Annotated in this window: 49 protein-coding genes (1 of these 49 running past the window's edge); 37 read left to right on the top strand and 12 right to left on the bottom strand. The window is 64.0% G+C overall.

Going from position 1 to position 57,671, the window contains the following annotated elements:
• From ACT3TS_RS02305 to ACT3TS_RS02215, 19 genes are all read left to right on the top strand, one after another.
• Positions 1–2,406 carry the 3' portion of a DUF7937 domain-containing protein gene (locus ACT3TS_RS02305; RefSeq protein ID WP_444529869.1) on the top strand. 216 nt of this gene lie to the left of the window's left edge, so only the last 2,406 of its 2,622 coding nucleotides appear in the window; its start codon lies beyond the left edge, outside the window; the stop codon is at positions 2,404–2,406.
• Between the two features lie 34 nt (positions 2,407–2,440).
• Entirely contained in the window at positions 2,441–3,475 is a 1,035-nt protein-coding gene (locus tag ACT3TS_RS02300; RefSeq protein ID WP_444529868.1) for a GDSL-type esterase/lipase family protein, read from the top strand.
• A 98-nt stretch (positions 3,476–3,573) separates the two neighbouring features.
• A complete protein-coding gene (locus ACT3TS_RS02295; RefSeq protein WP_444529867.1) occupies positions 3,574–4,392 on the top strand; it encodes an ArsR/SmtB family transcription factor in 819 nt (272 codons plus the stop codon).
• A 163-nt stretch (positions 4,393–4,555) separates the two neighbouring features.
• The gene (gene gdhA, locus ACT3TS_RS02290) at positions 4,556–5,896 is read left to right on the top strand and encodes an NADP-specific glutamate dehydrogenase (RefSeq protein ID WP_444529866.1); all 1,341 of its coding nucleotides are present in this window, start codon (positions 4,556–4,558) and stop codon (positions 5,894–5,896) included.
• Between the two features lie 258 nt (positions 5,897–6,154).
• Positions 6,155–6,973, top strand: a complete 819-nt coding sequence (locus ACT3TS_RS02285) for a DeoR/GlpR family DNA-binding transcription regulator (protein ID WP_444529865.1) — start codon at positions 6,155–6,157, stop codon at positions 6,971–6,973.
• On the top strand, positions 6,970–8,472 hold the full coding sequence (locus ACT3TS_RS02280; RefSeq protein WP_444529864.1) for a rhamnulokinase: 1,503 nt from the start codon (positions 6,970–6,972) through the stop codon (positions 8,470–8,472). The genes ACT3TS_RS02285 and ACT3TS_RS02280 overlap by 4 nt, the downstream gene beginning before the upstream one ends.
• A 44-nt stretch (positions 8,473–8,516) precedes the next feature.
• Positions 8,517–9,551: an autoinducer 2 ABC transporter substrate-binding protein gene (locus tag ACT3TS_RS02275; RefSeq protein ID WP_444529863.1), complete on the top strand. Its 1,035-nt coding sequence runs from the start codon at positions 8,517–8,519 to the stop codon at positions 9,549–9,551.
• A gap of 136 nt (positions 9,552–9,687) precedes the next feature.
• On the top strand, positions 9,688–11,235 hold the full coding sequence (locus ACT3TS_RS02270; protein WP_444529862.1) for a sugar ABC transporter ATP-binding protein: 1,548 nt from the start codon (positions 9,688–9,690) through the stop codon (positions 11,233–11,235).
• Positions 11,236–12,270, top strand: coding sequence for an ABC transporter permease (locus ACT3TS_RS02265; protein WP_444529861.1), 1,035 nt, complete (start codon positions 11,236–11,238; stop codon positions 12,268–12,270). It abuts the gene before it with no gap.
• Complete coding sequence (locus ACT3TS_RS02260) at positions 12,267–13,343, top strand: ABC transporter permease (RefSeq protein WP_444529860.1); 1,077 nt, start codon at positions 12,267–12,269, stop codon at positions 13,341–13,343. The genes ACT3TS_RS02265 and ACT3TS_RS02260 overlap by 4 nt, the downstream gene beginning before the upstream one ends.
• The gene (locus ACT3TS_RS02255; protein ID WP_444529859.1) at positions 13,340–14,116 is read left to right on the top strand and encodes a class II aldolase/adducin family protein; all 777 of its coding nucleotides are present in this window, start codon (positions 13,340–13,342) and stop codon (positions 14,114–14,116) included. Before ACT3TS_RS02260 ends, ACT3TS_RS02255 begins: the two co-directional genes overlap by 4 nt.
• Positions 14,117–14,119: 3 nt before the next feature.
• Positions 14,120–15,544: an FGGY-family carbohydrate kinase gene (locus ACT3TS_RS02250; protein ID WP_444529858.1), complete on the top strand. Its 1,425-nt coding sequence runs from the start codon at positions 14,120–14,122 to the stop codon at positions 15,542–15,544.
• 65 nt (positions 15,545–15,609) lie between these two features.
• Positions 15,610–16,488, top strand: coding sequence for a sugar phosphate isomerase/epimerase family protein (locus ACT3TS_RS02245; RefSeq protein ID WP_444529857.1), 879 nt, complete (start codon positions 15,610–15,612; stop codon positions 16,486–16,488).
• 53 nt (positions 16,489–16,541) lie between these two features.
• The gene (locus ACT3TS_RS02240; protein WP_444529856.1) at positions 16,542–17,147 is read left to right on the top strand and encodes a histidine phosphatase family protein; all 606 of its coding nucleotides are present in this window, start codon (positions 16,542–16,544) and stop codon (positions 17,145–17,147) included.
• An 87-nt stretch (positions 17,148–17,234) separates the two neighbouring features.
• Positions 17,235–18,401 carry an L-rhamnose isomerase gene (gene rhaI, locus ACT3TS_RS02235; RefSeq protein ID WP_444529855.1) on the top strand — a complete coding sequence of 389 codons (1,167 nt, stop codon included), beginning with the start codon at positions 17,235–17,237 and terminating at the stop codon, positions 18,399–18,401.
• 2 nt (positions 18,402–18,403) lie between these two features.
• Positions 18,404–20,503 (top strand): bifunctional aldolase/short-chain dehydrogenase, encoded by a 2,100-nt coding sequence (locus ACT3TS_RS02230; RefSeq protein ID WP_444529854.1) that lies wholly within the window; start codon positions 18,404–18,406, stop codon positions 20,501–20,503.
• Entirely contained in the window at positions 20,500–21,990 is a 1,491-nt protein-coding gene (locus ACT3TS_RS02225) for a rhamnulokinase (RefSeq protein WP_444529853.1), read from the top strand. Before ACT3TS_RS02230 ends, ACT3TS_RS02225 begins: the two co-directional genes overlap by 4 nt.
• Positions 21,991–22,354: 364 nt before the next feature.
• On the top strand, positions 22,355–23,767 hold the full coding sequence (locus ACT3TS_RS02220; protein ID WP_444529852.1) for an amino acid permease: 1,413 nt from the start codon (positions 22,355–22,357) through the stop codon (positions 23,765–23,767).
• Positions 23,768–23,868: 101 nt separating this feature from the next.
• Positions 23,869–25,128 carry an NAD(P)/FAD-dependent oxidoreductase gene (locus tag ACT3TS_RS02215; RefSeq protein WP_444529851.1) on the top strand — a complete coding sequence of 420 codons (1,260 nt, stop codon included), beginning with the start codon at positions 23,869–23,871 and terminating at the stop codon, positions 25,126–25,128.
• Between the two features lie 79 nt (positions 25,129–25,207).
• Here ACT3TS_RS02215 and ACT3TS_RS02210 read toward each other — a convergent pair whose 3' ends face one another.
• Positions 25,208–26,242 carry a LacI family DNA-binding transcriptional regulator gene (locus ACT3TS_RS02210; protein WP_444529850.1) on the bottom strand — a complete coding sequence of 345 codons (1,035 nt, stop codon included), beginning with the start codon at positions 26,240–26,242 and terminating at the stop codon, positions 25,208–25,210.
• 215 nt (positions 26,243–26,457) lie between these two features.
• Here ACT3TS_RS02210 and ACT3TS_RS02205 point away from each other — a divergent pair, with 215 nt between their 5' ends.
• From ACT3TS_RS02205 to ACT3TS_RS02185, 5 genes are read left to right on the top strand one after another with little or no spacing between them, the layout of a single operon-like run.
• Positions 26,458–27,936, top strand: a complete 1,479-nt coding sequence (locus ACT3TS_RS02205; protein ID WP_444529849.1) for a Gfo/Idh/MocA family protein — start codon at positions 26,458–26,460, stop codon at positions 27,934–27,936.
• A gap of 3 nt (positions 27,937–27,939) precedes the next feature.
• Positions 27,940–28,875 carry an NAD-dependent epimerase/dehydratase family protein gene (locus ACT3TS_RS02200; RefSeq protein WP_444529848.1) on the top strand — a complete coding sequence of 312 codons (936 nt, stop codon included), beginning with the start codon at positions 27,940–27,942 and terminating at the stop codon, positions 28,873–28,875.
• An 8-nt stretch (positions 28,876–28,883) separates the two neighbouring features.
• Positions 28,884–29,807 (top strand): 5-dehydro-4-deoxyglucarate dehydratase, encoded by a 924-nt coding sequence (locus ACT3TS_RS02195; protein WP_444529847.1) that lies wholly within the window; start codon positions 28,884–28,886, stop codon positions 29,805–29,807.
• Positions 29,808–29,820: 13 nt separating this feature from the next.
• On the top strand, positions 29,821–30,903 hold the full coding sequence (locus ACT3TS_RS02190; RefSeq protein WP_444529846.1) for a mandelate racemase/muconate lactonizing enzyme family protein: 1,083 nt from the start codon (positions 29,821–29,823) through the stop codon (positions 30,901–30,903).
• A gap of 47 nt (positions 30,904–30,950) precedes the next feature.
• Entirely contained in the window at positions 30,951–32,402 is a 1,452-nt protein-coding gene (locus ACT3TS_RS02185) for an aldehyde dehydrogenase (NADP(+)) (protein ID WP_444529845.1), read from the top strand.
• A gap of 87 nt (positions 32,403–32,489) precedes the next feature.
• Here ACT3TS_RS02185 and ACT3TS_RS02180 read toward each other — a convergent pair whose 3' ends face one another.
• The 7 genes from ACT3TS_RS02180 to ACT3TS_RS02150 all read right to left on the bottom strand — a co-directional run bounded on the left by ACT3TS_RS02180 (position 32,490) and on the right by ACT3TS_RS02150 (position 41,923).
• Positions 32,490–33,584, bottom strand: coding sequence for a M24 family metallopeptidase (locus ACT3TS_RS02180; protein WP_444529844.1), 1,095 nt, complete (start codon positions 33,582–33,584; stop codon positions 32,490–32,492).
• Complete coding sequence (locus ACT3TS_RS02175) at positions 33,581–35,584, bottom strand: DUF6807 family protein (protein ID WP_444529843.1); 2,004 nt, start codon at positions 35,582–35,584, stop codon at positions 33,581–33,583. Before ACT3TS_RS02175 ends, ACT3TS_RS02180 begins: the two co-directional genes overlap by 4 nt.
• A gap of 145 nt (positions 35,585–35,729) precedes the next feature.
• On the bottom strand, positions 35,730–37,082 hold the full coding sequence (locus ACT3TS_RS02170; RefSeq protein ID WP_444529842.1) for an ABC transporter substrate-binding protein: 1,353 nt from the start codon (positions 37,080–37,082) through the stop codon (positions 35,730–35,732).
• Positions 37,083–37,170: 88 nt separating this feature from the next.
• Positions 37,171–38,349: an L-talarate/galactarate dehydratase gene (locus ACT3TS_RS02165; protein ID WP_444529841.1), complete on the bottom strand. Its 1,179-nt coding sequence runs from the start codon at positions 38,347–38,349 to the stop codon at positions 37,171–37,173.
• 132 nt (positions 38,350–38,481) lie between these two features.
• Complete coding sequence (locus ACT3TS_RS02160; protein WP_444529840.1) at positions 38,482–39,369, bottom strand: alpha/beta hydrolase; 888 nt, start codon at positions 39,367–39,369, stop codon at positions 38,482–38,484.
• Positions 39,366–40,538: an acetylxylan esterase gene (locus tag ACT3TS_RS02155; protein ID WP_444529839.1), complete on the bottom strand. Its 1,173-nt coding sequence runs from the start codon at positions 40,536–40,538 to the stop codon at positions 39,366–39,368. The genes ACT3TS_RS02160 and ACT3TS_RS02155 overlap by 4 nt, the downstream gene beginning before the upstream one ends.
• Before the next feature lie 71 nt (positions 40,539–40,609).
• On the bottom strand, positions 40,610–41,923 hold the full coding sequence (locus ACT3TS_RS02150; protein WP_444529838.1) for an ABC transporter substrate-binding protein: 1,314 nt from the start codon (positions 41,921–41,923) through the stop codon (positions 40,610–40,612).
• 324 nt (positions 41,924–42,247) lie between these two features.
• Between ACT3TS_RS02150 and ACT3TS_RS02145 the strand changes: the two genes are divergently transcribed.
• From ACT3TS_RS02145 to ACT3TS_RS02120, 6 genes are all read left to right on the top strand, one after another.
• Positions 42,248–43,192, top strand: a complete 945-nt coding sequence (locus ACT3TS_RS02145) for a carbohydrate ABC transporter permease (RefSeq protein WP_444529837.1) — start codon at positions 42,248–42,250, stop codon at positions 43,190–43,192.
• Positions 43,193–43,271: 79 nt separating this feature from the next.
• Complete coding sequence (locus ACT3TS_RS02140) at positions 43,272–44,123, top strand: carbohydrate ABC transporter permease (RefSeq protein ID WP_444529955.1); 852 nt, start codon at positions 43,272–43,274, stop codon at positions 44,121–44,123.
• A gap of 234 nt (positions 44,124–44,357) precedes the next feature.
• Positions 44,358–45,368 (top strand): acetylxylan esterase, encoded by a 1,011-nt coding sequence (locus ACT3TS_RS02135; protein ID WP_444529836.1) that lies wholly within the window; start codon positions 44,358–44,360, stop codon positions 45,366–45,368.
• Between the two features lie 200 nt (positions 45,369–45,568).
• Positions 45,569–46,696, top strand: coding sequence for a 3-deoxy-7-phosphoheptulonate synthase (locus ACT3TS_RS02130; RefSeq protein ID WP_444529835.1), 1,128 nt, complete (start codon positions 45,569–45,571; stop codon positions 46,694–46,696).
• 158 nt (positions 46,697–46,854) lie between these two features.
• Positions 46,855–47,091 carry a helix-turn-helix domain-containing protein gene (locus ACT3TS_RS02125; RefSeq protein WP_444529834.1) on the top strand — a complete coding sequence of 79 codons (237 nt, stop codon included), beginning with the start codon at positions 46,855–46,857 and terminating at the stop codon, positions 47,089–47,091.
• A gap of 114 nt (positions 47,092–47,205) precedes the next feature.
• A complete protein-coding gene (locus tag ACT3TS_RS02120) occupies positions 47,206–47,304 on the top strand; it encodes a 30S ribosomal protein bS22 (RefSeq protein ID WP_074712200.1) in 99 nt (32 codons plus the stop codon).
• A gap of 155 nt (positions 47,305–47,459) precedes the next feature.
• On the opposite strand, the gene ACT3TS_RS02115 is transcribed toward ACT3TS_RS02120, so the two are convergent.
• Positions 47,460–48,272, bottom strand: coding sequence for an HAD family hydrolase (locus ACT3TS_RS02115; protein ID WP_444529833.1), 813 nt, complete (start codon positions 48,270–48,272; stop codon positions 47,460–47,462).
• Positions 48,273–48,450: 178 nt separating this feature from the next.
• Here ACT3TS_RS02115 and ACT3TS_RS02110 point away from each other — a divergent pair, with 178 nt between their 5' ends.
• The gene (locus ACT3TS_RS02110; protein WP_444529832.1) at positions 48,451–48,825 is read left to right on the top strand and encodes a glutaredoxin family protein; all 375 of its coding nucleotides are present in this window, start codon (positions 48,451–48,453) and stop codon (positions 48,823–48,825) included.
• Between the two features lie 174 nt (positions 48,826–48,999).
• Positions 49,000–49,758 carry a redox-sensing transcriptional repressor Rex gene (locus tag ACT3TS_RS02105; RefSeq protein ID WP_444529831.1) on the top strand — a complete coding sequence of 253 codons (759 nt, stop codon included), beginning with the start codon at positions 49,000–49,002 and terminating at the stop codon, positions 49,756–49,758.
• A 109-nt stretch (positions 49,759–49,867) separates the two neighbouring features.
• Here ACT3TS_RS02105 and ACT3TS_RS02100 read toward each other — a convergent pair whose 3' ends face one another.
• The 3 genes from ACT3TS_RS02100 to ACT3TS_RS02090 form a co-directional block, all read right to left on the bottom strand.
• The gene (locus ACT3TS_RS02100) at positions 49,868–50,578 is read right to left on the bottom strand and encodes a hypothetical protein (RefSeq protein ID WP_444529830.1); all 711 of its coding nucleotides are present in this window, start codon (positions 50,576–50,578) and stop codon (positions 49,868–49,870) included.
• A 230-nt stretch (positions 50,579–50,808) separates the two neighbouring features.
• On the bottom strand, positions 50,809–51,240 hold the full coding sequence (locus ACT3TS_RS02095) for a hypothetical protein (protein ID WP_444529829.1): 432 nt from the start codon (positions 51,238–51,240) through the stop codon (positions 50,809–50,811).
• A gap of 512 nt (positions 51,241–51,752) precedes the next feature.
• Positions 51,753–52,310, bottom strand: a complete 558-nt coding sequence (locus ACT3TS_RS02090) for a YceI family protein (RefSeq protein WP_444529828.1) — start codon at positions 52,308–52,310, stop codon at positions 51,753–51,755.
• A 163-nt stretch (positions 52,311–52,473) separates the two neighbouring features.
• On the opposite strand from ACT3TS_RS02090, the gene ACT3TS_RS02085 reads away from it, so the two are divergent.
• From ACT3TS_RS02085 to ccsB, 5 genes are all read left to right on the top strand, one after another.
• Positions 52,474–53,136, top strand: coding sequence for a histidine phosphatase family protein (locus ACT3TS_RS02085; protein ID WP_444529827.1), 663 nt, complete (start codon positions 52,474–52,476; stop codon positions 53,134–53,136).
• A gap of 120 nt (positions 53,137–53,256) precedes the next feature.
• Positions 53,257–53,844, top strand: a complete 588-nt coding sequence (locus ACT3TS_RS02080; RefSeq protein ID WP_444529954.1) for a TlpA family protein disulfide reductase — start codon at positions 53,257–53,259, stop codon at positions 53,842–53,844.
• Between the two features lie 16 nt (positions 53,845–53,860).
• Complete coding sequence (locus ACT3TS_RS02075) at positions 53,861–54,616, top strand: cytochrome c biogenesis CcdA family protein (protein WP_444529826.1); 756 nt, start codon at positions 53,861–53,863, stop codon at positions 54,614–54,616.
• A complete protein-coding gene (gene resB, locus ACT3TS_RS02070) occupies positions 54,616–56,370 on the top strand; it encodes a cytochrome c biogenesis protein ResB (protein WP_444529825.1) in 1,755 nt (584 codons plus the stop codon). The genes ACT3TS_RS02075 and resB overlap by 1 nt, the downstream gene beginning before the upstream one ends.
• On the top strand, positions 56,370–57,470 hold the full coding sequence (ccsB, locus tag ACT3TS_RS02065) for a c-type cytochrome biogenesis protein CcsB (RefSeq protein WP_444529824.1): 1,101 nt from the start codon (positions 56,370–56,372) through the stop codon (positions 57,468–57,470). The genes resB and ccsB overlap by 1 nt, the downstream gene beginning before the upstream one ends.
• The last annotated feature ends 201 nt before the right edge of the window (positions 57,471–57,671 follow it).

The raw sequence follows: 57,671 nt of genomic DNA, 5'->3' as shown, positions 1-57,671 counted from the left end.
GGCCAGCCCCAGTCGGCTCAGCAGCCTCAGGCCCAGCAGCCGGGAATGCCCGGTCAGGCCCCTGGTGTGCGGGGTAAGAGCCCGTTCTCTGCGATCACTGCGCGTGACTACGTCATGGATGCGATTGCGCTGACACTGCTGATCATTTCGCTGTTCCTGCCTTGGCGCGCCTCGTTCTCCAGTTCCATGGACGTCTCAACCCTTGCCGCCAGCCGCATCGATGTACTGCTTGTAACGATTCTCAGCATGCTGTCCTTGGGCTTGACCTATGTGTGGCGCTCAGGCGCTTTTGGCCCGAGCTGGAACTACAAGAAGATGCAGGACGTGCGGTTGCTGGCCAACGCCCCGTACGTCGTTGTCGTTGTGGTGTATCTGGTGCTGGAACTCGTGAGCCCCCGGGCTTTGGGATCCGCGGTGGCTTTCGGCCTGGCGGGTGCGCTGCTTGCTGCGACTCCCCGCCAGTCGGAACTTGGTGATCCCCAGCTGGACACTGCCCGCGACAAGCGCTGGCTCCAGGCGCTGTTGGGCCTGGCCGGGATCGCTTCCCTGACAGTGTTGATTCAAATTGTCAGGCACCTGGTCGACTTCGCGAACGCCACGTCCGAGGCTGGCGGTCTTGGCTCTTACTACCTGAGCCCTTTGTACCCGGTATCCTCGATTATTCTTGGACTTCTCACGCCTGCTCTGCTCATTGTGGTTGCGTTGAAGGTCGCCCAGAAGAGCCAAACGTGGCGGTTGGTGGGCATCGGCATTGGTGCCGCCGGCCTGCTGCTGGGCTTCATCGCGATGGCGGAATCCTCGCGCGTTGCCGCCAGCTTCTACGGCGCGAGCACCGGGTTCACCGTGGTGTTCTGGATGGCTTTTGGTGCGGTCGCCGCGGCTCCGTCATTGGGCCGGCTCGTCGTTGAAAAGCCTGCCCTGCAGAAGTGGCAGTCCGTGTCCAAGACGGCACTGTTGCTGGCACTGGCTGGTTCCGCCGCCGTGGCACTGGTTGCCGTGGTGAACCTGATTCGCGTGCTGACCGCAGGCTCGGCTATGTCCTACTATGCCCGGGAGACCCCCGTGGTGTGGGTGCTGTCGCTGATCTTTGCGGCCGTGGCCATCGCCGGATACTTCGTGGCAGGCGCTGCGATGAAGAATGGCACACGCCAGGGCCAGCAGCTTGCAACCGCTTATGCAGGACTGTTGTTTGTCCTGTTCCTTGTGCTCGTCATTGTTGGTGCCAACACCTCCGCCTGGGGGCTCATGGGCCTGGCCGTCGTCCTGGCGTTCGTGCTGCCCATCGCCATCGCCGTCATCCTGTGGTCGCCGAAGGCCATGCGTGAGCACTTTGGCACGCTGGCTGCCACCGGAACCGCCAACACCGGATTTAGTTTCGACGGCGTATACCCGGCTCAGGCGGCCCCGCAGCAGCAGGCGGCCGGCCAGTCAGCACCCAATCAGCAGCAGGCGCCGGGTCAGCAGGCGCCTGCTGCGACGTACAACCCGGCCGTGTTCCAGCCGGCGCAGGCGTCTCAGGGCGTGGATGCGTCGTCAACTGTCGCCCCGGCACTTGCCGCTCAGGCGGCGGCACCCGCTGCTGAGCCGGTAACGGCTGCGCAGGCGCTGGCGGAAGCGTCGAACCCGGCGACGTCCCCGGCGCGGCTGTATGAACTGGCCGTGTCGCACCCCAACACTCATGCCGCCATTGCCGCCAACCCGTCGGTTTACCCGGGCCTGAGCGATTGGTTGGCGACGCAGGGAACCTCGGCGACCGCCGTCGAACCTGCATCGGTTGATCCTGCCGCAGCCGAGCCTGCAGCAGTCAAGACCGAGACTGCGGCCGAAGCTGAAGCTGAAGCTGAAGCTAAGCCTGAGGCTGAGGCCAGTGCGCTGACCAATGTGGTGCGCCGGGATCCTGACGCCGGGGTCCCTGACGACGGGGTCGCGGAGCTGCTTGCCGAGGCCGCCAACCCGGCCACGGCGCCCATCCGCCTGCAGGAATTGGCCGTTCAACAACCGGAGACCCATGCTGCGTTGGCGGCAAACCCGTCAACGTACCAGGGGCTCAGGGACTGGCTGGCATTGCAGCCGACGGCCGCCCAGAATCAGGCACACGTCGCCGATGAGGTGCCGGCTGGTGAGACGGTCGTCGTGAACCGGTCACTGCCGTCCGTGGAGTCACCGGTGGAGTCGCCAGCCGATTCTCCGGCGGAATCACCTGTGGAACCGTTGGTGGCAGCCGATCCGCTGGTGGCGGAGGCGGCAGATCCCGCCACGGCACCGGCACGGTTGCATGAACTGGCCGCCGCCTATCCGCAGGTGCATGCAGCCATCGCCGGGAACCCCGCGGCGTACCCGCAGCTGCTTGACTGGCTGGCGGGCGTCAACGGTCCCGGCGTCGCCGAGGCATTGCGGAAGCGATGACACAGCGATAGCGACAACGATGACGAGATTGCGCATGGCAGGTGTGTTGCTGCTGTGCGCAATCTTCGTTTTAACTGCTGCCGGCGACGTTCGCATGGTCGGCAAGAGCGGGCCAGGCGGGTCCGCGGCTTCAGTGGACACGTTCAATGACGCCGCTGCCGGCTCGGATGCTGCCGGCGCCGAGTTGCCGGTGAGCCCGGATTCCAGGGCTGAAGTGGCTGACTCGGCGGCGCTGGCAGCCTGGGGCTTGGACGAGGGTGCCGTGTTGGCGTTGGCCGGGGACTCCATTGCGTCGGGGGAGGGTGGGCGCAACTATCTGGCGGGCACCGACCGTCCGGAGGACCGTTGCCATCGCAGCGCCAACGGGCTTGGCCTTTCTCTGTTCGGGCGGGCAAATGTGGTCAACGTTGCCTGCTCCAGATCCATGATTGCGGATTTCCGTGACGCCCCGGCGGAGACCAGTTGGACCCGAAACCCACCGGACGCGCAACTGGCGCAATTGCGCGCCGCAGATCCCGACGTAGCCCTGGTCATCGTGGGTGCAAACGACATTGGGTTCCCACACTTATTGGATCGGTGTGTTTTGGATCAGCCGGACTGCTCCCTCGATGAAGCACTGGCGGCGGGCACCCAAGACCGCATTGCGTCCCTGGGTGCGGCACTAGAGGGGCTGTATCGGGATGTGCGCGGGGCGGTCGACGGGCAGATTTGGATCCCCGCCTATCCGAACCTGCTCAATGGAACGGGCGATTGCGGACGGATCACCGAGTCCGAGAGGGTTTTTGGCGGGTCTGTCGTTGCCGCACTCAACGACCAGATCCAGCAGGCCGTTGAGCGGGTCAATGGCGAACTTGCGGCGCAGGACCGGCTCACCTTCATTGCCGGCACCGCGACGGCGCTGGACAAACACGGCGTATGCTCGCCGGATCCGTGGGTGCATTCGGTCGGCACGACCGGCCTGCTGGAGGCTGCCGGCAACCAGTCCCGGGCGCAAGAACTGCTGCACCCGACCGCCGTCGGATATTCATCGTTGACCCGGGTACTGGCGGAACACCGTGCGGGGCAGTAGCCCGCCAGTCCGCCCCTGCGGCGGTCGGGGTCTTCCCGTCCAGCGTTCTGCGGAACCGTCAAGATGCTGTTACAGACATATATCGTTAGGGTAGTGGAATGGTTGCAGAAAAAGTCTTTGCGGTAATTGCCGAAAGCACCCGTCGGGACATCTTGGAAGCACTGGCCCAGGAGAGCAAGGCCGTGGGCCAGTTGGTGGATGAACTTGGGGTTTCGCAGCCAACGGTGTCCAAGCACCTGCGTGTTTTGCGCGAGGCCGGAGTGGTGACCATGCGCGCCCAGGGCCAGAAACGTTTTTATGGCATCAACACCGAGCCGCTTGCGCTCGTGTCCACATGGCTGGATTCGCTCGGCGCCGGCATCACTGCGGCATCGGTTTCTGCATCCGCGCCGCAGCCTGCCCCGGGTCGTGCGGCGGCTGGCGCCGGCACGCCGGGCCGGTTGGCTGTGGTGACATCTGTGCCCACAGCCGCCCCCGCTGCTGCCGGGCCGGCTCCCTCGGCCAGTCCCGTTGCGGTTGTAGCTGCCGCGGCCGTGGCCAGGGAAGCAGCAGTGGCGAAGGCGGCGACGGGCCGACAGACCGAAAATTTACAAGCGGGCTCCAGTGCTGCGAACCACCCCGATTCGCGTGCCGCCGCCGAAGGGACAGCTGGGATGGCAGCTGCACAGGCCGCCGCTGGGCGAGTGGCAGGCAATGGCGCCGCTGCAATGCCAGACAAATCCCGGGGGGCCACTGAGGTCGCCGTAGTTCCTTCGCTTGCCGTATCGAGGCAGGCGGGAGCGGTGGTGCAGTCGCACGAAGGCGACGGCGGCGTGCAGGGGCAAATCAGCCGCAGTGTGGGCCGTGCCGCCAACAAGGCAGCCGATTTGTTGGCGAACCTTCCGGCACTGCCTGCATTCAGGCGTCGAAAAGACTGAGAATTTTCGCGCATCTCATGGTTGCTCGACGATAATATGCAAGACCCTGCATGTCATATCGACCCGTGAGAATAATTAGTCTAAGCCGTGGGTCGACTGGAAAATTGCCAGTGAGCATATTTATGCGCCGTGCTGCGGCGCCTCAACCTTTTCAGGAGACTCATTGGATACCAGGCTTGAAGCCATCCGGGAGCAGGTTTTAGCCCGCAATCCCGGGGAAAAAGAATTTCACCAGGCAGTGTTGGAAGTTTTTGAAAGTCTCGGCCCGGTTCTGGATAAACATCCAGAATTTGTTGACGCCGCCGTCCTGCAGCGCCTGTGTGAGCCGGAGCGCCAGATCATTTTCCGCGTGCCGTGGATGGACGATGCCGGGCGCGTGCAGATCAACCGTGGCTTCCGTGTTGAGTTCAACTCCGCGCTTGGCCCGTACAAGGGCGGACTGCGCTTCCACCCCTCGGTCTACCTGGGCATTGTGAAGTTCCTCGGCTTCGAACAGATCTTCAAGAACGCACTGACGGGCATGCCCATCGGCGGCGGCAAGGGCGGCGCTGACTTTGACCCGCGCGGCAAGTCCGACGGCGAAGTCATGCGTTTCTGCCAGAGCTTCATGACCGAGCTCTACCGCCACATCGGCGAATACACCGACGTCCCCGCAGGCGACATTGGAGTTGGCGGCCGTGAGATCGGCTACCTGTTCGGTCAGTACAAGCGCATCACCAACCGCTACGAATCAGGCGTTCTCACGGGCAAGGGCATCGGTTGGGGCGGCTCCCTGGTGCGTCCCGAAGCCACGGGCTATGGCACCGTCATGTTCACCCAGGAAATGCTCAAGACCCGCGGCCAGTCGCTCGATGGACAGCGCGTGGTGATTTCCGGCTCCGGCAACGTTGCCACCTTCGCCATCGAAAAGGCACAGCAGCTTGGCGCCAAGGTTGTGGCCTGCTCCGATTCCTCCGGCTACATCGTGGACGAGAACGGCATTGACGTGCCGCTGCTGCGCCAGATCAAGGAAAAGGAGCGCGGCCGCCTCAAGGAATACGCCGTCCGCCGTGGCGCCTCGGTCAGCTATGTTGACGGCGGCTCCGTGTGGGACGTCAACGCCGCAGTGGCGCTGCCGTGTGCGACGCAGAATGAAGTCAACACCGAGGCGGCAACCCGCATGGTGAAGAACGGTCTCGTGGCGGTCGCCGAGGGCGCCAACATGCCCTCCACCAGCGGTGCCATCGCCGTGTTCCAGGAAGCAGGCATCCTGTTCGCGCCGGGCAAGGCGGCCAACGCCGGCGGCGTTGCCACCTCTGCGCTGGAAATGCAGCAGAACGCCAGCCGCGACGCGTGGACGTTCGAGCATACCGAGGAGCGCCTGCACCAGATCATGATCGGCATCCACGACCGCTGTGCCGAGACTGCCGACACCTATGGCTCACCGGGCAACTACGTCGTGGGCGCCAACATCGCCGGCTTCGTCAAGGTCGCCGACGCCATGCTGGCTCAGGGCCTTATCTAGGCTCCACGCCTTTAGCCGGTCCGCAGCAGTGGTCGAAAAACGTGATTTCACGGCGTTTTTCGGCCACCGCTGCGGGCCGGTTCTCTATTTAAGAAGCGGTGCTAAGTTCCACCGGCTGAATATTAACAACTCATTGAACAACGAAACGAAAGTGAAACGCTTCCGTTCAATTCATTTTCATTGCGTTTAAGCAACCAAGCTGCCAGCATGAGTCCACTGGGTGAGGTAACTCACATTTCTTGAGTGGGCGGGGGCGACATGACGAAGAACGCGGGAGAAGCTGCCCGGGAACATGACATCCTCGTGTCCCTTGCCGCCACCGGCCAGGTGACGATCAAGGATTTGGCTGCACGCCACGGCGTTTCTGACGTGACAATCCGCAAAGATCTCGACGCCCTTGCCCGGCGCTCCCTCGTTCGTCGCATTCGTGGCGGGGCGGTCGCCCTGGACAGTGTGGATGAAGGCGCGTTCAGCCTCCGGTTGCGGCTTGAACGTGAAACCAAGGTTGCCTTGGCACTCGCTGCGGCTCCGCTGGTCCGCGACGGTGACACCCTTGCATTCGATTCATCAACGACGTGCTACTTTCTGGCCCAGCAAATTCTCAACCGCCGCAACCTTGTAGTCATCACCAACGGCATGCGAACTGCCACGCTGTTCATGGAGCAGTCCAATGCCATGGTGCTCATGCCAGGCGGCGCGCTGCGTCGCTCTTCAGGGTCCATGGTTGGACAGTTTGCCGACGTTCTGGAGGGACGTGGCCGGATCGGGAAGGGCTTCTTTGGGGTCAAGAGCTTGTCCCCCGAGCTTGGTCTGCTGGAGCTCTCGTCGGAGGAAGCAGAAGCAAAACGTTATCTGGCCTCCGCATGCGACCAGGTGTACGGACTGTTCAGCTCAACAAAAATTGGTCAGCTCGGCCTGCATTCCTTCGCCCCAGTCAACTCGGTCACGGCGCTCTACACTGACGACAGGGCGTCCGCAAGCTTCGCGGCCGGTTGGCAGTCTCACGGTGTTGAGGTCAATCTGGCATCACAGCAGGACGGCTGGCGTTCGCCGAGCGCCGACGGGAGTCCGCTTTGAAGGCCGCGGTGGTCGCCGCCGTCGATCTGGGTGCTGAAAGCGGCAGGGTGGCGTCCGTCGCCTTTGACGGGAAAGCAATGGCCTTGGACGTGGCCCACAGGTTCACCAATGCACCCCGCCCCGTTGCAGGTATTCTTCGCTGGGACTTCCAACGCCTCAGCGCCGAGGTGTTGCGGGGCCTGATGCTGGTAGGGGCCGCCAATCAAGAGGTGCGTTCAGTGGGCGCCGATGCATGGGGCTTGGACTACGGACTTCTCGATGGGGGCGGCACCCTGATCCAGGACCCCAGTTGCTATCGGGACCAGCGAAACGTGGTGCAGTTTGCCAAAGCGCTGAAAACGGTCGGTGCACAGCGCATGTACTCGGCGACGGGCACTCAACTCAACGAGATCAATTCGGTGTTTTCGCTCATGGACGACGCCGAAAACCACCCACAGTGTCTGCAGGCAGCTTCCAAGCTGCTGATGATGCCGGATGTTTTCCATCATCTGCTCAGCGGCAGCACCGTCACTGAGTTCAGCGCCGCATCGACATCCGGCCTCTTCGACATGGCGAAGCGGCATTGGGCGTGGGACTTCTTGGACGAGCTGGGACTTCCAAGCCAGATGTTCCCTGAAGTGGTCGCTGCTGGCACGGATGTTGGGCCGTTGCGTGCACAGTACCGGACCTTGGGATTGTCAGGCACCCGCGTCATCCTGCCACCGGGACATGACACGGCCAGCGCAGTTGTGGCCGTTCCGTTCCAGAACCATGACGAAGCGTTCATTTCCTCGGGCACCTGGTCCCTTGTCGGCGTTGTCCGTGCCACACCGCTGATCACTGATGCGACGAGGCGGGCAAACCTGACCAACGAGGGAGGTTATGAGGGCGATATCCGCCTCCTCAACAATGTGATGGGACTTTGGCTGATCCAATGCTGCAGACGGCAGTGGATTTCCGAAGGACATTCGGTGGACTACGCGGATTTGGTGGAGTCAGCGAAGCACGAACCAGCGCTGGTTTCGGTGATTAACCCCAACGCCGTGGAATTCCTGGCGCCCGGAGACACCCCCAATAGAATTCGTGACTACTGCCGCAGAAACGGCATTGCGGTGCCTGTGGGCATACCCGCGATGACACGGTGCATCATCGATTCGCTGGCACTGAGCTACCGCCACAGTCTCATGGAAATCGAGACAGCCACAGGCAACTCGTTGAGCACGATTCATGTTGTTGGCGGCGGAGTCAACAACACGGTGCTCCAGCAAGCCACTGCTGATGCAACGGGGCTGACGGTTCGATGCGGCTCCACAGAGGCCACAGCCTTGGGCAATGCAGGAACACAGCTGGTCGCCCTCGGTGAACTTTCTGGACTGGAAGATATTCGCGCAGCAGTTAAAAACAGTGTGGTGGAGAAGATCTACGAACCCCGAAGCGACGCCCGCTGGGCCGATGCGGCAGGGAACTTCACCAAACTCGTGCACCGCGACATGGCACGCAGGGGCATTCCCACAAGCTAAACACCAAGCCGACAACGCAGTCGAACAACAATAAGGAGAAATACGTGTACAAGAAATCCAAGCTCACCACGATGGCAGCATTGGCGCTCGCCGGCATGTTGGCCATGAGTGGATGCACAAGCAAAAACGATGCCCCGGCTCCCGGAGCCGGCGACTCTGCCAGCGCCAAGATCAAGGTGGCATTCGTTCCCAAGCTTGCCGGCATCCCGTACTTCGAAGCCATGAACGCAGGTGGCAAGGCCGCCGCTGCCGACATGGGCAATGTTGAATGGCTGTACCAGGGCCCCACCACAGCGGATGCTGCTGCCCAGGCGGACATCGCCCGTTCATTCATCCAACAAAAAGTGGACTCCTTGATTGTTGCACCCAACGATCCCGACTCGATGGCACCGCTGCTGAAGGAAGCGGAGACTGCCGGCATCAAGGTTGGCACCTCAGACACTGACGCACCCAATTCAGTGCGGCAGGTGTTCGTCAACCAGGCATCGGAGGAGGGCATCGGCGAAGCATTGACAGACGCGATCATGGAGCCCATGGGCGGTGCAGGAAAGTACGCGATTGTCTCTTGTGGTGAAACCGCTGAGAACCTTAACGCGTGGATTGCCGTGCAGAAGGCTTACGCGGCAAAGAAGTACCCCGAGGCAGAGCTTGTGTCAGTTGTTTACGCCGGTGAAGACCAGGCGAAGGCCACGTCAATGGCAACTGATTTGATGAACGCCAACCCAGACCTGACGGGCCTCGTTGGTGAGTGCACCTCATCGGCCCCTGGTGTCGCCCAGGCAGTCAAAGACGCTGGAAAGATCGGCAAAGTTTTCACTGTCGGGCTCGGAACCCCCATGTCGATGGCACCTTACCTGAAGGAGGGCTCCTCATCGGCGTCCATCCTGTGGGACGTCAAGGCATTGGGCTACCTGACGGCGTGGGCCGGAGTCCAGCTGGCTGAAGGCAAACCGTTCGCAGCCACCAACAATGTTGGCCCCGGACTTGATGCAGTCACCTATGACGAGGCAACCAAGACACTGCTCCTGGGGCCGGCGCTGAAGATCACCCCGACGAATGTGGACAACTACGACTACTAGTCCCCGCAACGTGCCCAAGGTTGGCAAGCAAGCCAACAGGGGGTGCCAGCGGCACGTGGGACCAGTTTGACGCCGCATCCGACCGTCTGCCGGGGTGTGAACCCCGGCAGACGGTACTTCTTAGAGGAATGACACTGTGGACACTCAGAAGAATTTATCCGGTGACGACCGGCCGCTGCGCCTGAAAATGACCGGCATAGTAAAGAGCTATGGCGCGATTCGTGCCATCAAGAACGCCGACCTCGCGATCAAGTCCGGCACCGTGCACGCAATCATCGGTGAAAATGGTGCCGGCAAATCGACGCTCATCAAGATCCTTTCCGGAGCAGAGTCCGCGGACGCAGGAACTGTGGAGTTCGACGGCGAATTGGTCACCGTCGAATCAACCAACGCCGCGATCAATCTGGGTATCCAGACTGTCTACCAGGAACCGCAGCTCTTTCCGGAGCTGACAGTTGCTGAAAACATCTTCATGGGCAGGGAAATTAAGAAGGCCGGAAGAATTTTCTGGGCTGCGCAGATGAAGCGCGTTGAAGAGCTCTTGACGCTGCTTCAACTGCCGCTTGCCTACGCTTCAACGCCCATTGCCGAACTTTCCATTGCCGAGCAGCAACAAGTGTCCATTGCCAAGGCGCTGGTCAACGAGGCCAAGATCCTCATTCTCGATGAACCGTCCGCCATTTTGACCGACTCGGAAATCGAAGTCCTTTTCACAGTCATCAGGCGTCTCGCTGCCGAGGGTGTAAGCATCATCTACATTTCCCACCGCCTGGATGAATTGGCCCACATCGCCGATGAAGTCACAGTCATGCGTGACGGTGCAACTATCCAGACCGGGGTCATCGGCGACTATTCAGTGCGCCAAATGGCAGAGCTGATGGTGGGCGGGATCCTCAATGACAGTCGCAGTGAGCGGGTGATCCCCGTCGGTGAACCCAAACTAAAAGTTCGGGACCTGGCGCACGGAAGCAAGTTCAGGGACGTCAACTTGTCCATCAGAACCGGTGAAATAGTGGGATTGTACGGACTGGTCGGGTCAGGATCGGCCGACATTGCCTCAACGCTTTACGGCATTGAGACCCCGAGCGCAGGTGAAATCTACCTCGACGGACGGCGGATCAAGCCCAAAACACCCTCCGATGCCCAGAAACTGGGCATTGCCCTGCTGCCTGCCAACCGCAAGGTGCAAGGCATGTTCGCTTTTCAATCGATTGCCTTCAATATTTCTGCCGGCAACTTGGGTCACTTTACAAAAGCCGGGGTCTTGATGGACCGGAAGGCTGAAAAGACCACCGCCCTGGACCTGATCAAACGGCTGGCAGTGAAGACGCCCAATGAAGCCATGCCCATCGCATCGATGTCCGGCGGAAACGCACAAAAAGTGGTCTTGGCCAGGCTGCTTGTAAACCGTCCGGAAGTCTTGGTTCTTTCAGAACCGACACAAGGCGTTGACGTGGGTGCCAAAGAAGAAATTCATCGCATCATTATTGCCCTGGCAGAACAAGGCACCGCGGTCCTGATTGTCACCTCAGACCTGGCCGAGGTTTTGCGGTTGGCGGACAGGACCATAGTGGTCCGTGGTGGAACCACCACAGTTGAGTTTGGGCCAGACGCATCCCAAGTTGATCTCTTGTCTGCTGCAGCGGGCCAGACCACGGACCCCACCCAGGAGGGAGAAAAGTAAATGAACGCCAGCATCAAGCTGCCAAGCCCGCGGCGCGGGCAGCTCGCAGAAAGACAGGGCGGAAAGACGGCCCGAATACTGCCTCTGCCCATAACAGGACAGGAACTGGTCCTGGTGGCGGTGCTCATCGTCCTTTGGGCCGTTTTGGGCATGACGACAAAGTCGTTCCTGACTCCCGGGTCCATTCAACCCCTGCTGGCTTCCGTGGCACCCATCGCGCTGGTTGGCGTGGGCATGACGTTTGTCATCATCACAGGGGGCATCGACATTTCGGTTGCGGCCATGCTTATGGTGTGTGCGGTCGTCACCTCAAAAATGCTGGTGGCAACCGGGATGCCCCTGATACCGGCGCTGCTAATCTCCATGATCATCGGCGGGCTGCTTGGCTGCGTCAACGGATTCCTGATCTCCATTGGCCGGGTCCACCCAATCATCATCACTTTCGGCACGGCCAACTTGTTTCAGTTCCTCGGGCTGCGTATCTTTGGCTCACAAACCGTCAACGGGATCCCGTCCACGTTTGAATTTTTTGGCCGCGGAGAGGCCGGGCGAACATTGGGGGTTCCCCATTCCTTCTTGATCACAGCAATTGTGGCTTTGGCTGCATGGTGGTATTTGCGGCACACTTCAGGCGGGCGCCACCTGTTCGCCATTGGTGGTGATTCAAGTGCCGCACGTCTGGCCGGGGTCAGGGTGCAGCGGCGCACCATCCTCACCTACGTGATTACCGGCCTGCTGGTTGGTGTTGCGGCGTGCTTCACCATGTCCCTGGGAACCTCCACACTTGACCAAAGTGTGGGAACCGGCAGTGAGCTGGCCGTCATCGCGGCCGTCGTCATTGGCGGCACGTCAATCATGGGAGGCCGCGGCTCGGTTGTGGGCACGGTTCTGGGTGCCATTTTGGTGCAAACAGTCACCTCCGGCGTCACACAGCTTGGCTGGCCCACACAGCTGGCCAATCTTTTCGTCGGAATTTTCATCATCATTGCCGTCGGCACTGACTTGGTTCGGCAACGGGCACGGAGGAAGTCATGAGCGTCTCAACCATGTCCCCCAACGCTGTGCAGCATGAGACTGCACTCAGCAGAGCAATCAGGATAATTGCCACGCAGCGAACTCTGCTCCTGGCCGTGCTGCTGGTTATTGCCGTAGGCACCATGTTCACGCTCGACGCCGCCGGGACACTCAACGGCAGCTACGATTCCGACTATATGGCGGCAGCTCTGATCAACGCCGTGCCGCTTGTCCTGCTGGGTATCGCCGAACTCTTTGTGATCCTGAGCGGACGCGGCGGAATTGACCTGTCCGTGGGCGCCATCGTTTCCCTGACGGGGATGATCTTCGGCCTGGCCTACGGAGTCTGGGGCTGGCCGTTGTGGGTGGCTGTGATTGCCGCGGTTCTGTTTGGTGCCTTGTGCGGTGCCATCAACGGTTTTCTGGTTGCCTATCTTGGCTTCCCTGCGTTGATTGCCACCCTGGCCACCTTTTATGCCTTCAAGTCGTTGGCGCTTGTTGTCAACAACCAGCGACCAATCAGCACACCGCCCATTCAAGACTTCTACTCCAGCGCACAATCCGTGGAGATCCCCTTGATTGGGCATAATTTGCCCAATGTCCCGTTGGGGGTTTTTACCTACCTCATCCCCGTGGCTTTGGTGGCCTGGTTCCTGCTAAACAGGACAACGTTTGGACGCCGTCAATTCGCCATTGGAACCAATGACGTCGCAGCCCGGTGGTCGGGCATCGATGTCAGGCGAAGCCGAATGGGTGCGTACGTGATCGCAGGCGTCATTTCAGGATTGGTTGCAGTTGTCACAGTGGCCCAATTTGCCTCCGCCCGCCCCGACGCCGGAGTGTCCGGCAACGGCATGGCCCTGCCTGCCATCACCATCGCAGTGCTCGGTGGCGTTGCAATTACGGGCGGCATTGGCCGCATCTCAGGAATTGTTGTTGCGACACTGTTGATCGTCTGGCTCAATGCTGGGCTGCTGCTGATCTTCACCGGCAACCTGGGGTCCCAGGTGCAGCTGGCCGCACTGGGCACGATCCTGATCCTGGCAGCCTTGTTGAATGGGCTCACTTCCAGAAAATACGGAGGAACAAAATGAGTGTTTTATGGGACCCGGCACTGGTGTCGGCCGACCTCGTGGACCTTACTCGTGCGATGGGGGAACCAAACCGGGATTTGGCCATACTGGCGGAAGGAAACACTTCTGAACTAATGGCGGATGGCAGGTTGGTGGTGAAAACTTCGGGCTCCAACATGCAGCGTGCCACGGCCGAGGACTTTGTGTCGGTTGAGGTTCATCCGCTGCTTCAGTTGATGCTGGACCCGGAATCCACCCAGATGGACCTGTCAACCGTCCTGGACGCCGGTGAACATGCAGGCAAGCGCCGCCGGGCCTCCATCGAGACACTGATTCATGTGGCAGTGCAAGCGATTTTCCCCGTGCGTTTCATCGGGCATTCACACCCCACCGATGTTGTGGCGTTGATGGCAAGCATCCATGCTGAAACCGCCTATGACCATGCCGCATATTCAGATGAGGCGGTCGTTATCGGGCAACCCCTCTATGTGCCGTACGCCCAGCCGGGAATGGCCCTGGGCAGATTGTTTTATGAGGTCCTGCGCAAGCATGCGCAAAGCGGCCGGGAACTTCCCAGCCTGATCACCTTGGGAAACCACGGGATAGTTGCCCTCGCAGATACTGCCGACGCCGTGGAGGGAATTTCGGCCATGGCTGTGAAGAGTGCCAGAGTTCGGCTGGGAGCCTATGCGGCAGGCGGAGTTCAGCATATTCCGGACGATTCCGTGGCCAGCTTCTTCGCCCGTGAAGACGTGGTGGAACGCCGTGGCCGTCTTGCTGGCCGGGTGGACTAGAAAATGCGCTCCGAGTCCATTGTCCTGGGCATTGACCTGGCCACGGCCAATGCCCGTGTCCTGGCCGTCGGCGTGGAGACGGGGCAGATAATTGCCCAGACCGATGCTCCGCTGGCACTTCCAGTGCGTGCAGCCAATGCGGGCAGGGGGCAACAGGCCAATTACGCCGAGGTGGTTTTTGCACTGATCAAATCCGTGACAGCGGTATTGGGGGCGCAGAGCCGGAATATCCGGGCACTGTGCACCACCGGAACCTCCGGAACGATTGTTCCGTGCAACAGCCTTGGAGTCCCCTCCGGGGACGCGTTGATGTACGACGACCAGCGCGCGGCCGCCGAGAACCGCGAGATTTCGGCCCAGCTGCCCAAGGGCCCCTATGCCGCACTGGCCCGCGCCTTGTGGCTGGAGCGCAATGCTCCCGCCGAAAAGTATGTGCACACCCCGGATGTAGTCCACGCCGCACTGGCCGGGGCTCTCATAGCCAGTGACACCTCCCATGCGCTGAAGTCGGCCATCGACGTGGAGAACGGAGACTGGGACCTTGACCTGCTGGCACGGTTGTCGCTGCCCGTGGAAAAGATGGGCGTGCTGGTGCATCCGGGCTCCGTCATAGGTGCGGTGTCCGACAGCGTGGGGCAGCATTTGGGCCTGCCAGCCGGGGTTGGCATCATAGCGGGCATGACTGACGGCTGCACCGCCCAAATCGGTGCTGGTGCAGTGCAGGAGGGCGATATTGTTGGCGTCCTGGGCACCACACTCGTGCTGAAGTCGGTGGCGGCCCAAAATGTTTGTTCGGCTGATTTTGTTGTCTACTCCCACAAGGGACCCAACGGGAACTATTGGCCCGGGGGCGCCTCCAACGTCGGGGCCGGGGCACTGGGCAGCCGGTTTGGCACCTCGCCGGCGGCGATTCTTGCCGGGAACCAGATGGCACAACGCCACGGTCCGGCATCCGGTGTCTGCTATCCACTGACTGGGCTGGGGGAAAGGTTTCCGTTCAAATCGACAACGGCGAAGTTTTTTGCCACCGGAGGCGACGGCAGCGATGCAGACAACTACCGGGCCGTCATGGAGGGTGTTGCCTTCGTTGAACGGCTCAGCGTGGAGCGCCTCGAAACAATGGGTGTGGTCCCCAAACGCTTCCTGGCCACCGGTGGCGGCAGCTCAAGCAGTGTATGGAACACGATCAGGGCAACAACGTTGGGCCGGTCAATCCACCGGCCGCGAGCACACAACAGTGCATTCGGTGCCGCCATGATCGCCGCTGCCACTGTCACAGCGGAGACGTTGGCACAGATCAGCACCCGCATCGTGTCGATCGAGGCAACCTTTGAACCTGACGGTCGGCAAACAGCTGCCCTGGAAGAAAACTACCAACGATTCCTCGCGGAGCTCAGAAACCGTGGATATCTGCCTGGCAGCGGTTGAACAGCCAAGACTGGACAGCCCAGCGTTGAACAATAATTCCGCCCGTATGTGAAGTTTGGAGAATAATGAACACTTTTGGTTGTCATTCGCTTGTCTGGTCAGGGACCTGGACTGAAAGCACCGCTAGGCACGCCATTGAGAGCTCAGCCAAGGCCGGCTACGGACTGGTGGAAATTGCCGCCATCAACCCGGCCGACATTGACATCGACATGACCCGCCGGGTGCTGGAGGAGTACGGTATGCAGTCAGCCGTTTCGCTGGGGCTTGGCGCGGACACTGGTGTTTCCAGCGAAGACCCTGAGGCGGTGCGCAAAGGACGTGGACTGTTGTCGGACGCCTTGAACATTGTTCGAGGCACCGGCGGCACGATGCTCTGCGGCGTCATTTATTCAAAGCTGGGAAAATACGATGCGCCGGCAACGGAACGGGGACTGGAGAATTCCCGCGAGACCATGGCCTGGCTGGCCGACAAAGCAGCCGAATCCGGGATCAGCTTGGGCATTGAGTTTGCCAACCGCTATGAGACCAATGTAGTCAACACCACCGGGCAGACCCTGGACTTCATTGACTCCATTGGCCGGGACAACGTCTATGCACACCTTGATTCGTACCATATGAACATTGAGGAACGGTCATTTGCGGAGGCGATCCGGCTGGCGGCGGCTGCCGGGAAACTCGGTTACGTCCACGTCGGTGAATCCCATCGGGGCGCCTTGGGGACGGGGAGCATCAATTGGGCGGAGTTCTTCGGTGCGCTCGCTGAAGTCAAATACGACGGCGTCATCACCTTTGAGTCTTTTTCCTCCAAGGTGGTGCATGAGTCCTTGTCCAACTCACTGGCCATATGGCGAAACTTGTGGGTGGACAACGTGGAGCTCGCCACCTCAGCCATTGAATTCATGCGCAAGGGCCTCGAGCAGGCCCGGGCCGGGGCAGGCAGCTAGCCTTCCAGCCGCCGTGCCCGAACAACTCGTCACCGGCAAGGAGATGCAGATAAATGACAGTTTTCTATTTGGCCCGCCATGGGGAAACGCTTTGGCATGCCGAGAACCGCTACGCAGGGAGCACTGATGTGTCGATGACTCCGCTCGGCAACGAGCAGTCGGAACGGCTGGGCCGGTGGGCGGCAAGGAACAGGCCCGACGCGGTGTACAGCTCGGACCTGTCCCGCGCCATTGCCACGGCGCAGCCTGCCGTGGCGGGCCTGGGGATCGAGCTGGTGGTTGACGCACGATTGCGCGAAGTTGATTTTGGCCGTGCAGAAGGGCTCACTCGTTCCGAAATGGCACATGCGTTCCCCGGGGAACTGGCGGCGTTTATGGCCAACCCGGGAACGTCGCCGCTGCCGGGAGGGGAAGCCGGGAGCTCCGCTGCTGCCCGCGCCCTGGAGGCGTTGGAGGAAATCGCCGGAGCCCGTCCGGACGGCGCAGTCCTCGTTGTCATGCACACCACGCTGATGAGGCTGCTGCTGTGCCACGTGATGGGGATCCCCCTGGACAGGTACAGGACGGTCTTCCCTGAGGTGATCAATGCTGCTATCACGGAAGTCCGTTTTGACGGCAGGGAGTGGGCACTGGCGAAGTTCAATTCGCCGTCGGAATGAACCAGGCAGGTCCGCTGCACTGGAAGAAGTCTTTAGCCGGGAAAACCGGCTGGCAGCCGCCGGCCACAACTGAGAAGGAATGAACACATGACTGACATGGCAACGATGCTGGGCCGGCTCGAAGAGCTGGCCATTGAGGTCCCCTCGTGGGCCTATGGCAACTCCGGTACGCGCTTCAAGGTTTTTGGCACGCCGGGGACCCCCCGCACCGTTGAGGAGAAGATCGCCGATGCGGCGCAGGTGCACAAACTTACGGGTCTGGCACACCTCGTTGCGCTGCATATCCCGTGGGACAAGGTCGACGACTACGACGCCCTCAACGCCTACGCCGCCGACCACGGTGTTGGTCTGGGCACCGTCAACTCAAACACCTTCCAGGACGACATCTACAAGTTCGGTTCCCTGACCCACGTGGACGCGGCTGTCCGCCGGCAGGCGATTGACCACCACTTTGAGTGCATCGACGTCATGGACGCCACCGGGTCCCGCGACCTGAAGATCTGGCTCGCCGACGGCACCAACTACCCCGGCCAGGGGGACATTCGCGGCCGCCAGGATCGCCTCGCCGAGTCGCTCCAGGAGATCTACGCCCGCCTCGGCGACAACCAGCGCATGGTCCTGGAATACAAGTTCTTCGAGCCGGCTTTTTACCACATGGACGTCCCCGACTGGGGCACCTCCTACGCCCAGACCGTCGCCCTCGGCGAGAAGGCGTTGGTCTGCCTCGACACCGGCCACCACGCGCCGGGCACCAACATTGAGTTCATCGTGGCGCAGCTGCTGCGGCTGGGCAAGTTGGGTTCCTTCGACTTCAACTCGCGCTTCTACGCGGATGATGACCTGATCGTGGGCGCGGCTGACCCGTACCAGCTCTTCCGCATCATGTACGAGGTCATCCGCGGCGACGGTCTCGGCACCGATTCCGGCGTGGCCTTCATGCTTGACCAGTGCCACAACCTCGAGGAAAAGATTCCCGGGCAGATACGCTCCGTGCTGAACGTGCAAGAAATGACGGCCCGTGCGCTCCTCGTGGACCGCGCAGCCCTCGCCGAAGCGCAGAACGCCGGCGACGTCCTCGGCGCGAACGACATCTACTCCAACGCCTTCTACACCGACGTCCGCCCGGTCCTCGCGGAATGGCGCGAATCCCGTGGCCTGCCCGCGGACCCGATGGCCGCCTTTGCCGCCAGCGGATACCAACAAAAAATCAATTCCGAGCGCGTGGGTGGCACCCAGGCCGGATGGGGAGCATAACCATGAGCGAGCAGAGCAACAGGACTGATACAACAAGCACGACGGCGGCACCCGCCAATGCTCAAACCGGCACCGACACTGTGGCAGATCTGATCGCCCGTTCCAACCGTTTGGGTGCTGATAAGCGCAACACAAACTACGCCGGCGGCAACACCTCAGCCAAGGGAACCGCAACGGATCCCGTGACAGGTGAGCCGGTGGAGTTGATGTGGGTGAAGGGTTCCGGCGGGGACCTCGGCACCCTTACGGAATCAGGCCTGGCCGTGCTGCGTCTGGACCGAATGCGCGCAATGGTCAACACCTACCCGGGCGTTGACCACGAAGATGAAATGGTCGCCGCATTCGACTACTGCCTGCACGGCAAGGGCGGTGCGGCACCGTCGATCGACACTGCCATGCACGGCCTCGTCGACGCTGCCCATGTTGACCACCTGCACCCGGACTCCGGCATCGCCATCGCCACAGCGGCCGATGGCGAGGAACTGACAGCCAAGATCTTCGGCACCAAGGTGGCCTGGGTGCCGTGGCGCCGCCCCGGCTTCCAGCTGGGCCTGGACATTGCCGCGATCAAGGACAACAACCCTAAGATGATCGGCACCATTCTCGGCGGACACGGCATCACCGCCTGGGGTGCGACCAGCGAGGAAGCGGAGGCCAATTCGCTGTGGATCATTGAAACCGCAGAGGCCTACATAAAGGCCAACTCCCGCAAGGACCCGTTCGGCGCTGTACTGCCCGGTTACGGCGCCCTGTCTGAGGGGGAGCGCCGCGCCAAGGCAGCTGCACTGGCCCCGACGATCCGAGGCCTTGCCTCCACGGACAAGGCCGCCGTTGGCCACTTCAGTGACGATGCCGCCGTGCTGGACTTCCTGGCCTCGGCCGAGCACCCGCGGCTGGGAGCCCTGGGCACCAGCTGCCCCGATCACTTCCTGCGGACCAAGGTCGCCCCGCTCATCCTGGACCTGCCGGCGGACGCCTCGGTGGAAGACTCCATCGCGCGCCTGAAGGAACTCCACGCCGGATACCGCACGGACTACGCCGCCTACTACGACCGCAACGCCGTGGCAGATTCTCCCGCCATGCGCGGCGCGGATCCGGCCATCGTTCTGGTTCCGGGTGTCGGAATGTTCTCCTACGGCGCGAACAAGCAGACCGCACGGGTTGCCGGCGAGTTCTACCTCAACGCCATCAATGTCATGCGCGGCGCCGAGGCGCTCTCCAGCTACGCACCCATCGACGAGGCGGAGAAGTTCCGCATCGAATACTGGGCGTTGGAAGAGGCCAAGCTGGCCCGCCTGCCCAAGCCCAAATCGCACGCAACCCGCATCGCACTGGTGACCGGTGCGGCGTCGGGCATTGGCAAGGCCATCGCCACCCGGCTGGCCGCCGAGGGTGCCTGCATTGTCATTGCAGACCTGAAGTTGGAAGCCGCCCAGGCCGTGGCACTGGAACTTGGCGGGCCCGACGTGGCCATTGGCATCCAAGCAGACGTAACCGACGAATCCGCCGTACGTGCCGCCGTGGATGCTGTAGTTCTGGCGTTCGGCGGGCTTGATTTGGTGGTCAACAACGCCGGGCTGTCGATCTCCAAGCCGCTGCTGGAAACCACCGAAAAAGACTGGGACCTACAGCACGATGTCATGGCCAAGGGCTCGTTCCTCGTCTCCAAGGCGGCCGCGAAGGTCCTCATTGAGCAGGACATGGGCGGGGACATCGTATACATCTCCTCCAAGAACTCCGTGTTCGCCGGACCCAACAACATCGGGTATTCGGCCACGAAGGCGGACCAGGCCCACCAGGTGCGCCTGCTTGCAGCCGAACTGGGCCAATACGGTGTCCGTGTGAACGGCATCAATCCCGACGGCGTGGTCCGCGGCTCGGGCATCTTCGCCGGCGGCTGGGGCGCCAAGCGTGCCGCCGTTTACGGTGTCGACGAAGACAAATTGGGGGAGTATTACGCCCAGCGCACCCTGCTCAAGCGCGAGGTGCTCCCGGAAAACGTAGCCAACGCCGCCGCCGTGCTCACCAGCGCCGAGCTGTCACACACCACCGGCCTGCACATCCCCGTCGACGCCGGCGTGGCCGCAGCCTTCCTGCGATGAGCAAACTGTTTGCCGCCGTCGACATTGGCGCGTCCTCCGGACGCGTCATCGTCGGAGGCCTGGATGCTGGCGGGGAAACGGTGCGCCTGGATGTGGTGCACCGCTTCCCCAACGGAGTGGTGGAACATGAAGGTGCCTTGCACTGGGACTTCGACGGACTCTTCACCGAGGTCATGGCCGGGCTGGCGGTGGCCGCAAAGCATGCAGCGGCCGTTGACGGCGCGATCGCCAGCATCGGCATCGACACCTGGGCCGTGGATTATGGTCTCATCGACGGCGCGGGCGCACTTATCGGGGAGCCGTTCAGCTACCGGGACGGCCGCGGCGCCGCGGCCGTGGACCGGGTCCATGGCATCGTTGGCCCGGCGCGGCTGTATGAAACAACCGGCCTGCAGCACCTGCCGTTCAACACGATTTTCCAGCTGGCCGCCGAACAGACTGACGGCCGGGACCTCGCCGGCGGGCTGCAGGCGCTGCTGATCCCCGACCTCATTGCGTTCAAGCTCACCGGCAGCCGCCGCACCGAGTCCACGAATGCCTCCACCACGGGTCTGTACGACGCCGTGGCGGGGGAGTGGGCCAGTGAACTCCTGGCCGCCCTGGACCTGCCGGCCGAGCTCTTCCCGCCGCTCATTGAGCCCGGGGAAACCATCGGCACGCTGCTGCCCGAGATTGCCGCGCGAACCGGGCTGCCAACAACCACTCGGGTGGTGGCCGTCGGCTCACACGACACCGCATCCGCCGTGGCAGCCGTCCCCGCGGCAGGCCCCAATTTTGCCTACATTTCCTCCGGCACCTGGTCGCTGGTCGGTGTGGAGCTGGATGCGCCGGTCCTGACGGAGGCCAGCCGGACGGCGAACTTCACCAACGAGCGCGGCGTGGACGGCACCACCCGCTACCTGCGCAACGTGGGCGGCCTGTGGCTGCTCAGCGAGTCGATGCGCACGTGGGGACAGGAAGCCCACGACGCCGGGTCCCCGGTTACCATGCCCGAACCGCTTGCGCTGTCCCTGCCAGAGTTGCTGGCTGCCGCGGCTGCCGAACCAACCGGGGGGCCACTCCTCGATGTGGATTCCGAGGACTTCATTGCCCCCGGAAACATGCCCGAACGTATCCGTGCCGCCGCAAGCGTCGGGGGACGAGGGCTGGAAAACCGGCCAGCCGCCGTCGTACGCTGCATTGTTGACAGCCTTGCCGCAGCCTACGCGCGCACGGTCTCGCAGGTACAGGAGCTTTCCGGACAAAAGGTGAATGTGGTCCATATTGTGGGCGGCGGCTCCCAAAACGAGCTGCTGTGCCAGCTCACAGCCAACGCCACGGGCCTGCCTGTCGTCGCTGGACCCGTGGAGGCCACGGCACTCGGCAACGTCCTGGTCCAGGCACGCGCGGCGGGGGCGGCGCCCACGACACTGCCGGAATTGCGGGCGATCGTCGCGGCCAGCCACCCCGGAGTTGGTTACCAGCCGCGGACCCAAACCGGGCTCTAGTTCGCCACGCCCGGGTGTCTTCGGGTTTCTTGCTGCCCCAAGCCCGACGACTGGGTGGGCGGCTTGCGGAGCTCGAAGCAGTTGCTGTCTCTGTCGGTGAATCGTGGTGCCGGACCCGCCGGCCCTCAGCTAGATCCCTGGCGGGAGGTTTCTGAAACAGCCCCAATAGTTGCCCCATGGGCAACAACGCGACCATCACCGTCCAATTTAAGTGCATTTGACCAGATTTCGCAGGCAAAATTTGGCACTTTGGACAACGAAGGCGGGCCAAGTCCGTCCTAGGCTGAATCGTCCCCGTGAGACGCATCACGGAAGCCTGCGGCAGCTTTGCCGCACACGGGTACCTCAAGAGGAAGTTTTGCCAATGCAGTCAGAGCAGCAGTTATCGAAGACCCTCAAACCGCGCCATCTGTCCATGATTGCCATTGCCGGAGTTATCGGCGCCGGGCTTTTTGTAGGATCGGGCGCCGCTATCCAGCAGGCCGGTCCCGGGATTCTGGTGGCCTATGCGGCGGCCGGCATCGTGGTCATCCTGGTGATGCGGATGCTGGGAGAAATGGCGGCCGCCCATCCGGAAACCGGGTCCTTTTCCACCTATGCCGACAAGGCGTTGGGGCGGTGGGCCGGCTTCAGCATCGGCTGGCTGTATGCCTGGTTCTGGATCATAGTCCTCGGTGTTGAAGCGACGGCCGGAGCAGCCATCATGCACCGCTGGGTGCCGGAGGTTGAGCAATGGCAATGGGCGCTGATCCTGATGGTGCTGCTGACGCTGACCAACGTGGCTTCAGTGAAGTCCTACGGTGAATTTGAATTTTGGTTTGCCTCCGTCAAGGTGGCCGCCATCATTGTCTTCCTGCTTTTGGGAGTCATAGCGATCCTTGGATTCTTACCGGGTGTCGACGCACCCGGCCTTTCAAATCTCACTGGCAATGGAGGCTTCTTCCCGAGCGGTCCGGGGGCTGTCCTTGCGGGAGTCCTTGTGGTCGTATTCTCCTTCTTTGGTGCTGAGATTGCCACGATTGCCGCAGGTGAGTCGGAGAATCCCGTGGATGCTGTGAAGAAGGCAGTGAAGTCCACGGTGTGGAGAATCTTGATTTTTTACATTGGCTCCGTTGCCATCGTTGTGACGTTGCTGCCGTGGAATGATGCCTCGGTGGCCAAGAGCCCCTACGTGGCAGTTATTGAGCTGTTTGGTATTCCCGGTGCCGGCACCATCATGGACGTTGTTGTCCTGACCTCCGTGCTTTCCTGCCTGAACTCCGGACTGTACACGGCGAGCCGCATGCTGTTCTCCCTGTCCACCCGCGGCGATGCGCCCAAGTCTTGGCGGAAGATCTCCAAGCGCGGTGTCCCCGTCAGCGCAGTTCTCGCATCCACCGTGGTGGGCTTCGTGACAGTGGGGCTGAACTATTTGGCCCCGGACACCGTGTTCCTGTTCATGGTCAACACCTCCGGCGCCATCGCCTTGTTTGTGTGGTTGGTGATTGCTCTGTCCCAGCTGATCTTGCGACGACGGATGGGTGCTGAGGCGAAACAACTCGAGTTGAAAATGTGGCTCTTCCCCTATCTGACGTGGCTCTCCATCGCGGTCATCACGGCACTGCTCGTTGGCATGGTGATTGTTCCCGAGACACGCGAGGCATTGCTGCTGTCGGCCGGGTTGGCGGCCATCGTGGTTGCCATTGGCGTCTATCGATACCGCAAGGGCGGCGGCGGTCGTCCCGCCGACGCAGTGCTTGGGGACGAGCTCGGCAATGAAGTTGAGTCCCGCCCCTAGGGAATGACAAGGCGTGCTTTTCACGGCGTCCGCAATCATGGATACGCTGGGACCGGAGCCGGTGCGAAAAGCGGCCGGCCAACGTGCGAGGAGTGTGAATCGTGGTCAGTGCAAAGGCGCCTGAACATGTGGTTGTTGTTGGTGCGGGAATCATTGGCTTGTCCACTGCCTGGTATTTGCAGGAACAAGGCATCAAGGTCACGGTGGTTGACCGCGGCGAGGTGGCTTCGGGCTCGTCCTGGGGCAACGCGGGCTGGCTGACCCCGGCCCTGACACTTCCCTTGAGCGAGCCTTCGGTGTTGACCTACGGACTCAAGGCCATGTTGGATCCCGCCTCCCCGCTGTACATCCCTTTTTCCACCGACCCGTCGCTGCTGAAATTCCTGCTCGGCTTTGCCCGCAACTGCACGCCGGGCAAGTGGCGGGCAGCCATGGCCATTTTTGCGGAAATTGGCCGCACCGGGATCGACGCCTTCGACGAAATTGCTGCCGGGACACCGCCCCTCGCCGAAACCGCCAGCCCTGCCGACCCCTTCCTGACGGGATTCGGCTCGCTCAAGGACCGCGACGCCCTGGTCAAGGAATTTCACGTCATCCGCGAAACCGGCGGCCAGGTCGACTTCAACCTCATGTCCGGTGACGAAATCCGTGCGCTTGAGCCCACCCTGGGTACGGGCGTCGTTGCCGGGCTGGAGATCCGCAACCAAAAGTTCATCAACCCGCCGGCGTTCATGCACTCCCTCGCGGAAGCCGTGGTTGCCCGCGGCGCCACACTGACCACCGCGTTCACCGTGTTGGACGTGCGCGACACCGGCAGCGGCGTGGACGTGATCGGCTCCGAGGGCCGCCTGCTCAAGGCCGACGCCGTCGTCCTCGCCACGGGTGCCTGGCTGGGGACGCTGGCACGCAAGTTCGGCGTCAAGCGCGTTGTCCAGGCCGGCCGCGGGTACAGTTTCACGGTTGTTCCGGAAGCCATGCCCAGCCACCCCATCTACTTCCCGGCGCAACGCGTGGCCTGCACGCCGCTGGGGGACAGGCTCAGGGTCGCTGGCATGATGGAGTTCCGCGATGCCGACGCACCCCTTGACCCGCGCCGCATCAACGCGATTGTGGATGCGGCCTCACCCATGTTCACCGGCATCAACTGGGAGGACCGCGCCGAGGAATGGGTGGGGTCCCGGCCCTGCACCACCGACGGCTTCCCGCTGGTCGGCGCCACCCGTTCCCCCCGTGTCCACGTCGCCGGCGGCCACGGCATGTGGGGGGTCGCGCTGGGCCCGCTCACCGGAAAAATGGTCGCCGCCGGAATTACGGGAAACACCCAGCCGCCCAGCATGCGCCACTTCAACCCGCTGCGCTGATCCCCAATCCCTCCCAATGTTCAGCCGCTGGCGCGTCTGGACATTTGGGCCCGCGGGATTGTGGGATTGTGGGCCCCGCCTACTCCGGGGTGCGGGCCGTGCTCTTCGCCGGGACCCCGGTGCTGCCCCGCGGCACCACATGGGGCTGGAAAACCTGGAGTGTGTCAGAGGTGTCGGTGCCGTTGAGCAGATCACGCATCTGCTGCCAGGCATGCTCCCCGACGTCGATGATGGGCACGGCCGCCGTGGTCAGCGGCGGCGTGGTGTAGCGGGCGAACGGAATGTCATCGAAGCCCGTGACGGACATGTCTTCCGGGACCCTGATGCCCCGCTCGTTCAGGCTGCTGAGCAGCCCCATGGCCGTCAAGTCATTGAACGCCAGGATGCCTGTGGCCGCGGAGGCAACGACGTCGTCGGCGGAATCGTGGCCGTCCTCAAACGTGGATCCGCTCTGCAGGATCACCAGTTCAATGTGCGGGTGCGTCTGCGTAAAGGCTTCCAGCCCGGCCAGGCGCAGGGCGTTCGAGGCACTGCTTTCCGGGCCGGCCACATAGGCGATCCTCGTGTGTCCCAGGTCCGCCAGATGCGCGGCCAGTCCCTGGATCCCCTGGCCGTAGTCCACCATCACGCTGGGGCTGTCGGCAGCCTCCGTGATGCGGTTGACCAGAACCATCGGGTGCAGGCTCGGCGCCAGCTCCTCCAGCTCTGCAGGACTCATGCGCGGGGCGCAGAGAATCACGCCGTCACACCGCCTGCGCGCCTCTCCGGCCAGGACGGCCTCCTCGCTGGACACCTCCGAGGAGTCGGCGATGAGCACCCGGTAGCCGTCGTGGGCCGCCGCCCGGCTGACACCCCGCAAGACACCCTGGAATGTGGGGTTGGCGAGATCAGGCACGACGACGCCAATGGTGTCGGTCTTGCCGCGTGCCAGATTGCGGCCCATCGGGTTTGGCTGGTACTTCAGCTCAGTTGCGGCGGCCCTGACCCTGTCGGCGATTTGCGGGTCGACGCTGAAGTTTCCATTCATGACGCGCGAAACGGTTGCCAGGGACACGCCGGCCTTGGTGGCGACGTCTGATATCCCTACACGGGTGGGGCGGGCTCGCTTGGCCATGGTGGTTCCTTACGGCTCGAGGTGGCGGGTACAAATATGGCGGACTGCAGGCCCGGCCTTGACGTGACGGCCGGACTGTTGATAGAAAGCATATAACGGTTTGAGAAAACGCTTTCTCAGAATCTACTTTATAACAACCAGCCACTCAATGGGAAAGCGCCAAAGGGTGGGACTGGCCGGAATCACCACAGAGTTGCGAAAGGTCGCCCAAACTCATGAGAACCGAAGTCGCGTCCGCCGAAAGGCCCACAGATGTGCCGTCGAAGAAGAGATCGCGGCTGGCCCTGGTCGGTGCAGGATCCCGCGCCGGAATGTACGTTGAGGCGGTCATGGGCCCGCATGCCGACACGGCTGTCCTGGTGGGGATTGGGGACGTGAACCCCGGACGCACCGGTTACTACCTGGAATTGGCCAACCGGCTGCACGCAGGTGACACCGGGAGCGGCGAAGCCGGCAGCGCCGCGGCACCCGCCCCGGCCGCATTTGATCCTGCGGAGCTGACCGCGTTCATCACGGCCAACTCCATAGACCGCGTCATCATCACCACACCCGACCACACCCACGCGGACTACATTGTTGAGGCACTCAACGCAGGTGCCGACGTCGTGGTTGAAAAACCGCTCACCATTGATGTTGATGGCTGCCGCCGCATCACCGCGGCGATCGAGGAAACCGGGCGCAATGTGGTGGTCACGTTCAACTACCGTTATTCCCCGCGGAACAGCGCCCTGAAGGAGATCATCCAAAGCGGCGTCATCGGCAAGGTCACCAGCATCGACTTCAGCTGGATGCTGGACACCGTCCATGGCGCCGACTACTTCCGCCGCTGGCACCGGGAGAAGAAGAACTCCGGCGGCCTGCTCATCCACAAGGCCTCGCACCACTTTGACCTGGTCAACTGGTGGATCAATGATTCCCCGGCCCGCGTCTATTCTTCCGGCGGGCTGCGCTTTTACGGCGCGGACAATGCAGCGGACCGCGGCCTTGGTGACAGACCCGCCCGCGGTACGGTCGACGGCGTCTCCCCCCAAGGTGCCCGCGACCCCTTTGCGCTGGACATGCGCGAGGACGAAAAACTGGCGGCCCTGTACCTGGCCAACGAAAAGCATGACGGCTACATCCGCGACAAGGACGTGTTCTCCGGCGGCATCACGATCGAGGACAACCTGGCATTGACCGTGGATTACGACGGCGGGCCCACCCTCAGCTACTCCCTGAACGCCCACAGCCCCTGGGAAGGCTACCGGGTCAGTGTCAATGGCACCGAGGGCCGCGCCGAACTGGATGTGGTGGAGCGGGCGGCCGTCCACGGCAGCGGCGACAAGAAGAATGTTGTGGACCCCAGTGCCACGCCCATCGAGGAGGACGACGCTGTGCGCAGCAACGGTGAACGGCTCGTCGTCCAGCGTCATTGGGAGGCCGCCCGTGAGGTGGAAATCATCAACGGCGACGGCGGCCACGGCGGCGGCGACGTGCTGCTGCTCTCCGACCTGTTCAACGGCCCCGGCGAAGACCCGTTGGGCCGCCCCTCCGGCTACATCGACGGGCTGCGCGCCGTGTCCGTCGGGATAGCAGGCAACGAATCCCTCGCCACCGGCCTGCCGGTGCACATCCCCGCACTGGGGCTGGGCGCAGACCTGTCCCGCCAGGCCGGCCGGCACAACAGGCCTGCCGGCCATAACAAGGAAGGCTGAACCATGACCACAGTGCTCATCACCGGCGGTTCCGGCCGCCTGGGCCGCAGCGTCGTCGCGGGGTTCGCCGCCGCAGGCCACACAGTGGTCTCCGTGGACCGCGGCGCCCTGCCCGAGGACCCGGCACTGTCCGGCGTCGTGCAGGAATCCGTTGATCTCCTTGACGCGGCCGCGGTGCACCAGGTCATGGCCAGGCACAGGCCCGACGCCGTCATCCACCTTGCCGCGATCGCCGTCCCGTTCAGCGCGCCGGAGGACGTGATCCTCAAGACGAACACCATGCTGGCCTACAACGTTTTTAGTGCAGCCACCGAGAACGGGGTGGGCCGCATCGTCACCGCCTCCAGCCCCACCGTCCTGGGCTACGGCAACCCGGCGGGATGGCTGCCCGAGCGCTTCCCGCTGGATGAAAACACCACCCCGAAACCCTGGAACGCCTACGCGCTGTCCAAGCTGGTGGCCGAGCAGGTCATGCGGATGTTCGCCACAGCCCACGGGCGCACGGTGCGGTACGCGGCGTTCCGGCCCTGCTACGTCATCTCCCCGGAGGAATGGGACGGCGCACCGACACAGCAGGGCCACACCCTCGTGGAACGGCTGGCCGACCCGGCCCTGTCCGCGCCCGCCCTGTTCAACTACGTGGACGCCCGCGACGTGGCCGACTTCCTGGCCGTGCTGCTGGAGAAGATGGACACCATCGAGAACGCCCAGACCTTCTTTGTGGGTGCCGCCGACGCGCTCGCCGAGGAGCCGCTGGACAAGCTCATGCCGGCGTTCCTGCCGGGCAGCGAAGAACTGGCCGCAGGGCTGACGGGCACCAGCCCCGCATTTTCCATTGCCAAGGCCGAAAAAGTATTGGGCTGGACGCCGCAGCGAAGCTGGCGCACCGAGCTCACCGACACCAACCGCGCGGACCTGGCGTCCGCCGCCTCACACTAGGAGAAACCATGAAGTTCGAAGGCGTACTTTTCTTCCCCGTCACCCCGTTCAATGACGAGGGGAGCGTGGATGTTGCCCTGCTCAAGGAGCACATCGCCTCGCGCCTCCCGTTCGGCCCCGGCGGCATCTTCCCCGCCTGCGGCACCGGCGAATTCCACGCCCTCAGCATTGCCGAGGTCCGCACCGTGGTGCAGACCGCCGTCGAGGTTGTGGCCGGAACCGTCCCCGTGATTGCCGGCGCCGGCGGGCCCTTGGGCCACGCCCTGGACGCAGCCCGCGCCGCCGCCGAGGTGGGCGCCGACGCGCTCCTGGTGCTCCCGCCCTACCTGGTGGGCGCACCCATGGACGGCTTGGTCGCCTATGTTGAAGCAATCGCCGCCGCCAGCGAACTGCCCGTGATCGTCTACCACCGCGCCAACGCAAAATTCTCCGCCGCCGCCATGGTCCAACTGGCCGCGAACCCGAAGGTGATTGGTTTCAAGGATGGCGTGGGCGACGTTGGCCTGGCCCAGGAAATCGTCTCCGCCGTGCGCGCCACGGGACGCGAGGACTTCCAGTTCTTCAACGGCCTGCTGACGGCAGAACTCACCCAGGGCGCCTACCGCGGCCTCGGCATGCCGCTGTACTCCTCGGCCGCCTTCGCCATGGCCCCGGAAATCGCCGGCGCCTACTACCGCGCCTACATGGACGGCAACGAGGAACGCCGCGCCGAACTGCTCGAGGGCTTCTACGCACCCCTGGTCCGCCTGCGCGATGAGGTTCCCGGCTTCGGCGTGTCCCTGATCAAGGCCGGCATCCGCCAGGCCGGGCTGCCCGTGGGCCCCGTCCGCCCGCCGCTGGTCAACCCCACCGCCGAGCAGGAAGCCCGCCTGGCCGCCATCCTGGTCAAGGGCCACGAGCTGGCCGCCAGCCACGCGCTGGCCAACGCCTGATACGGACCGACCGATGACCGCCAAGATCACAGCCCTGCGCACCCGCCTGCTGACGGTGCCGCTGCGCCGCAGCTGGGGTGCGGAGGCACCGGAAAACCACATCATCGCCACCACCGTGGAAACCGACGACGGCGGAACCGGCCACGGGTTTTCCTGGACACCGACCATTGGCCCCCAGGCCGTCAAGGCCCTGCTGGACCACGACATTGCCGGCTTTGCCGTGGGTCTTCCCGCCGAGCCGGAACCGTTGTGGGACGCACTGTGGCTGCGCCTGCACGAGGCCGGCGGCGGCGGACTCACCACCATCGCCATGGCCGGGCTGGACCTGGCGCTTTGGGACCTGGCCGCCCGCAACGCCGGCACCTCCGTGCCGGGGCTGCTGGGCCAGCGGCATGAATCCGTGGAGGTGTACGGTTCAGGCGTGAACCTTCACTACACGCTCGAGGAGCTGGTGGCGCAGGCCGAACGCTGGATGGCTGCCGGCCATTCCGCCGTCAAGATCAAGGTCGGCAAGCCGGACATCGCCGAGGACGTGGAGCGCGTGGCCGCTGTCCGCAACGTCATCGGCCCGGACCGCGCCCTCATGATCGACGCCAACCAGCGCTGGGACCTGCCCACCACCATCCGGGCGCTGTCCCGGCTGGAGCAGTTCAACCTGCACTGGCTGGAGGAACCGATCCGCGCCGACGACCTCTGGGCCTACAAGCGGCTGCGCAAGCACTCGCCCGTGCCCATTGCACTCGGCGAAAACGTGCACACCATCCAGCGCTTCCGCGACTTCATCGACGCCGAGGCCGTGGACATCATCCAGCCCAACATTGTCCGGGTCGGGGGCATCACCCCGTTCCGCAGGATTGTGGAGCTGGCCCGCACCAACAGCATCGCCGTGGCCCCGCACCTGCTGCCGGAACTGTCGGGGCAGCTGGCGCTGACCCTGGCCAATCCGGTGGCGGTGGAGGACGTGGAGGACGCGTCCTTCGAACAGCTCGGGATACTGGCAGGCCCGTCGCCGGTCACCATCAGCGACAGCCGCCTTTCCGGCACCGGAGTCCCCGGGCTGGGGCTGCAGTTCGCCTCCGGCATCCCCGCCCGCTAACCACACAAGACACTCCGCAAACCCACCGAAGCAGAGGAAACCTTTTCGTGCAGACCGCAACGCAAGAACTTCAAGACCTCACGTCCGCCGCCCACGCAGCAGCAGGCCCGGCCGCGGCCGCCAGCGACGCCGAGCGCGCCTCCTGGCTGCAGGCGATCGCCGACGCCCTCGACGCCAACGCGGCGGAACTGGTGGCGATCGCCGATTCGGAAACCCGGCTCGGCACCGCACGGCTGACCGGCGAGGTGGCCCGCACCACGGGCCAGCTGCGCCTGTTCGCCCGCGTCATCACCGAGGGTTCCTATCTGGAAGCCGTCATTGACCACGCCAACCCGGACTCCACCCCGCCGTCGCCGGACCTGCGCCGCATCCTGCGTCCCGTCGGCCCGGTGGCCGTGTTCTCGGCGTCGAACTTCCCGTTCGCCTTCTCCGTGGCCGGCGGCGACACCGCCTCCGCACTGGCAGTGGGCTGCCCCGTCATCGTCAAGGCACACTCGGGCCACCTGGAGCTGTCCAGTCGGACCGCCGAGATTGTTGCCGCCGCATTGTCCGACGCCGGTGCTCCCGCCGGCTTGTTTGCGCTGGTCGCCGGGCGCGAAGCGGGCACCGCACTGGTGCAGGATCCGCTCATCAAGGCGGTCGGCTTCACCGGGTCCATCCCCGGCGGACGCGCCCTGTTTGACCTGGCCGTTTCGCGCCCCGAACCCATCCCGTTCTACGGCGAACTGGGCAGCCTGAACCCCGTGGTCATCACCCCGGCGGCCCTCGCCGCGCGCGGCAGCCAGCTTGCGGCCGCCCTGGCCGGATCCTTCACGATGGGCGCCGGGCAGTTCTGCACCAAGCCCGGCTTGGTCTTCATCCCCGCCGGCACCGAGTTTGGTGCTGAAGTTGCGGCCGAGTGCACCGGCAAGGCGGCGGCACCCATGCTAACCGACCGCATTGCCGCCGCCTACCCGCAGGGGCTGGCGGGGCTTGCCGCCCAGCCCGGCGTGGACGTGCTCAGCGGCACCGCGGACCAAGACGCTGAAGCCAACGGTGCCGCCGCCGTCGTCTTCTCCACCACGGCGGCCGCCGTCATTGCGCGGCCGGCGGAGCTGCTGGAGGAGTGCTTCGGCCCCACCACCCTGCTGATCGAATACCGCGACGACGCCGAGCTCGCCGCGGCGCTGGCCCTCGTGCCCGGCAGCCTGACAGCCACCGTGCACGCCGAAGAGGGCGAGGACATTGGCGCGCTTGTGGACCAGCTGACCGGGCTGGCCGGGCGGGTGTTGTTTGGTGGCTGGCCCACCGGCGTGGCCGTGAACTGGGCGCAGCAGCACGGCGGCCCCTACCCTGCCACCACCTCGCTGTTCACCTCCGTGGGTGCGACGGCGGTCCGCCGATTCCAGCGCCCCGTCGCCTATCAGGATGCGCCCGAAGCGTTGCTGCCGGCGGCCCTGCGCGAGGACAACCCGCTGGGTGTTTCACGCCGTGTGGACGGCGTGCTGCAGCTCGGCTGACCCGCCCCAAGCACCAACTAGCCCGCAGTTGTGGTTGTAAAACCGGCGAAATTCTGCCGATTCACAACCACAACTGCGGGCTAGTTGTTAAAGGTGGAGGGTGTCCGGGCGCAGGATCCCGTTGACCGGTGTTGCCGGCCAGCGCGGGTCGGCGGTGAGCGGGCGAATGCCGTCGGCCGAGAGCAGCACCGTGTCCTCGATCTTCACGCCAGGGCCGGAGGGGTTCCACGTGAACGGCTGGTCCAGCGCCAAGGTGTCGGTCACGGCGTCGGTGGCGCGGGGGTCGCGCCCGGCGTATCCGGCCGGCCCGCCCTGGTGGTGCAGCCTCCACTGGTCCGGGCCGAAGCCGTGCCGGTCGTAGGCGGTGCGGATTTCCGCCAGCACCTCCGCAACGGACGCGCCGGGCACCGTCGCATCGAAGATGTCGGCCTCAACGGCGGCAATGCGGGCCTCCGCGTCCAGCTCGGCCGGGGTCCCGGCGTCGAACCGCACCCAACGGGTCACGTTGGCGATCATGCCGTCGCGGCGGGCGCAAATGACGGCCATGGCCCGACGTCCCAAAAGCGCGTCCGTGGGCAGCGGGTGGCGGAAGTTCACCCGGGAGGCGCCGTTGACCAACAACACCAGCGGGTCGGCGCCGGCGGCCACAATGGGCCCGGCCATGGCCGCCGCAATGTCGCGTTCGGTGGTGTCCGGCGTCGCGAGGGACAGGACATCGGTCAGGATCCCGGCGGCGTCCCGGCACAGGCGGGAGTAGCGGTCCAATTCCCCTGGCAGCAGCGAGCGGCGGGCCAGCCGCAGCTCAACAGCCAGCTCGGCTTCGGAGGCGGGCGCAACGCCGGCGCCAAACCAGCCCGCGACGTCCGTCAGCGAGCCGTACCACGGCACTTCATGGACGGTCATGCCCGGCGGGAACTCCTCGGCGGCCAGGCGTTCGGCCTCGTTGTTAAACGTGGCCAGGTGATCGCCGTCGGCCGTGACCAGCACGGCGGCGATGGGATCCCCGGCCAGGCTGATGCCCACGCGGCTGCCGTCCAAATACCAGCTGACGGCGCTGTGGCTGGTGAGCAGCACCGAATCCCGCCCGGCCGCGGCCAGGATGTCCAGCACACGGGCGCGTTTGGCCGAGCGGTCGGCGGCCCTCTCGCCGCTGACGTGTGCTGCAACGGTCAATGTGGTCATTTGGTGCCCGTCCAATCATGGATTTGTTCGTCGGTGGCCAGGCCGTCGGCAATGGTCACCGTGACGGTCCTGGTCAGGCTTTCACCCGGTTGAAGCACGACGGCGGCATCCCAGGCAAGGGACGAGCCCACCCCGGGATAGCCGTCGGCACGGACGAACCAGGGGTCGGCGGCTTCCGTCGGTGTGGTGAACACGAGGGTGGCGGGCTTGCCGGCGAAGTCACCGGACCAGGCCAGCCACGGGGCGCGGCTCCCGTGCACGGCGTCCTCCCCGGAGGCTGAGGGAGTGCGGATGTGTGCGTTCTCAACAGCCGGCAGGCGCCAGAAGAAGCCGCCGTAGCCGCCGGCCTCGCGGCCATTGGAACCGGGGCTGCCCAGGCTCACGGGACCGGTTCCGGCCGGGGCCAGCGTGAAGGAAAGCGCCAGCGTCCATGCGCCATCCCCGGCGGGGCGCCAGCGCCAGCTGCGGGTTTCGTGCAGGATCTCGGCCCCGTCCGGGCCGAACCAGTTCAGCTTCTCCGTCCTGGACGGTCCGTCGTCGCGGGAGGAGGTGCGTTCGATCCGGCCGTGGTCCGGACGCCACACATACCCGGCATGTTCGCGCCGGTACGTGCGGCCGCCCCAAAAGTTCACGCCGTTGACATCCTGCAGCGCGACGCCGGCGCCCAGGTGCCACACGTGGTCCAGCGGCATCGCATCGGTCACGACGGTCCCGGCAAGCGTGGTGACAGGGTGCAGGTAGGGGCGCGGCGACAGCGTGGGGGTCACCCGGGCGCCGCTGATTTCGCGGGCCACCTCGGTGCCGGAAACCTCCATCGTGTCCGTTGCCGCGGCAGGCCGCGCCCAAGGTGCGCCCAACTCGGAGAAGGTGGCTTGCGCCGCCGTCGCCCGTGTAATCCAGCTGCCAATGTCCGCAACCACGGGGTGCGCGGCCGGGCCTTCGCCGCGCCATTCGATGTATTCGGCGGCGATCCGGTGCGGGTCCTCGGCCGTGCGGACGGCCTCGAGAACGCTCATGAACGCGCCGCTGTTTTCCAGGGAGCTCAGCAGCGGCGTCCCGTGGGAACGGTGCGCGAGCAGGTTTTCCAGCAGGTCGGCGCGGGCGAACGTCTCGCTGGTGGTGCTGCCGCCAACGGTCACCTCCAGAATGTCCCGGGTGTAGTGAAAAACGGCATGTCCCAGAGTTCCGTGGACGGTGACAAACGGCTCCGTCTGCTCCGGCGCACACACCGTCAGGGCGCTGACGACGGCGGGCCCGGCCTTGGGGGTGATGCGCACCGTGGACGTGTCGTCGCCTTCGATGTCGTGGGCGCGGTAGAGGTCTGTTTCCACGGTGTCGATGGCGTCGGCCGAGAGGATCCCGGCAATGCGCAGGGCCGTGGCGATGGAGTGCGCGAGGGGGTTGGTGGTGACGCCGTCGACCACGTCAACGCCGTTGATGGTGCGCTTGCCGGCCCACCGGGAGCGCTGGTAGTAGGCCTTGTCCCGCAGCCACGTGCCGGTGGCGGAGTAGCCGCGGACGGTGCCCAGTCCGCCGTCGGAAATCAAGGCGGCCAGGGCCGGAAGGGCCAGCGAGCCCAACGACTGGAAGCCGACCTGGGCGGCCCTGCCAGCCGCCTGGGCAGCCTCGCGGAGTTCATGGAATTGGGCCATCGAGGCGGCTGTGGGTTTTTCCAGGTAGACATCGGCGCCGGCGGCCAGCGCGGCCAGGCCCAGGGGGGCATGCGTCTGGATGGGCGTGGCAATGATGACGACGTCGGGGGCGGTGCCGGCGGCGAGCAGGTCATCGAGGGTGTTGAACACCGCGACGTCGTCGGCCAGGCGCCCGGCCTCCGGTGGGTTGGGGTCCGCGACCGCCACCAGCGTCAAGGCCCCGAGCGACTGCAGACGGTCAAGGTTGGCAAGGTGGTGGGTGCCAAAGCCGTGCACGCCCACCAGTGCAATGCGCGGCAGCGCGGTGCCGGCCGTTTGCGAACCGGGCGTCTGAGCGGTGCGTTCCATGAATGAATCCAATCTGTCCGGGCATCATTGTGTGTTGTTTCCACAGTACGTGGGAAGCGCTTTCCCGGCGGCATTGCTTCGTGTGTTGGTCACGCGGGGCCCTCCGGCGGCTGGCAGTGGAGCCAGTCGCCGCAGGGCCCGCCTACTAGCTGTCCATGGCCGCGTTCATTTCCGCAACGGCCTTCTCTGCCGCATCGGAGGGGGACTGGCGCGTGAACATGACCTCCGAGGCGTAGCGCTTGATGATGTCCTCCATGGCGCCGGCACCCTTGGGGACCGCGGGCGGGACGGGGCCGAGCTTGTCCTTGATCCCGTCGATGAACTCGATGACCCGGGCGTCGGCCGGGGTCATCTTGTCCGCCACGGCGGCGCGAACCACGGTGCTCACTGGGACGCCGCGGTCAGCCAGCAGTGCCTCGCCCGCGGCGGTGCTGTTGGCCAGAAAGTTGATGAACTTGCCGACGGCCTCCGGATTCTTGGTGCGTGCTGATGCCGACCAGAATTGTGAGGCCTTGTACCAAAGTTTGGCATCGGCGGAGGAGCCGGTCTTGGACGGGTAGTTGAGGATTACCAGTTCCGTGCCGGCCGCATTCTCGAGGGCCGGAAGCTGGGTTGACCACCAGAAAGACATTGCGGCCTTGCCGGTGGCTGTTGCGCTTTGGTCCAGTGAGGATGACTGCTCCTCAATGACAGTTGAGGCCGGGGGGATGGCCTTGGCCTCGCCCAGTTCGATGAGGAACGCCAGCCAGCTTTCCATGTCCGCGGGGGCGAAGCCAAGTTTGCCTTCGGGCGAGTAGAATTCCTTGCCGTTTTGGCGCAGCCAGACGTTCAGCGAAGCCTGGTCGGCGCTGTAGGCGGTGGATCCGGTGATGCCGGGCTCGGACTTTTCCGTCACTTCCGCGGCGATTCGCTTGTAGTCCTCCCAGGTCCAGCTCTGGTCATCCGGCAGGGGCACGCCGGCGGCTTCAAACACCTTGGGGTTGGCGATGATCGTGGCGGCGTTGATGCCCGCAGGTATTCCCGTCAGGCCGGCGTCATTTTGGCCGGCCTTGAGGACGTCGGCCACCAGGTCGGTGGTGTCAACGCCATACTTTGACAGGTCAAGGAGCGCGCCGCGTGATGAGTATTCGGCGATGTATTTTTCATCCATCTGGATAATGTCCGGGGTGTCGTTGCCGGCCGTCTGGGTGGCCAACTTGTCCCAGTAGCCGCTCCAGTCGCCGTATTCGGGCTTGACCTTGATGTCCGCGTTCTCTGTTTCGAAGGCGGTGATGGCCGCGGTGGTGACCTTGACGCGGGCGTCCGAGCCCCACCAGCTAAAACGCAATTCCGCCTGCCCGTCAGCGTTGGTAGCAGGTGCGCCGGAGCCGCAGGCAGCCAGTGCCAGGGAGACGCTTGTGGCCGCGGCGGCGGCCCCGAACAGGCGGTGGAAACCGCGGCGGGAAAGCTGGCTCCCGGTGGCGGGTGTTGTTGAGTTGTTGTTCGCGAAGAGTGACATGGGTGGGTCCAATCGTCGTTGACTGCTGTAAGAAGGTGCTCGTGGTGTGTGGCTGTTGATGCAGGCGTTGCAGCTGCCGGTACTGCTTCTAGTCCCGGCCCGGCCCGCCAAATTCCGCGGTGGCCGTGGTCCATGCCCGCGCCTGTCCGGTCAGGGTGATGCCCAGCCCGGGACGGTCGGGGACGAGCATGCGGCCGGCACTGGTTTCCAGCCGCTCGTTGAACAGCGGCTCCAACCAGTCAAAGTGCTCCACCCAGGGTTCGCGCGGGTAGGCGGCGGCCAGGTGCAGATGGATTTCCATGGCAAAGTGCGGGGCCAGATCGAGCCCGTTGTGGTCGGCCAGCGCCGCCAGTTTCAGGAACTGGGTAATCCCGCCGATCCGCGGGGCATCCGGCTGAATGATGTCCGTGGCCTTGTGCCTGATCAGCTCCCAATGCTCGGCCACGCTGGCCAGCATTTCACCCGTGGCGATGGGGGTGTCGAGGGAGGCGGCCAGCGCCGCGTGGCCCTCGGCGTCGTAGGCGTCCAGTGGTTCCTCAATCCAGGCGAGGTTGTATTCCTCGAAGATGCGGCCCATGCGCCGAGCCGTTGTCCGGTCCCACTGCTGGTTGGCGTCCACCATCAGCGGCACGGCTCCGCCGAGCCGTTCGTGGACGGCTGCCACGCGGGCGAGGTCCACCTTGGCATCCGGGTGGCCGACCTTGATCTTGATGCCGCCGATCCCGTTGGCCACGGTGGCGTCGGCATTGTCCAGGACCTGTTCCAGCGGTGTGTGCAGGAATCCGCCGGACGTGTTGTAGCAGCGCACGGAGTCCCGGTGGGCGCCCAGCAGCTTGGCCAATGGAAGGTTGGCCCGCTTGGCCTTCAGGTCCCACAGGGCGATGTCCATGGACGCGATGGCCTGGGTTGCCAGTCCCGACCGGCCCACGGAGGCCCCGGCCCAGGCCAGCTTGGTCCACAGCCGCTGGATGTCATTGGCGTCCTCGCCCAGCAATTCGCCGGCGATTTCCCTGGCATGGGCAAACTGCCCGGGTCCGCCCGCACGCTTTGAGTAGCTGAAGCCAAGCCCTTCCGCGCCGTCGGCGGTGCGGATCTCGGTGAACAGGAAGATGACCTCGGTCATGGGCCGCTGGCGGCCGGTGAGGACCTTGGCGTCGCTGACGGGGACCACCAGCGGCAGTGCCACGGAGGACAGCTTGACCCAGTCAATCCGGCTTCCGGCAGTGATGCGCTCGGAATCTTGCAATGGTGCGGCGGGCAATGGCATGAAGAGCCTTTCGGTCCATGGGAAAGCGTTTTCTCAGCGTATCCTACGGTGTTGGGATGCAGTGAACAATGGGGGAGGTGTGATTCGGGTGATGCGCGGGCAGGGTCTGGTGCAGGCAATCACGGCCGGCCGTCATGTCGGTCCAGCCTGCCGGCCGTTCAGCCAACCATGGCCGGCCAGCCAGTTTCGGCACAGCCGGGCCCAGTCGGCCGCGGGATGCGGGCCGGGCTCGTTGACGGCCAGGCCGAGTCCGTGCCGGCCGTGGGGAAAGACGTGAAGCTCAAACGGCACTCCGTGGCGGGCCAGGGCGCCCGCGTGGGCCAGCGAGTTTTCCACCGGGACGGCCATGTCGTCGGCCGTGTGCCACAGGAAAGTTGGCGGCGTTGCCCCGTCCACGGCCTGGTCCGCAGAGAGGGCCCGGCGTTGGGATGCTGCCGGGTGCGGGCCCAGCAACGCCTCGACCGATCCCTCATGGCAGTGGGAAACCATGGAAATCACCGGGTAGGCGAGCACGGCCAGTTCAGGCCGGTCCAGAGCAGCTCCGGCGCCGGCGTCGACCCCCGCGGACAGCGTCGCGGCCAGGTGCCCGCCGGCGGAAAATCCCATGACCCCGATCCGGGAAACATCCACGGCCAGACCGGATTCGCCGCCGCGCAGCCAAGCCAGCACCGCCCGGGCATCCCCCAGCGGCGCCGGGTGCAGGGCGTCCACCGGCCGGTCCGCGGCAACACTGACCGCCGCAACACTGTACGCAAGGACGACGGCGTTGAGGCCCAGCGTGTTCAGCCACAGCGCCACGTCGCGCCCCTCATGCTCGGCATGGTGGTGGTAGCCGCCGCCGGGCAGCACCATGAAGACGGGGCGGCCGGCGAGGTCCGGCGGGCAAAATGCCTCCACCCCGGGGCACTGCGCAGGCTTCCGATTTTCGGCAGGTCCGACGCCGGCCACGGTTACCTTGAAGTGCCGGCCCGCCGGGGCCGTCGCCGGGTTCGCCTGGACAGGGGCTGTTGTCGGGGTCACCGGGGATTCCTTCCAGGGGTGGGGGCAGCGGCCGGTGCGAGGGTCTCGCGCAGGAACGCGAAAGCTTCCGCCTGCATGGGGACCGTGAACTCATGACCGCCGGGCCAAAAGCTGCCGGTGTAGCGGCCGGAGGCATGCAGATCATCGAGCAAGCTGTTGGCATCCCGCATGCCAGCCTCCGGAAACAGGGGGTCCTGGAGGCCGTACTGGACCAGGAAATGGCCGGCTTCGGAGAGCCCCGTCAGCTCCGGCCAGTCGCGAATCCGGGCGAGCCCGGGCGTCTGCAGGAGCCAGGAGTGTGCATCCAGATAAGCGGGAAACAGTGATTCAAAGGTGGTCATCATGGCCGTGACCGCGTAGCTTCGGATGGCCGGGGCCAGGGCGGCCAGCACGACGGCGCGGCCGCCGCCGCCTGAAAATCCAAGGCATCCCAGCCGGGCGGGGTCGACGTTGGGCAGGGAATGCAGCACCTGCAGGGCGGCGAGGTCGTCATGGGCCACGGTGCCGGCCAGACTCGTGCCCGCCAGTCCCGCAGCCTTGGCCACCGTGTCCTCGTGGATGGCGGCGGCAGCGTTGTAGGATTCGGCGGCTCCGGGAGTTCGGCCTTCTTCCCGCCACTGGGCATGACGTGCCGCCAGGGCGTCAGCCGTCCGCCATGGGGGCGTGTTCAAATCGAAGCGGCGGCTGCCCCAGGAAAACGTGTCATGGGCCAGAACAGCAAAGCCCTCCCTGGCCAGATTCGTTGCCAGGGCGCGGCCGCCATAAAGATCGTGGCGCCGCGGGTCCGTCTCCGTGCCCGTCTCCGTGCCCGGCTCGGAGCGGCCCGGCGGGAACTCCACCAGCCTGCTGGCACCGGTGTACTTGTTGCCGCCGTGGCAGTGCAGGGCCAGCACACCGGGCAGCGGGCCGGCGGCACCGGCGGGCCGCATCAGCCAGGCCTGCGTGCGCGGCCCAAAGCCCAGCTGCCAGCTGAGCGCGGAGGTGGTGACGCCGTCGTGCGTGTCCTCCCATTCCACGGCAACGGAAATGTTGGAAGGGGGAGCGGGGACGCCCAGCACGCCGGCCAGCGCGCGAGACCGCGGTGGGACGTCCGCCGGACGGCGGGTGCGGACATGGCCGGGCCAGTCCTCGTAGCCGGGGATGGCGCTGGGCCGCACGGAGGGAGCCACGGGTGCCTTTCGATGGAGCGTGCCGGGCGCCTGAAGGGAACAGGTGCCCGGCACGCGGTGTGGACGGAGTCTTACTTGTCCAGATTCAGGTTGACTTCCTCGACGAACTTGGCGGCCCCGGCTTCGGGGGGCGCCTTTTCAAAGAGGACGTCCGTCATGTTGCGGTTCAGGACCTCCATCGTGGCGGATGAGCCGGCGGGGAACGGCAGCGGCGGGGTCAGCTTCATCTCCGCAACACGGTCAAGGTAGACGGCTTCCTTCTGCTGGTTTTCTTCCAGCAGCGGCTTGACGACGGAGCGCACGTCCAAGTTGGCCGGCATTCCCCGGTCACTCTTGATCAGCTTGCCGGCTTCTTCGCTGTTGACCAGGAAACTGACAAACTTGGCGGCCGCCGCGGTGTTCTTGGACTTCGCTGAGATGCCGTATTCCATGGAGGAGCGCAGCCAGGTCCCGCCCTGCTCGGATTCGCCGGGGAGCTTCATCATGACCAGCTCGTTGCCCGAGTAAGAGTTCATCTGGTTGCTCCAGGAGACCTTCATGCCCTGCTTGCCCTGACCCAGCAGGGTCTGTTCGGGCTGGGCCGAACCGTCCTCAACCACCTGGGAGGCAGTGGGGGAGCCGCCGGACTTTTGCAGCTCAAGGTTCAGTTTCATCCAGTCCGCAACGCGGGCCTCGCTGATGCCCAGCTTTTTTCCGTCGTCGGCATACAGGGGCTCACCGCCCTGGCGGGCCCAAACGGCGAGGAAGGAGTCATTTGCCATTGGCGTGGTGCCGAAGGTGCCTGCCGGCGATCCTTCGGTGATCTTGGTGGCAATGTCCTGGTATTCATCCCAGGTCCACGTCTCGTCGTCGGGCACTTCGACGCCGGCCGCCTTGAAGACTGCGGGGTCAAGAACCATCGCCATCGAGTTCACGCCTGCGGTGATGGTGTACTGCTTGCCGTTGATCTGGCCCAGGTCCACGGTGCCCGGCGCGAATGTGGAGGTGTCGATCTTGTCCTGGACCTTCTCCAGGTCCAACAGGACGCCGCGGCTGGAATACTCGCTGGGGTAGGAGCCGCTCATGGTGATGACATCCGGGGTGTCGCCGCCGGCAACCTGGGTGGCCATCTTGTCCCAGTAGGAACTGAATTCTGTGTTCTCGCCCTTGACCTTGATGCCGGGGTTTTCCGCCTCGAAGGCCTCTATTACTTCAAGTGTCGTCTTGGCGCGGGCATCGTTGCCCCACCAGGCGAATCGGATGGTGACTGGATCGTCCGCGGTCCCCTCCTTCTCGGGGGAGTTGGCGGCCCCGCATCCTGTGAGCAGCAGCGCTGCTGCGGCAAGGGCCGATGTTGCAAGGAATGCCGATTTTTTGAGCTGAAACACCTTTGTCCAACCTCTCATAGTTGCGGTTCCATGCCCTCCGGGCCATTGTGGTCCCGATCACAGAAAACGCTTTCTCGAAATTTACCAAATGGACTGTACAGACGTCAAGAAAACGTTTACTTTGGAATTAGCCACTTGGAACTTGTGGTGTGGATCTCGTCCCTTCGGACCCTCCGGCCAGTGCCGGCCATATGCACCCAAGTACCAAGAATAATGAAAATCTGTCAAAAATTCCCTGACCACGAAACCAAAGGAGGTTCGCATGCTGGTCCACGACCGAGGCAACATTGCCTGCAGTGCACGCATGTTTGACGCCGGGACAGTACATGGGAGGGTCCGGCCATGAGCGCACTGGGCGAGCTCTCCAAAATGAAGCGCCGCACGGTCCCGAAGTCCGCAGCGGAGAAGAAAGACGACCGGCGCGACAACAAGGCCGCATATATCTTCCTGCTCCCGTGGCTGGTTGGCCTTTTGTTCATCACCGTGGGGCCGATGTTGGCCTCGCTGTATCTGTCCTTTACGGATTACAACCTGCTGCAGGCACCCAACTGGACCGGGCTGGACAACTTTTCCAGGATGCTCCGCGACACCCGGCTGCACAATTCCCTCGGTGTCACGTTCATCTACGTTCTTGTGGGCGTGCCCATCCAACTGGCCATGGCGCTGCTGATTGCGTTGGTGTTGGACAAGGGCATCCGGGGTCTGCCGTTCTACCGCTCGGTTTTTTACCTGCCGTCCCTGTTGGGCGGTTCCGTGGCCATTGCGATCCTGTGGAAGCAGATCTTCGGGACCACGGGCCTGGTCAATCAGTTGCTGGCCATGGTTGGCATCCAAGGTCCCGGCTGGATCTCTGACCCGAGCACTGCCCTGGGCTCCATCATCCTGTTGCACGTGTGGACCTTTGGCGCCCCCATGATCATCTTCCTGGCCGGCCTGCGCCAAATTCCTGCCATGTACTACGAGGCGGCCGATGTTGATGGCGCCTCCTGGTGGCAGAAGTTCGTCAAGATCACCATTCCGCTGTTGAGCCCCATCATCTTCTTCAACCTGGTGCTGCAGATCATTGGTGCCTTCCAGTCCTTTACCCAGGCATTTATTGTCTCCGGCGGCAGTGGCGGCCCCTCGGATTCCACCATGTTCTTCACGCTATACCTTTACCAAAAGGGCTTCGGGCAGTTCGACATGGGCTACGCATCCGCCATGGCGTGGGTGCTCCTGATCATCATCGGCGTCTTCACCGCCATCAACTTCGTCGCGTCTAAGTATTGGGTGTTCTACGATGACTAACCTGCAATCCGTTTCCCGGCCCGTCAAGGCGGCCACGCCGCCGGAAGCGCCCCGCAAGAAGCGCAAGAAGACCGAGTCCATGGGTTCCCTGGCCTTTAGCCGCAGGGCCCGGGGCCGCGCCGTGTTCAAGCACGTGCTGCTCATTGTCAGCGGCACCGTCATGATCTATCCACTGTTGTGGATGGTGGTTTCCTCCCTGCGTCCGGATGAGCTGATCTTCAAGGATCCCGGCCTCTGGCTCAGCGAGCTGGACATGACCAACTACAGCAGTGGCTGGTCCGCGCTGACGCACCCGTTTGGGCACTACATGCTCAACTCGGCCATCGTGGTGATCGGCTCCATCCTTGGCAACCTGATTTCCTGCTCGATGGCCGCCTACGCCTTTGCCCGGCTGAAGTTCACTGCCAGCAAGTTGTTCTTTGGCATCATGCTGCTGACCATCATGCTGCCCTTCCACGTGGTCATCGTTCCGCAGTACGTGCTGTTCTCCCAGATTGGCTGGGTCAACACGTTCTGGCCGTTGATTGTGCCCAAGCTGCTGGCCACCGACGCCTTCTTCGTGTTCTTGATGGTGCAGTTCATTCGCGGCATTCCCAAGGACCTGGATGAAGCGGCCCGCATCGACGGAGCCGGGCACCCACGCATCTTTTTGCGCGTGATCCTGCCGCTGATGGTTCCGGCCCTGGCAACCACCACCATCTTTACGTTCATTTGGACCTGGAACGACTTCTTCGGCGCCTTGATCTACCTGACGGACCCGGACATGTTCACCGTCCCCGTCGCCTTGCGCGCCTTCGTCGACTCCCAGGCAGGCACCAGTTGGGGTTCACTGTTCGCCATGTCCATCGTGTCCTTGCTGCCGGTGTTCCTGATCTTCCTGTTTGGCCAGCGATTCCTCATCAAGGGCATCGCGACCACAGGCATCAAATAGCAGGCAGCCGGAAACGACGCGGAGCGCAAAACGGAGCATGAAGGGCTGCGCAGGCCCTGCCTCAGTGGCGAAGCATCCCGGCAGGGGTGCTTCGCCACTTGCATTGGGGATGCGGGCGCTGCCGGCCAGTTGCCGAGGGGCTGTCACGACGCCACAAAGTCATAAGTGGGACGTAGGATGTCCCTAAGGAATTGTGTGCCCGGGTGCCGGGCCTGACTGGAACGGAACCTGAACTTGCCTCTTTTCGACCTGCCCGTTGACCAGCTCCGCGCCTACTCATCGGCCGCCGCGGAACCGGCGGATTTTGACAGCTTCTGGGATGCCACCATCGCCGAGGCCCGTGAATATCCCCTCGCACCACGCTTCACCCCGGTTGAAAACCTGCTGACCGTCATCGACAGCTTTGACGTGACGTTCAACGGTTTCGGCGGCGCCCCGATCAAGGGTTGGCTGCACCTGCCCGCCAACCGCCCGAAGGGTGAACGACTGCCGGTCGTCGTCCAGTACATCGGCTATTCAGGCGGCCGCGGGCTGGTCCAGCAGGACACTTCCTGGGCGCAGGCGGGGTACGCCCACTTCATCATGGACACCCGCGGCCAGGGGTTTGGCGGGATCCTCGGCGACACCCCGGATCCGCATCCCTCGGCCGGAGAAGTTGCCTACCCCGGGCTCATGACGCGCGGCATCAACTCCCGGGACGACTACTACTACCGCCGCGTCTACGTCGACGCCTTCCGTGCCGTCGAGGCCGCCCAGACCCACACGGAAGTCGACGAACACACGGTCATTCTCACCGGCATCAGCCAAGGCGGCGGACTTGCCATCGCTGCGGCCGGGCTCGCCGCTGGCAGGCTCGACGGCGTCGTCGGCGTCCTGCCTGACGTGCCCTTCCTGCAGGACTTCCCCCGCGCCATCGAACTGGCGGTGCGCGGGCCTTACCCGGAAATCCCCGCGCTTCTCAAACGCCACAGGGGCGGCTACGAGGGCATGCTGGCCGTGCTCAACTATTACGACGGCGTGCACCTCGCCCGCCGCTGCACAGCCCCGGCACTGTACTCATCGGCCGGCATGGACGATGTCTGCCCGGCCTCAACCGTGTATGCGTCCTTCAACAGTTATGGGGCGGGCGCCGCCGTGCAGCCGGCAAAAGACATGGAATTCCACCGTTTCAACAACCACGAGGGCGGCCAGGAGCATCACTGGCTCCGGCAGCTGCATTACGTGGCCGATTTGCTGGCCGGATAATTTCGGGAGTATGGTTTGGGCATGACAAACCGTTGGTATGCGTATTTTTCGTTGGCTCTGGAGGGGCCCGCGTCTAACTGACACGCATCCAACCACCTTCAGAGCCAACAGGACAGAGAATTCATTCTCTGTCCTTCGCCATTTCCGGCGGGCTCCGAAGAGGGGGCTCGCTGCCAGCTCCAACAAAGGAAAATCTTCCCATGAGCCTCACAGCAGCCACCGAAACCCCTGCCACACCCGCAGCGCCGCAGACCACAACAAACCTGCGCGTCAGCCAGTTCACGGAATTGCCGTCACCTGCCCAGCTGGCGGAAAAGCTGCCGCTGGATGCACACACCAGCAACGTCGTCGAACGTGGCCGTGACCAGGTTCGGGCCATCATGGACGGCGTCGATGACAGGCTGCTGGTGGTGGTGGGTCCGTGCTCGATCCACGACACCGCGGCGGGGCTGGAGTACGCCCGCCGGCTGGCCGAGACCGCGAAGGCGCATGAGGAAGACCTGCTGATCGTGATGCGCGCCTACTTCGAGAAGCCGCGCACCACCGTGGGCTGGAAGGGCTTGATCAACGATCCCAACCTGGACGGCAGCCACGACGTTGCCAAGGGGCTGGAAATGGCGCGTGAATTCCTGCTCCAGGTTGCGGGACTGGGCCTGCCAACGGGCACCGAATTCCTGGAACCGATCAGCCCGCAGTACACGGCCGACCTGATCTCGTGGGGCGCCATTGGGGCCCGGACCACCGAGAGCCAGATCCACCGGCAGCTCAGCTCGGGGCTGTCCATGCCGGTCGGCTTCAAGAACGGGACCGACGGCGGGCTGCAGGTTGCGCTCGACGCCTGCAATGCGGCAAGCGCCCCGCAGTCGTTCCTCGGGATCGACGGCGACGGCCGTGCCGCCCTTGTCAGCACCGCCGGCAATCAAGACACCCACTTGATCCTGCGCGGCGGGCGCAAGGGGCCGAACTACAAGGCCGCCGATGTGGCGGAGGCGTCCGCGAAGGCCGCCGCCGCGGCCGTCAATCCGCGGTTGATTGTGGATGCCAGCCACGCCAACTCAGGCAAGAGCCACCACCGCCAGGCCGAGGTTGCCCTGGAAATCGGTGCCCAGCTGGAAGCCGGCGACGGCTCGGCGCACACCATCGCAGGCGTCATGCTGGAGAGCTTCCTGGCGGGCGGGGCGCAGAGCCTCGACGTTGAAAAGGTTGCGGCCGGCGAGGCTGAACTGACGTACGGGCAGTCCGTCACCGACGCCTGCATGGACTGGGACGTGACGGCGGAGGTGCTGGCCAACCTGGCCCGCAGCTCGCGCGCCCGCCGCACCGCATAGGCGCGAATGAGTTCGCGAATTCGCGCCCGAAAAACCGGGCTGTGAAGAAACAACTTTCACATAAGCACCATCTGCACCTAGAGTTGGCGTACGAGCAGAAGGTGCCGCGTGCCCGCACCTGGATCTTTTCTAATGAAAAATGGATACCGAGGACAGCGATGACGCAGGAGCAGAATTTCTCCGATGTGAACTTTTTGACGGTTCAGGAAGTGGCCGAGCTCATGCGCGTGTCCAAAATGACCGTCTACCGCCTGGTTCATGCCGGTGAACTGCCCGCCGTCCGTTTTGGCCGGTCATATCGGGTGCCGGCCAACGCCGTCGAAAGCTTCCTGCGCTCTGCCGTGGTGGATGGCACAGAGACGCATGGGCCCGCCGGTTCGGCGCATACAGGGTAAAGGCGGTACCCTAGGAAAGATCCATTTTCGGCTTTGACCGATTCCTGCGATCGGTCAACCTAATCGTTTACGGCCTCATCCGAGGTTGTTCTATGCAGTTTGTGAGGAACTTTCATGGGTTCAGTAGTTAAGAAGCGCCGCAAGCGGATGTCCAAGAAGAAGCACCGTAAGCAGCTTCGCAAGACGCGTCACCAGCGTCGCAACAAGAAGTAAAGCTTCTTCTTCGCAAAAATGCCCGTTCACCGTAGAGGTGTGCGGGTGTTTTTTATGCCCAGGCACGACGCCGGGTCGTCCAGCGGGTGCCCCGCCCGCCAGCGCAGTGCCCGCCCACGCCGTGGGCCACGCTGGGGTCGCCTTGCGCTGGGTGGTTAGCGTTTGCGCACCATGGCGATGCCCTTCCACAGTCCGTAGACCACGCCCGCACCTGTGGCTGCCTTCAGGCCCACGGTGGCGGCGCGGCGCCCGGAACGGTAATCGTAGATGGGCCAGTTGTTGTCCCGCGCATGCTTGCGCAGCTTGGCGTCCGGGTTGATGGCCACCGGATTGCCCACCGCCGTGAGCAGTGGGATGTCATTGTAGGAATCGCTGTAGGCCCAGCTGCGGGAAAGGTCCAAACCCTCACTTTCGGCCAGCGCGCGAACTGCACGGCCCTTGGCCGACCCATGCAGGATTTCACCCACGAGGCGGCCCGTGTAGACGCCGTCTTCAACCTCGGCAACGGTGCCCAGTGCGCCTGTGAGGTTGAGCCGGGCGGCAATGACGCCCGCCACTTCCACCGGGGTCGCCGTCACGAGCCACACTTGACGGCCGGATTTCAGGTGCTCTTGTGTCAGCGCCTTCGTGCCGGGCCAGATCTTGGATTCGATCATCTCGTCGTAGACTTCTTCGCCAAGTTCACGGACAAAATCCGCGCTGATTCCGGCGGCCAGTTTTTGCGCAGAGTCCTGGACAGAATGAACATCATTCATGTTCTCGCCGCGCATGATGAATTTGGTTTGCTTCCACGCGAAGCCCGCAACATCCTGCAGGGTAAAGGCGTGCTTTTGATACATTTTGCGGGCCACATGGAACAAGCTGGCGCCCTTCATCAACGTGTTGTCCACATCGAAGAAAGCAGCCTCACCCTGGTGCTGCTCAGTGGTCGAGGCGGCCTCGGCACTGTTGGTAGTCACGTCGGGCATGGGACGAGTCTAGTCAATCCAGTCCCGGCGTGCCCGTTCCGCCACCTGCCGCAGCGGTTAACTGTGGTGAAACTTTCATTTGCTGTGTGGGGCCGGCTCAAGGCCCGGCATGCCTCGCCTGCCGCCGTGACACACGGGCATGCGTCACCCGGTGCCGCCACTGGGTACCGTTGTAGTCATGGAACCTGCTGCCAACAACCCGGTCACACGCAACACCGCCGCACCCGCCGCACCCGCCGCACCCGCCGACCCTGCCGAAAGCCCTGCCGACGGAGCCGCCGGCCCCAAGACGGGCGCCGGCGAGCCGCTCCTGGAGCTGGTCACCCGGGCCGGCTGCCACCTGTGCGATGACGCACGAGCTGTCGTCACGGAAGTCGCGGGAGCACTTGGCATGTCCTGGAGCGAGGTCTCCATTGACGACGACCCCGAACTGTCAGCACGATTCGGGGAGGAAGTGCCCGTCGTGCTTGTCGATGGCGTCCAGCGGGACTTTTGGCACATCGACCCGAACCGGCTGCGCAGCGTTCTCGGCCGTGCACTGGCCGGACAGTAGTCTCCCGCAGCGCTGTCGCAGCGCGGCCACCATGCCCGTGTCCGGGCAGGCGCACACGCAACCAAGGCGGGTCCTTGCTTTTGGCTGTGGACGGGCCACGCCATACAGTGGTTGCAGGCCGCTGCGGACCTTGCTGACACATGTTCAGCATCTGGACCCGGCCATAGTTTGAGAATGTGGAGTGAAGCCTTGACCTCAGCGCAGACCCCGGAAGAACCGACGGCGGAGCCGGCCCGGCGGCTGCCGCCTGCAACGGTCTCGCGGCTGACGCTGTATCTTCGTACGCTCAATGCCCTGCTGACCGAGGGCACCGAGAGCGTGTCGTCCGAGGCACTTGCCGAGTCGGCTGGAGTGGGGTCGGCAAATGTTCGCAAGGACCTTTCCTACCTTGGCTCTTACGGGACCCGCGGTGTTGGGTATGACGTGGCGAACCTGAGTCGCAAAATTGCCCAGGCACTCGGATTGACCCACGAATGGCGCGTCGCCATTGTTGGTGCCGGCAACCTGGGCCGTGCACTGGCCCGTTACGCTGGATTTGAATCACGGGGCTTTGACGTCGTGGCCCTGCTTGACGCCGACCAGATGATCATCGGCAACGAAATTGGCTGGCTGCGCGTCAGTGACGTCGCAAACCTGGAAAACGTGGTCAAGTCCGCCCGCGTCAACATGGTCGTCCTGGCACTGCCGGCAGCCGTGGCGCAGTCTGTTTGCGACAGGGTGGTGGCGGCGGGCGTCCGCAGCATCCTGAGCTTCGCCCCCGTGGCCCTGACCGTGCCGGAGCATGTGAACCTGCGCAAGGTGGACATGGCCACCGAACTGCAAATTTTGGCCTATCACGCCCAGCGCCTGCAGGAGCCCCGGCTGGAACCGGACAGCCCGGAACGGGCCAGACTGGAACCGGACAGCCTGGAACAGGACAGGCCCGGCGCCTGAGTCCGATGCCCGGGGCAGAAGGCGACAACTGGGTCAGCCAGTGCCCGCTGCCCCAACCAGCCAGTGCCCGGCGCCCGGAGGTTACTGGGCCGCGGTCAGAGCCTGCAGGTCAGCGTTTCTGGGTGCCGCGTCGTGCTTTGTGCGCCAGGAAGAACTCCTTGGCTGGGGACCTGAACAGCATGAACACGGCAACCAGTCCCAAAACTATGCGGGCGCCGGAGTAAAACGAATACGATCCGCCTTCAGGCACCAGCGCAATCGAGATGATGGCAAGGACGAGGGCCGTGATTCGGGCCCAGTTTCTCCCGCGGCGCAGCTTGGCAGCAATCCAAAAGTACCCGAGGACACAGATGGCTTGAATCACCGCCATGAACGCTGCCACCGTGGTGAACAGTTGTTGTTCGGTGACGGCGGCAGCAGCTTCCGGATTGGTGTCCATGGCCTGTCCGACTGTTGAACGCAGCAGTTCCTGCCCGGCGGGAGTTGTCATGGCGAACGCCCAAATAACGAGTGCAACAAGCTGCAGGACTCCGGCTGCCATGATCAGCCTGGTGGCGAGCACCACCCTGTTGGGAGGCGCCAAAGGTGCTCCGGTGTCGGCAGGCAGGCCGGGCTGCTGGCCTTGAAAGCCGGGATAAGACGGCGCCGCCGGCAAGGCTGACGGGGGAGTGAGGCCCTTCTGCGCGTCCTTCACGTCCTGGGGCGGTTCCCATCCGGCTGGTGCGTACTGCCCATAGCGTGGCACGCCTGGGGCGATCTCGCCGTAGCTTCCCGGGCGGGTGGTGGGGTGCTCTTCGGGTTCTTCACCGGGGGTGGTCATGACAGCTGCTCTTTCAGTGTGGCCGAGCGGGGCTTGGCCGAGTTCAGTGTTGCCGGGTGCCCGGCCGGTGGGGCTGGCCGAGCGGGTGCGCCGGCCGCCGGCCAGAAATGGAAAAAGGCCGCGGCAGGGTTTGATACAAACCCTACGCGACCTCTTCCAGCACAACCACCTGCCCCGTTGAATGAGAGCGGCACGGCGTCAAAGCTGCGTACTGAAACTGCGTGCTGAAGCTACTGGCTGACGCCCCTGTGTCGGGAATTGAGCCAGGCAGTGGATTCCGGCAGCCACATCAACACGGCGGCCACAACGCTTAACAAGCCGCTGCCGCCATTGCCGGTAATGAGCAGGACGATGCTGATGAGTGCCACTGCTGACAGTGCCCACCGGGCCCACTGCATGCCTTCCTTGAGCTTCATGGCGCAAACAACGATCGCAGCGATCAGCACCAGCGAAATGATGGAGACCACAATTCCCCGGACCCCTGAACCACGGAAATATGACGAGCTTAAGAGGAAGAGCGAACCGACGAAGGCGAAGAAAGTGAAAAAGAGCCAAATCGCAGCCGTCACCAGCCAGATGATGTAGGAGATCTTCAGCAGCTGGGGCAGGCCGTCCATCTTGAACATTCCGGAAAAGCCGCCAACAGGCAAGACATCCTGCATTGAACGGGGCATATCCTTGGGCAACTCAAAATTGGAGTTGGCGGGTTGCGGCCCGCCGGGCTGTTGATAACCGGGTTGCTGGTACTGCTGCCCGCCCGGAGGCTGGTTGCCGGGCTGTTGGTAGCCCGGCGGTGGATAAGCTGCCGGGGGCTGCTGGTAGCCCGGGGGCTGTCCGCCCGACTGCTGGTAACCCGGGGGCTGACCGCCCGACTGTTCGTATCCGGGCGGGGGTTGTGCGGCACCGCCTTGACTGCCGGCACCGCCTTGATGGCCGGCGTCGTGGTTTGGGGGAGCATTTGGATCGGGCTGGGAACCATAACCGGGAGGAGATGGCTGCGAGCCGGGCTGCTCGGGACCTGGGAACTCATTCGGTGTGCTCATACGATGAACCCTAGTCCCGGGCGGAACGGTTGTATAGGTGTGCAAAATGGCAGCAAAATGCCGGTCCGCCACAGTGTGCGAACCGGCATTGAAACCCGTCGGTCAAGAAGGGTCAGTGCGTTGCGGAAACGCTATGCTGCCTTCACGAATGCCACGTCGAGGGTGATGGTGACCTTGTCGGAAACCAGCACGCCGCCGGCTTCCAGGGCTGCGTTCCAGGTCAGGCCGAATTCCTTGCGGCTGATGATGGTCTTGGCTTCGAAGCCTGCGCGGGTGGCGCCGAACGGGTCAACGGCAACACCGTTGAATTCGCCCTTGAAGGTGACGGTCTTGGTGATGCCGCGGATGGTCAGCTCGCCTGTCAGTTCAAAGTCTTCCTGGTCGCCGGAAACGGCGGAGGAGGCGAACGTCAGTGTCGGGAACGTCTCGACGTCGAAGAAGTCGGCGCTCTTGACGTGGCCGTCGCGGCCGGCGTCGCCGGAGCTGAAGCTGGCTGCCTGGATGGTGGCTGTCACAGCGGAGTCGGCCAGGGTTTCGCCGAGGGTCAGTGCGCCCTCAATTTCGGTGAACTGGCCGCGGACCTTGGAGATGCCTGCGTGGCGGACAACGAAGCCCGCGGAGCTGTGCGTGGGGTCCAGGTTCCAGGTGCCCTGGGCAAGTCCGGTTGATTCAATGGTGGTTACTGACATGTCGTTCTCCTTTAAGTGCTGTTTACACAACGGCAGGATCGCCGGTGTGGTGACCCTTCACATGGCATAAGCATGCGTTTGCATCTAATATTCCCGAGCGGTCAAAAAACTTTCGCGGCGACGGATTAACCCCAAACCAACTAACTTTGAGAAACTGGGGGACATGTCCCGAGTAACAGTTCATCTTCTGCGCCACGGTGAGGTTTTCAATTCCGACGGCGTGCTCTACGGCCGACTGCCCGAGTTCCACCTTTCCGAGCGCGGCCGCGACATGGCGGTGATGGTTGCCGAGCACTTTGCCGCCCTGAAGAACGACGGCGGCGCACCTGTTTATCTTGTCGCCTCACCCCTGACGCGGGCGCAGGAAACAGCGCAGCCCACGGCGGAGGCGCTGGGCCTTGAAATTGTGACCGACCCGCGCATCATCGAGGCGGAGAACCACTTCGAGGGCCTCGTCATGAACAAGGCCGAGTTGCGCAAGCCCAAGCACTGGCCCTACTTCGTGAACCCGTTCCGGCCCTCCTGGGGCGAGGCTTACTCGGCCCAGGCGGACCGCATGCTGGAAGCGGCACGTGATGCCCGCCGTCGTGCCTTCGAGATTGGCGGCGACGGTGCCCAGGCCATCATGGTCAGCCACCAGCTGCCCATCTGGTCCACCCGGCGCAGCGCCGAGGGCAGACGGCTGTGGCACGACCCCCGCAACCGGGAGTGCACCCTGGCCTCGCTGACCTCATTGACGTTCGACGGCGACGACGTGGTCGACGTGGTCTACAGCGAACCGGCCGCCGTGCTGCTTCCCGGCGCGGCAACCACCCCGGGCGCATAGTCCCCGGGCTGCACACACAGCTGACAATCAGCTTTTCGACGTAGCGTAGAACATAATGCCATTTCTGCGCCTGCTCCGTGGCTTCCCAATCAACGAAAGACTTGCGCCGTGACTTCCTCGATGAGCCGTAGATCGCTTCTGGCCGCTGGCGGCGCAGCCTTGACTGTGGCCCTGGCCGCGTGCACCACCAACGACCCGCTGGCGGACCAGGCCAATGCCGGCGACAACAAGAATTACATTGCCGGCGACGGCTCCGTGACGGAATACGGCGCCTCCGAGCGCAAGGACCCCGTGCAGTTCGCCGGCACACTTTTTGACGGCGGCAAGGTCGACGCCGCCGACTTCCCGGGCCAGGTCACGGTGCTGAATTTTTGGTACGCGGCCTGTGCCCCGTGCCGGCTTGAGGCCCCCGACCTGCAGGCGCTCTACGCCGACTTCAAGCCCCAGGGCGTGGAGTTCATCGGGGTGAACATCCGCGACGAAAAGGCCGCAGCGGAGGCCTTCGAACGCAATTTCAAGCTCAGCTATCCCAGCATGATGGACAAGGACGGCGGGGTGCTGCTGGCGCTGACCAAGTATGTGCCGCCGAGCTCCGTCCCCACCACGCTGGTGCTGGACAAGAAGGGCCGCGTCTCTGCGCGCATCCTTGGCGTGGCTGAGAAGGGCACCTTGAAAGCCTTGATCACCTCCGCGCTGGCGGAAAACTAACGGCCTCCCTACCTCCATGAACAATCCCTTTGCCGAAGTCATCAACAGCGGTTCCATTTGGCTGGCCATGCCTGTTGCCCTGCTGGCCGGGCTGGTTTCCTTCCTGTCGCCCTGTGTGCTGCCGCTCGTGCCTGGATACCTGGGTTATGTGAGCGGGCTGACAGGGGCCGACCTGGAAAACCAGCGCCGCGGTCGGATGTTTGCCGGCATTGGCTTGTTCGTGCTGGGTTTCTCGGTGGTTTTTGTGCTCATAGGCGCCATTTTTGGTCAGCTGGGTGCGTGGCTGATGGGGCCCGACGCCGCCTGGGTCACCCAGGTGCTGGGCGCCGTCGTCATTCTCATGGGTGTGGTGTTTCTGGGCGGCATGAGCTGGTTCCAGAGCGAAGCCAAGATCCATGCGAAACCGCCGGCCGGACTGTGGGGAGCACCCATTTTGGGCGTAACCTTTGGACTGGGCTGGGCGCCGTGCATCGGTCCCACGCTCAGCGCGGTGTTGGCCCTGTCGTACTTCGACGGAAGTACGGCCGCCAAGGGTGCGTTCCTGACGTTTATCTACTGTCTGGGTCTGGGGCTGCCGTTCCTGCTGATTGCCCTGGGTGTGCGGCGTGGACTCGGCGCCCTGGCGTTCTTCCGCAGACACCGCCGCGGACTGCAGTACTTTGGCGGTGGCATGCTGATTGCACTGGGTGTGTTGATGGTTTCCGGGTTGTGGGGAACCTGGATCAACGAGCTGCAATTTTGGTTTGCCGATGAAGTGAGATTGCCAATCTAATGAAAGAAAACAGTGGTGAAGAGGCAGTGGTGAAAGAACCCAAAAGCAAGGCGCCGAAGGACGGTGCCGGCAAGGGCGGTGGCAGCGAGGTTGCCCTGCCGCGGCTCGGTTTCCTCGGCATGCTGCGCTGGGCTTGGCGGCAGCTGACAAGCATGCGCACGGCCTTGTTCCTGCTGCTGATGCTTGCCGTGGCGGCCGTGCCCGGCTCGTTGTTCCCGCAACGGCCGTCGTCCCCTGCCGAGGTGACCCAATACCTGAGCGACAATCCGGTTTCCGGTCCCATCATGGACTGGTTCAAGCTCTTCGACGTGTATTCATCGCCGTGGTTCGCAGCCATTTACCTTCTGTTGTTCACGTCCCTGGTCGGCTGTGTGCTGCCGCGCGCGAAGATCCACTGGAAGGCGATGCGCTCGGCACCGCCGCGCACACCCAAGCGGCTCTCCCGGCTGGCGGAATACGGCACAGTGGAAATCCCTGCCGGCAGCGGCATCGACGCGGAGACGGCAGTCAAGGATGCCGCGGAGGTCCTGAAGGCCCGCCGCTACCGCGTGGACGTGCGCGACCTCGACACCGACAGGCCCTCGGTGGGTGCTGAGGTTGGCTTCCTGAAGGAAGTGGGCAACCTGATCTTCCATACGGCCATGATCGGCGTCCTGGCGGCCATCGCCTTCAGTGGCCTCTTTGGCTACAGCGGACAGCGCGTGCTGGTGGAGGGCGACACCTTCGTCAACACCCTGACCGGATATGACACGTTCACCCCCGGCGCCAACTTCGGCGAGGACAAGCTGAGCCCCTACTCGGTGCAGCTTGACCGTCTCGTGGTTAAATATGACCGCTCCACGGAAGCGCACTACGGACAGCCGCTGGACTTCAACGCCACCCTCTCCGTCAAGGACAAGCCCGGCGCCGAAGCTGAAACCAAAACCCTCAAGGTCAACGAACCGGTGGCTGTCGGCGGAACCAACGTGTATCTAGTCGGAAACGGCTATGCCCCCGTCGTCACCATCAAGGACGGCGAAGGCAAGGTTGCCTTCCAGGGCCCCGTCATCACCATCCCCACCGACGGTGCCTATACGTCCTTGATGGTGATCAAGGTTCCCGACGCGAAGCCCGAACAGCTTGGCTTTGTGGGCTTCTTCCTGCCCACGGCACTCGTCGATGAAAAGGGTGTGGCCTTTGGCTCGGACCCGGATCCGTTCAACCCGCAGCTGAACCTGAACGCTTACACGGGCGACCTTGGCCTGGACAGCGGCGTGCCGCGCAATGTTTACACCCTCGACACCTCAAAACTGACCGAGATCAACTCCCGCAACGTTGACGCCGGCGGCATCGTGCTCGCCCCGGGCAACAGCTACACGCTGCCTGACGGCAACGGCAGCATCAGTTTCGACGGCATCAAGCGCTTTGCCGCACTGGACATCAGGCATGACCCGGGCCAGGTCTATGTCCTTGTTTTTGCGCTCCTGGCCCTGGCCGGGCTCATGGCCTCGCTGTTCATGAGCCGCCGCCGTGTCTGGGTGCGGACGGGCAACCACCCGGACGGGCGGACCATGGTGGAATTTGGCCTGCTGGCCCGTGGTGAAGACCACCGCCTTGCAGCCGAATACACAGCCGTCAACAAGGCCCTGCATGCCAAATGGCTGGTGCCCTTTGATCCTCCGGGGCAAAATGGTGAGCAGGCACTATCAACAACCGACAACTCCGCGCAGGCCACCGCCACATCCGGCGCCGCCGCGGCAAGTAAGGACCAGTAATGCCAGAGATCAATGAAGGCTTTGCCCAGCTCAGCGAACAGCTCATGCTGGTTGCCGGATTGGCGTATGCTGTGGCATTTTGTGCCTACGCCTGGGATTTGTTTACCTTTAGCCAGGCCGCCAAAAAGGGCCTGGCAACCGAAGCAGGCGCAGGCCAGGCGTCCGGCGAGGCTGTCGAGAGCAGGGAAGCCGCGCTGGCCGGAGCGGGTGCCCGCGGCGCCGCGGGCCAAGGGCTCGGGGCAGGTCCGCAGGACCGCGGCGTGCGTCCCAGCAGCAAAACCCATGCAGAGTCCGACGGCGTGACGGCCGGGGACTCCATGCGCTACGGCAAGGAACGGAGGGTCGTGGCCAGGGTGGCCGTGGCGCTGACTGTTGTGGCCGCCGTCGTCCAGGGGTTTGCCGTTGTTTTCCGCGGACTGGCCGCGGGCCGCGTGCCGTGGGGCAACATGTACGAATTCTGCACCACCGGCAGTTTTGCAGTTGCGATTGTGTTCCTGCTCGTGCTGACCCGCCGCGACCTGCGCTTCATCGGCACCTTCGTGATCGGCCTGGTCCTGCTGATGATCACGGCTGCGTCGGTGGCATTCTGGACCCCGGTGGGCCACCTGGTGCCTGCGCTGCAGAGCTACTGGCTGGTCATCCACGTGTCCATCGCCGTGCTGTCCTCCGCCTTCTTCACACTGACGTTTGCGATGTCGGTGCTGCAGCTGTTCCAGTCCCGTCGCGAGGTCGCCATTGCCAGCGGGAAGAAGGACAAGGCGCCTGTCATGCGTCTTGTGCCCAATGCGCTGAGCCTGGAAAACCTGTCCTACCGCATCAACGGCATCGCCTTTGTTGGCTGGACGCTGACCTTGATGTTCGGCTCCATCTGGGCCGAAAAGGCGTGGGGCCGCTTCTGGGGCTGGGACACGAAGGAAGTCTGGACGTTCGTCATTTGGGTGGTTTACGCCGGCTACCTGCACGCCCGGGCTACAAAGGGCTGGACCGGCACGCGTGCCGCCTGGCTCTCCATCGTTGGCTACCTCTGCGTGGTCTTCAACTTCACCATCGTGAACATGTACTTCTCGGGCCTGCACTCCTACGCGGGCGTCGGCAGCTGACCCACACCCAAGGCGCGTGCCGCCGTCGTTCCTTCCATGGACGACGGCGGCACGCGCCTTTTGCGTTAACCGCCACCCCGGGGTGGTGCGCGCGGCCGGGACGGCATCTCCGGTGGTGGGGCAAACTCCGGTGGCTGGCCGGCCGGCCTGTCCTGCGCTGAACTGGTGGCGGGGGGGGGGGCCGGAAGGGGGTTTGGGGGC

This window comes from Specibacter sp. AOP5-B1-6, assembly GCF_052376555.1.
GTDB lineage: Bacteria > Actinomycetota > Actinomycetes > Actinomycetales > Micrococcaceae > Specibacter.
Note: the sequence above shows the minus strand (reverse complement) of the source record. Positions and strands in the feature narration are given on the sequence as shown.

Bases quoted from the DNA above. Each gene is read 5' to 3' on its own strand.
- ACT3TS_RS02300 (WP_444529868.1), top strand. From the start codon at position 2,441: ATGGCAGGTGTGTTGCTGCTGTGCGCAATCTTCGTTTTAACTGCTGCC.
- ACT3TS_RS02295 (WP_444529867.1), top strand. From the start codon at position 3,574: ATGGTTGCAGAAAAAGTCTTTGCGGTAATTGCCGAAAGCACCCGTCGG.
- ACT3TS_RS02285 (WP_444529865.1), top strand. From the start codon at position 6,155: ATGACGAAGAACGCGGGAGAAGCTGCCCGGGAACATGACATCCTCGTG.
- ACT3TS_RS02265 (WP_444529861.1), top strand. From the start codon at position 11,236: ATGAACGCCAGCATCAAGCTGCCAAGCCCGCGGCGCGGGCAGCTCGCA.
- ACT3TS_RS02260 (WP_444529860.1), top strand. From the start codon at position 12,267: ATGAGCGTCTCAACCATGTCCCCCAACGCTGTGCAGCATGAGACTGCA.
- ACT3TS_RS02255 (WP_444529859.1), top strand. From the start codon at position 13,340: ATGAGTGTTTTATGGGACCCGGCACTGGTGTCGGCCGACCTCGTGGAC.
- ACT3TS_RS02250 (WP_444529858.1), top strand. From the start codon at position 14,120: ATGCGCTCCGAGTCCATTGTCCTGGGCATTGACCTGGCCACGGCCAAT.
- ACT3TS_RS02245 (WP_444529857.1), top strand. From the start codon at position 15,610: ATGAACACTTTTGGTTGTCATTCGCTTGTCTGGTCAGGGACCTGGACT.
- ACT3TS_RS02240 (WP_444529856.1), top strand. From the start codon at position 16,542: ATGACAGTTTTCTATTTGGCCCGCCATGGGGAAACGCTTTGGCATGCC.
- rhaI (WP_444529855.1), top strand. From the start codon at position 17,235: ATGACTGACATGGCAACGATGCTGGGCCGGCTCGAAGAGCTGGCCATT.
- ACT3TS_RS02230 (WP_444529854.1), top strand. From the start codon at position 18,404: ATGAGCGAGCAGAGCAACAGGACTGATACAACAAGCACGACGGCGGCA.
- ACT3TS_RS02225 (WP_444529853.1), top strand. From the start codon at position 20,500: ATGAGCAAACTGTTTGCCGCCGTCGACATTGGCGCGTCCTCCGGACGC.
- ACT3TS_RS02220 (WP_444529852.1), top strand. From the start codon at position 22,355: ATGCAGTCAGAGCAGCAGTTATCGAAGACCCTCAAACCGCGCCATCTG.
- ACT3TS_RS02210 (WP_444529850.1), bottom strand. From the start codon at position 26,242: ATGGCCAAGCGAGCCCGCCCCACCCGTGTAGGGATATCAGACGTCGCC.
- ACT3TS_RS02205 (WP_444529849.1), top strand. From the start codon at position 26,458: ATGAGAACCGAAGTCGCGTCCGCCGAAAGGCCCACAGATGTGCCGTCG.
- ACT3TS_RS02200 (WP_444529848.1), top strand. From the start codon at position 27,940: ATGACCACAGTGCTCATCACCGGCGGTTCCGGCCGCCTGGGCCGCAGC.
- ACT3TS_RS02195 (WP_444529847.1), top strand. From the start codon at position 28,884: ATGAAGTTCGAAGGCGTACTTTTCTTCCCCGTCACCCCGTTCAATGAC.
- ACT3TS_RS02190 (WP_444529846.1), top strand. From the start codon at position 29,821: ATGACCGCCAAGATCACAGCCCTGCGCACCCGCCTGCTGACGGTGCCG.
- ACT3TS_RS02180 (WP_444529844.1), bottom strand. From the start codon at position 33,584: ATGACCACATTGACCGTTGCAGCACACGTCAGCGGCGAGAGGGCCGCC.
- ACT3TS_RS02175 (WP_444529843.1), bottom strand. From the start codon at position 35,584: ATGGAACGCACCGCTCAGACGCCCGGTTCGCAAACGGCCGGCACCGCG.
- ACT3TS_RS02170 (WP_444529842.1), bottom strand. From the start codon at position 37,082: ATGTCACTCTTCGCGAACAACAACTCAACAACACCCGCCACCGGGAGC.
- ACT3TS_RS02165 (WP_444529841.1), bottom strand. From the start codon at position 38,349: ATGCCATTGCCCGCCGCACCATTGCAAGATTCCGAGCGCATCACTGCC.
- ACT3TS_RS02150 (WP_444529838.1), bottom strand. From the start codon at position 41,923: ATGAGAGGTTGGACAAAGGTGTTTCAGCTCAAAAAATCGGCATTCCTT.
- ACT3TS_RS02145 (WP_444529837.1), top strand. From the start codon at position 42,248: ATGAGCGCACTGGGCGAGCTCTCCAAAATGAAGCGCCGCACGGTCCCG.
- ACT3TS_RS02140 (WP_444529955.1), top strand. From the start codon at position 43,272: ATGGGTTCCCTGGCCTTTAGCCGCAGGGCCCGGGGCCGCGCCGTGTTC.
- ACT3TS_RS02130 (WP_444529835.1), top strand. From the start codon at position 45,569: ATGAGCCTCACAGCAGCCACCGAAACCCCTGCCACACCCGCAGCGCCG.
- ACT3TS_RS02125 (WP_444529834.1), top strand. From the start codon at position 46,855: ATGACGCAGGAGCAGAATTTCTCCGATGTGAACTTTTTGACGGTTCAG.
- ACT3TS_RS02120 (WP_074712200.1), top strand. From the start codon at position 47,206: ATGGGTTCAGTAGTTAAGAAGCGCCGCAAGCGGATGTCCAAGAAGAAG.
- ACT3TS_RS02115 (WP_444529833.1), bottom strand. From the start codon at position 48,272: ATGCCCGACGTGACTACCAACAGTGCCGAGGCCGCCTCGACCACTGAG.
- ACT3TS_RS02110 (WP_444529832.1), top strand. From the start codon at position 48,451: ATGGAACCTGCTGCCAACAACCCGGTCACACGCAACACCGCCGCACCC.
- ACT3TS_RS02105 (WP_444529831.1), top strand. From the start codon at position 49,000: ATGTGGAGTGAAGCCTTGACCTCAGCGCAGACCCCGGAAGAACCGACG.
- ACT3TS_RS02100 (WP_444529830.1), bottom strand. From the start codon at position 50,578: ATGACCACCCCCGGTGAAGAACCCGAAGAGCACCCCACCACCCGCCCG.
- ACT3TS_RS02095 (WP_444529829.1), bottom strand. From the start codon at position 51,240: ATGCAGGATGTCTTGCCTGTTGGCGGCTTTTCCGGAATGTTCAAGATG.
- ACT3TS_RS02090 (WP_444529828.1), bottom strand. From the start codon at position 52,310: ATGTCAGTAACCACCATTGAATCAACCGGACTTGCCCAGGGCACCTGG.
- ACT3TS_RS02085 (WP_444529827.1), top strand. From the start codon at position 52,474: ATGTCCCGAGTAACAGTTCATCTTCTGCGCCACGGTGAGGTTTTCAAT.
- ACT3TS_RS02080 (WP_444529954.1), top strand. From the start codon at position 53,257: ATGAGCCGTAGATCGCTTCTGGCCGCTGGCGGCGCAGCCTTGACTGTG.
- ACT3TS_RS02075 (WP_444529826.1), top strand. From the start codon at position 53,861: ATGAACAATCCCTTTGCCGAAGTCATCAACAGCGGTTCCATTTGGCTG.
- resB (WP_444529825.1), top strand. From the start codon at position 54,616: ATGAAAGAAAACAGTGGTGAAGAGGCAGTGGTGAAAGAACCCAAAAGC.
- ccsB (WP_444529824.1), top strand. From the start codon at position 56,370: ATGCCAGAGATCAATGAAGGCTTTGCCCAGCTCAGCGAACAGCTCATG.